The organism is Alishewanella sp. HH-ZS (genome assembly GCF_001704375.1).
GTDB lineage: Bacteria > Pseudomonadota > Gammaproteobacteria > Enterobacterales > Alteromonadaceae > Alishewanella > Alishewanella aestuarii.
The window spans coordinates 1-51,797 of sequence record NZ_LZEJ01000034.1; the positions used below are offsets into that span (position 1 = coordinate 1).

The window sequence follows — 51,797 nt, forward strand, 5'->3', positions numbered from 1 at the left end:
GTGATCCCGCCTCCTACTCGATTCTGAAATATACCGCTACCTTATTAGCTTGAGTATAAATAACGCTACTTTTGATAGCCTTTGGTTATAACTGAGCGCAAATTGCTATTTCCGCTTTGCCGCGCTGCTGGGTAAGCTGTCAGTCTGATAATAAAGGCTGCAACCCGAGGCGACTGTGCAGTATCTGCCACTTTTTGTAAAACTAACCGATAAACCGGTGCTGATTGTCGGCGGCGGCAGTGTGGCGCTGCGCAAAGCCGGTACCTTATTGAGCGCCGGCGCCCGCTTAACCGTGGTAGCGCCGGATTTTGCGCCGGAATTTCTTCAGTGGCAGCAACAGGGCAAAGCCGAGTTGTTACCCGGTTTTTTTACTCCTCAGCTGCTGGATGGCAAGTTGCTGGTGATTGCCGCCACCGATAATGACGAGGTGAATGCTGCGGTTTACCAAGCAGCGACAGAGCGCAATATGCTGGTTAACACCGTTGATGATCAGCCAAAGTGTGGCTTTATTTTTCCATCGATTATTGATCGCAACCCGATCTTAATTGCCATTTCCAGCTTTGGTACCGCCCCGGTATTAGCCCGTCGGTTAAGGGAAAAGTTAGAAACGCTGTTACCACAACATCTGGGGCCACTGGCGGAATTGGTTGGTCGTTTTCGTGACCAGGTCAAAGCGAAATTTCAGGGTTTTGCGGCGCGGCGTCAGTTCTGGGAGCGGGTATTTGACTCAGATGTGGTAAGACAACTGGAGGCGAACCGGCCACAGCAAGCGGAGCAACAGTTAGCAGAGATGCTGCAGAGTGAACAACCACGGCAGGGCGAAGTATGGATTGTCGGTGCCGGCCCGGGCGATCCGGAGTTATTAACGTTAAAAGCCTTACAACTGATGCAGCAAGCCGATGTAGTGGTTTACGATTATCTGGTGTCGCCACAGATTATGGAGCTGGTACGCCGTGATGCGGAGCGGATTTGTGTTGGCAAAAAAGCCGGTGCGCACTCGGTGCCACAGCAGGATACCAATGCGCTGCTGGTACAACTGGCGAAACAAGGTAACAAAGTCTGTCGCCTAAAAGGCGGTGACCCCTTTATTTTTGGCCGCGGTGGCGAGGAAATTGAAGCCCTGTTGCCAGAGCAGATCCCGTTTCAGGTGGTGCCGGGTATTACTGCCGCAGCCGGTTGCGCCGCCTATGCCGGTATTCCGTTAACCCATCGGGATTATGCGCAAAGTGTGCAGTTTGTGACCGGCCATTGTCGTAAAGCCGGCGATGAGCCAGACTGGTACAGTATGAGCCGGCCACATCAGACGCTGGCGATTTATATGGGTATTCTAAAAGCAGCGGATATCCAACAGCAGCTTGTTAGTTTTGGCCGGGATCCGGCAACGCCGCTGGCGATTATTGAAAATGGTACCCGTCGTGAACAACGGGTGATCACCGGCACCTTGTCTGAATTAGCCCAATTGGTCGAGCAGCAACAGGTGGTTTCACCAGCCTTATTAGTGATCGGCGAAGTGGTAGCGTTACAATCGCAGTTGCATTGGTTTGGGCAAAGACCTGCGGCGGCAGTCTTTGCCCAGCCGTTAACCCGGCTGGCTTAAGTGGCTGATCTTTCTCGGGGATGCTGATACAGTAACCAAAATTCCAAAGGCAGGCGGTATGACAGAAAGCAACAAAGCGAGTCACATTCAATGGCAGCCGTATCAGATTGATGCGGCGGCCCGTGCCCGGCTAAAGGGCCATCAAAGTACAGTATTATGGTTTACCGGTTTAAGTGGTTCGGGTAAATCGACCGTTGCCAATGCCCTTGAACAAGCTTTACTGGCGCGTGGTGTGCACACCTATTTGCTGGACGGAGATAATGTCCGGCATGGTTTATGTGCAGATTTAGGCTTTAGCGCAGCCGATCGCAGTGAAAATTTACGCCGGGTTGCTGCTGTCGCTGACTTAATGGTCGACGCCGGTTTAGTCGTACTAAGCGCCTTTATTTCGCCGTTGCGCGAGCAGCGTGAGCGGGTAAAACAGATGTTGCCGCCGGGGAAATTTCTGGAAATTTATATCGCCACGCCGCTTGAAGAGTGTGAAAAGCGTGATGTTAAAGGCTTATATAAAAAAGCCCGCGCCGGCGAAATTCAGCAATTCACCGGTATCTCGGATCCCTACGAGGCGCCAGAGGCTGCCGATTTAGTGCTGAATACTGCAGAATTCTCATTAGAGCAAAGTGTACAACTCTTGCTCGACTTACTGGTTGCGAGGGCGATCATCCCGGCACCAGCTAAATAACGGAAAAGTCTATGTCTTATCTGCAACAGGTTATTGATATTGCTGAACAAGCCGGCCAGGCAATCTTAGAGATTTATCAGCAGGATAGCAGTCAGTTTAATGTTACTGACAAAGCCGATACTTCACCGCTGACGGCCGCCGATCTGGCGGCGCACAAGCTGATTGTTGATGCCCTGACGGCGCTGACGCCGGATATTCCCATTTTATCGGAAGAAGCCGCCAATATTAGCTGGGCAGTACGGCAACACTGGCAACGTTACTGGCTGGTCGACCCGTTGGATGGCACTAAGGAATTTATCAAACGCAATGGTGAATTTACCGTCAATATCGCGTTGATCGAGCAAGGTGAGCCGGTTCTGGGTGTGGTGCATGCGCCAGTGCTGGCAAAAACCTATTATGCGGCCAGAGGTCAGGGCGCTTGGCTAAAAACCGCAGCCGGTAGCCAGTCAATTCAGGTTAGTCAAACTTCCGATCGGGTTCGGGTGGTTGGCAGTCGTAGCCACCCCAGCCCGGATTTAGCGGGCTATCTAGCACAATTCCCGCAGCATCAGATGGTTGCAGTAGGCAGTTCTTTGAAGTTCTGTCTCGTCGCCGAAGGGGTGGCCGATGTTTATCCACGCTTTGGCCCGACGATGCAGTGGGACACGGCTGCCGGTCATATCGTGGCATTAGAGGCCGGCGCAACCGTACAATTTGACGGCATCAGCGGCCCGGTTTACCATCGCGAACAACTACTGAATCCGAATTTTATAGTCTCGGCGCTAAGAGCGGGCTAAACTACATTCATCAACAGGGTGAATTATGCGTTTAGATAAGTTTATTTGTGATTGCACCGGTCTGACCCGTTCGCAGGCCGGCAAAAGTATCCGTCAGGGTTTAGTCAGTATTAATGGTGAGCCGGTTAAGCAAGCTGCCCGTCAGGTCAGTGTAACTGATCAGGTGGAGCTCGACGGTGAGCCACTACAGCTGATCGGCCCACGCTATATTATGTTGCATAAGCCTGCCGGCTATGTCTGCGCCAATGATGACCCCGAACACCCTATTGTTTTTACCTTGCTGGATGAACCGCTGGTTGAACGTTTACATACCGTTGGCCGGCTGGATTTGGATACTACAGGTTTGCTGCTATTGACTGACGATGGTCAGTGGTCACATCGCTTAAGCTCACCAAAACACCATGTCGCCAAAACCTACCGGGTTTGGACTGCAGATCCTATCCCAGCTGACGCCATTGCCCAATTTGCAACTGGTGTAATGCTTCGTGGCGAAAAAGAGCCAACCAAGCCAGCACAATTAGAGCTAGTGGCAACGCATGAAGCACTGCTCACCATTCACGAAGGCCGCTACCATCAGGTAAAACGGATGTTTGCTGCTATTGGTAATAAAGTCGAGCGACTCCATCGCGAGCGGATTGGTGCTTTACAGCTGCCGGCAGACTTGGCTGAGGGCGAGTATCGTCATCTAACAGTGGAAGAAATTAGTCTTTTAGTCTAAAAGTAATTTACGCTGTTGCGTATCGCAGTTTCTGTGTTGTGTTTTATACAGTTAAGCTGCTGACTAAAAACAATAAACAAAGAGGGATATTATGAATTTTATTCTGTTTCTGATTATCGGTGCGGTCGCTGGCTGGTTAGCCGGCAATATTATGAAAGGCCGTGGCTTTGGTGTGCTGGGTAATATCGTAGTCGGGATCGTCGGCTCCTTCCTGGGCGGTATGCTGTTTGGTGCCTTGGGGTTAAAAGCCTTTGGTTTGATTGGCTCACTGATTACCGCAACAGTGGGTGCTGTGGTGTTGCTATATCTGATTAGTCTGGTGAAAAAAGCCTAGAACAAATCCAGTGAACCGGGTTGCGGCTCAGGTTGTGACCCGGCATTAGCCTTCTGCTGTAAGCGCGCCCGGCGCTGCGCCAGCAGTTTTAAAATACGCGCCCGCTCTGCTGCCGGCTTCAGATGCCAGTTAAAGCGCTCTTCGCGCGAGCGCAGGCAGCCCTTGCAATAACCGCGTTGATTGCTCTCACACACCCCAATGCAGGGGTTCGGTAGCTCAAATAACTCAAGTTGGTCCACGGCCGTGGCGACCTGCTGTTTTACACCTGTACAGATACTCTAGCGGCTCACTGCCGGCGATACAAATTTTAATTATTTTCAGCAAAAGTCATTTTTTCAGCAAAAAGCGGTTGACTCCGGACAGATAGACGTCTATTAATATAGCCAATCTGCTTTTTGATTAAAGCAACAACAATTAACCGTAAGAGTTAGTGAGTATTAAATGCGTTTAGCAGCCGTTCTGAACATCATTGTCCTCGTAATCGTGGTGATTATTAATCTCCGCGGGGGCGGTGTATTGGAACGATAGCGCACACTAAGTCGACTTCCAGCAAAACCCCCGCTCCGCAAGGACCGGGGGTTTTGTCGTTTCAGGGCTGGTGAAAATTGATTCGGGCAACAAGCAAAAAGGGCAACAGCAAATGAAAGGCGCAGAATTGGTATTAAAGGTATTACAGCAGCAGGGGGTAGACACCATCTTTGGTTACCCGGGCGGCGCTATTATGCCAATTTACGATGCGATTTATCACAGCACCGTTAAACACTATTTGTGCCGGCATGAACAGGGCGGCGCCTTTTCGGCTATCGGCTATGCCCGCGCTTCTGGCAAGGTTGGCGTCTGTTTAGCGACATCTGGCCCTGGCGCCACTAACCTGATTACCTCGCTGGCTGATGCCCTGCTGGACTCGGTACCGCTGGTCGCCATTACCGGTCAGGTATCACAAGCGGTGATGGGGACCGATGCCTTTCAGGAAGTCGATGTTTTAGGCTTATCGTTGGGCGTAACCAAACACAGCTTTATGGTCCGCGATGTCAATGAGCTGGCGCATACGTTACAGGAAGCCTTCCGGCTGGCACAAAGTGGCCGCCCCGGCCCGGTTTTAGTCGATATTCCAAAAGATATTCAACTGGCTGAGGTCAGTGAGCCCGAGTGGCCAACGCTGCCAACTGCCCGCTTAGCGACCTCACTGGCTAATGCGGCCAAAGCGCGGCAGCTGATCGCGCAGGCGAAAAAGCCGATTGCCTATATCGGTGGTGGTGTGCAGATGGCGGATGCGCTGCCACAGTTACAGGCTTTTCTGGCCGAAAGTGAGATGCCATCAGTCACGACGTTAAAAGGCATGGGCTCGGTGGCCCGGGCTAACCCGCACTATCTGGGCATGCTGGGGATGCATGGCACCCAGGCCGCTAATTTGGCGGTGCAGCAATCTGACTTACTGATCTGTTTGGGGGCACGCTTTGATGACCGGGTAACCGGTAAGCTGGATAAGTTTGCGCCGCACGCCAAAGTGATTCATGTGGATATCGATCCGGCAGAAATTAATAAGGTGCGCTTTGCAGACTGTGCCTTGCTGGGCGATATGAAGCAAATTCTGCCGGCGATCAGTACCGCCACCCAATGTGCTGACTGGCTGACGCATTGTCAGCAATTAAAGCAGCAATATGGCTGGCGCTATGATCATCCGGGTGAACGAATTTTTGCTCCTCTTATGCTGAAACAACTGAGTGAACGGATGCCGGATAACAGCGTGGTGTGCTGCGATGTAGGCCAGCATCAGATGTGGGTGGCGCAGCATATGCGTTTTAATAGCCCGCGCAATCATTTATCCAGCGGCGGCTTAGGCACCATGGGCTTTGGTTTACCGGCGGCAATTGGTGCCAAGCTGGCACGGCCACAGGGCACGGTTATCGCCGTCAGTGGCGATGGCTCCTTTATGATGAACGTGCAGGAGCTGGGTACTATCAAGCGCTTCCGGCTGCCGGTGAAGATCGTCATTATCGATAACCAACGGCTGGGCATGGTGAAGCAGTGGCAGCAACTGTTCTTTAATGAACGCTATAGCGAAACCGATTTATCGGATAACCCGGATTTTGTGGCGCTGGCAGCGGCCTTCGCCATTCCCGGCCATACCATTACCCGCAAAGATGAAGTGGCAAGCGCGCTGGAAGCGATGTTTAGCTGGCCGGGGCCCTATTTATTACACGTACGGATCGATGAAAAAGACAACGTCTGGCCTTTAGTACCGCCAGGTGCCGCGAACGAAGATATGCTGACGGAGACGAACTGATGCAACATACCCTGAATATCACCACCCGCAATGAAGCCAGCGTGGTAGAGCGTTTACTGCAGGTAACCCGTTATCGTGGTTATCAGCTGGCTGGCCTGGCGATGACCCCGCTAACTGACCGGGCCGGTTTACAAATTACCCTGACAGTGCAAAGTGAGAAACCCATTACGCTACTGACCAGTCAGCTGGTGAAGTTATATGACGTACAGCAGCTGGAATTGGCTTCGGCTGATGTTGCTGTGCTGCGTGCCTAATCGTGCTTAATTGACTTACGTTTTTTACAGGATAACAAGATGCCAAAACTCAGATCCGCTACCGTCACCGAAGGCCGTAATATGGCGGGCGCCCGTGCCTTATGGCGGGCCACCGGTGTAAAAGATACCGACTTCGGCAAGCCGATAGTGGCGGTGGTTAACTCCTTTGTCGAATTTGTTCCCGGCCATGTGCATTTGCGCGACCTCGGTAAGCTGGTAGCCGCCAGCATTGTTGAAGCCGGCGGTATCGCTAAAGAATTTAATACCATCGCGGTTGATGATGGCATTGCCATGGGGCATGGCGGTATGCTGTACAGCCTGCCGTCGCGGGAGCTGATCGCGGACTCGGTAGAATATATGGTGAATGCCCACTGTGCCGATGCCATGGTCTGTATCTCGAACTGTGACAAGATCACCCCGGGTATGCTGATGGCCGCGCTGCGGTTAAATATTCCGGTGATCTTTGTTTCCGGCGGGCCAATGGAAGCCGGTAAAACCAAACTCTCGGATCAAATTATCAAGCTGGATCTGGTTGATGCCATGGTATCGGCGGCCGATCCCAAGGTCAGCGATGCCCAAAGCGAGCAAATTGAAAAGAGTGCCTGCCCAACCTGCGGCAGCTGCTCAGGGATGTTTACCGCCAACTCGATGAACTGTCTGGTGGAAGCATTGGGCCTGGCGCAGCCGGGCAATGGCTCTTTACTGGCAACCCATGCCGATCGCAAAGAATTATTTGTGCAAGCCGGTTTCCGGGTTATGGAGCTGTGTAAGCGTTGGTACCAAGACGATGATGTTACGGCCCTACCGCGTAGCATTGCCAATAAGGTTGCCTTTGAAAACGCCATGATGCTGGATATCGCGATGGGCGGTTCAACCAATACGGTGTTGCATTTACTGGCTGCCGCTATTGAAGCCGAAGTGGACTTTACCATGGCTGATATCGACCGCTTATCGCGTATCGTGCCGCACCTGAGTAAGGTGGCGCCCTCTACCCAGAAATATCATATGGAAGATGTGCATCGTGCCGGTGGCGTGATTGCGATCCTGGCGGAGCTGAACCGCGCCGGTTTACTGAACCCCAATACGCCGCATGTTGCCGGTAGCTCACTGGCTGAGGTGTTGGCGAAGTGGGATATTAAAACCACTACCGATCAACAAGTAAAACAGTTTTACCTGGCCGGTCCGGCCGGGATCCGCACCACTCAGGCGTTTTCGCAAAATTGCCGTTACCCGTCATTAGATGATGATCGGGCGGAGGGGTGCATTCGTGATAAGGCGCATGCCTATTCGCAGGATGGGGGGTTAGCCGTACTGTTTGGTAACCTGGCGCCAAAGGGGTGTATCGTTAAAACTGCCGGTGTCGAGCCGGAAAACCTGGTATTTAGTGGCCGGGCGCGGGTATTTGAAAGTCAGGATGACGCTGTTGCCGCCATTCTGGGCGGCAAGGTCGTGGCCGGTGATGCCGTTATTATCCGCTACGAGGGGCCGAAAGGCGGTCCGGGGATGCAGGAAATGTTGTATCCAACCAGTTATTTAAAATCGATGGGGCTGGGCAAAGCCTGTGCGCTGATCACTGACGGTCGTTTCTCGGGTGGTACCTCAGGCTTATCGATTGGTCATGTGTCACCGGAAGCCGCCAGCGGCGGCGCTATCGCGCTGGTCGAAGAGGGTGATCGGATAGAGATTGATATTCCCAACCGCAAAATTGCCATTGCCGTCAGTGACGAGGTGCTGGCCAGTCGCCGCGCCGCGATGCAAGCCAAGGGCAGTAAAGCCTGGAAACCGGAAAACCGCCAGCGTGTGGTCAGCGCCGCGTTAAAGGCTTATGCGTTATTAGCCAGCAGTGCCGACCAGGGTGCGGTACGCGATCTGTCAAAACTGGAGCAGTAATGGATAATCTGGCACGGGCAGCAACCGACTGCAGCGATGCTGAGGTGATGCAGCACTATCTGCGGGAAATTCTGTTGTCGCCGGTGTATCAGGCGGCGGTAGAAACGCCGCTGGATGAAATGCATAAGTTAAGCGCCCGCCTTGGGCAGCAGGTGTTGTTAAAGCGTGAGGATAAGCAGCCGGTTTATTCCTTTAAACTGCGCGGCGCCTTTCATAAACTGCATAAAGTGCAGCAACAGCAGCCTGATGCCGAAGTGATTTGCGCGTCGGCCGGTAACCATGCCCAGGGTGTGGCGATGTCCGCCGCGAAATTAGGTCTGGACGCAACCATAGTGATGCCGATCACTACGCCGGAAATTAAAGTAGCCGCAGTGCGGGCCTTGGGTGGCAAGGTGGTGCTACATGGTACCGCCTTTGATGAAGCCAACAGCTTTGCGATGCAAAAAGCGCAAACCGAAGGTGCCATCTATATTCCGCCCTTTGATGATGCAGATGTGATAGCCGGTCAGGGCACCGTGGCCAAGGAGCTGCTAAGCCAGCATAACCGCCTGGATGCCGTCTTTATTCCGGTGGGTGGTGGTGGCCTGATGGCGGGGATGGCGGTCTATATCAAAGCCATTCAGCCTCATGTCAAAGTCATTGGTGTAGAGCCGGAAGATGCCGCCTGCTTAAAGGCCGCCCTGGCAGCCGGTGAGCCGGTGACCTTGCCGCGGGTGGGATTATTTGCCGATGGGGTGGCAGTAAAGCGGATTGGCAGCGAAAACTTTAATCTGGCCAAACGGTTTTGCGATGAGGTGGTCACAGTAAGCAGCGATGAAATCTGTGCTGCGATCAAAGATATCTTTGATGATTTACGGGCCGTGGCCGAGCCGGCCGGTGCTTTGGCGCTGGCCGGGCTCAAGAAATACAGTCAGCTGTTAAAGAACAGCACCTTACCGCGGCCGCAGCATTATGCCGCTGTCCTTAGTGGCGCCAATCTTAACTTTGATACCCTGCGCTATGTCTCCGAGCGCTGTGAGCTGGGCGAGAAAAAAGAAGCGGTGTTTGCGGTAACCATCCCGGAGGAAAAAGGCAGTTTCCGCCGTTTTTGCCAAACCCTGGGTGGCCGCGCCATTACCGAATTTAACTACCGTTATGCCAGCGAGCACAAAGCGCAGATCTTTGTCGGCATTAAATTGCGCCATGGTGAGACTGAACTGAATACGGTAAAAAAGGCGCTGACCGAGGCCGGCTATCAGTATCTGGATCTGTCGGACGACGAGCTGGCCAAACTGCATGTACGGCATATGGTCGGTGGCATGCCACCACGTAAGCTACAAGAGCAGGTGTATCAGTTTAACTTCCCGGAATACCCGGGAGCACTGATGAATTTTCTGAATACGCTGGGTGAACACTGGAATATTACGTTGTTTCACTACCGCAACCATGGTGCCGCCACCGGCGACGTGCTGGCGGGTTTTGAAGTGGCAGAGCACAGTGCCATCGCCGGTTATCTGGATAATCTCGGTTATGAATACCGGCTGGTAACAGATAATAGTAGCTATCAGGCGTTTTTAACCGCTGCTCAGCCCTAGATCCCTTTAGTACAGCAGAGCACTGTATATAAATTGAACTAATCACTATTGTGTTAACCTAAGCGTGCAGTTAGACTGCGCGCGTTTTTATACAGGAGAGCAATAATGAGTAAGCAAGCGGCAACCGAGCATGGCCGCGGGGAAATTCGCGACAATGCGCTAAAAGCCTTAGTGACCAGTAAGCTGTTTCAACCCCGGGTGGTAAAAGCGAAAAAGGGCAAAGGCTCCTACAACAGAAAAGGGCGTAACTCGAAAGATTACGCCCTTGTTGTTTCTGCCCGCCTACATTAAAAACTAAACCTGGCCACATTGCTGAGTCGCAACGACGACCGAGTTTAGGGTTGCTTGTCAGTTATCTGCTCTGCAAAATATTGCTGCTGCAATTGTTGTACCTTGCCTTCTGTCACCAGTTTTTGCCAGGCGTTGCTTAGCGCTTGCTGCTGGCTGTCTGACCATCTTTTTTTACTAAAAGCAAAGTAAACCGGATTTTCATATAAGGTAAACAATGCCTTGTGTTGCAATGGATTAAGAGTATTATGCAAATAGAGCTGTTGCAAATTAAGCTGATCTTCCAACATATATTGCACCCGGCCGCTTAAAAACAGCTCCAGTTTTTGCTGATTAAGGGTAACAAAGACTAAGCGTTGGCGAAAAGCGGGCGCTGTCTCCAACGCTTGCTCAAAAGCTGCGCCATAGTAAATGCCCTGCATAGCGGCAATCAAATCTTTGCCATTAACTAAATCAGTTAGCGAGGTTTTATCCGGTGCCGGAACCTGGTTAGTGACCAGCTTTACCTGTTCTTGCTGGTGTGGGCCAATAAAATAGGCAAATTCTGCCCGTTGCTCGTTATAAGACACATTGCTCATCGCGTCTAGTTCACCACTGGCTAGCAACTGCATAGAGCGCCCCCAAGGGGTTTCTAAAAACTGACTGCTGCAGCCCAATTCTTTTGCCAGTGCTTGAAAAAGCTCAATATTGTAGCCGGTCCAGCTACCATCAGCCGCTTTAATAAAGCGTGGCGGAAAATGTTGTGCCTGCATAGTAAGCTGGCAAGCTTGCGATACCGGCATAAATAGCAGCAACAGCAGAGTGGTCAAAACGATTTTGAGCAATGCTTCAACCCCTATAATCTTATGGTATTGTCTGATGCAACGGACCATCGTGTTAGCCAGGCCTTGAGCTCATTTTCTTGCTGTATTCCAATCATTAAGCTAGCGCCATTTTTAAACCTGATTAGTAGCCCCTTTTTCCCCGACACGTTATAACAACGGTTGTGCGTTGTGCCGCGAATACCCCAGCCACCATAATCACCTAACGGCTGATAGGTCACGACATTGCAGTTTTGTATTTCATGCCACAGATGTTTACGCCAGCGCCAGAAAAAGGGAGTAAATCTAACAGCCAGACTATCTTGCTCAAGTCGAAGTTGTAAACTGGAAAAGTGCAATATAACTAAGAATGACAGCAGTAACAGGGTTAATATAATCAGTAGCAGATCCGGTGCCGGTTTATCGCCAAAGTGTTGCTGCAGAATGAGTTGTTGCCAGCTGCCATAAATAAAGAAAAGCGTGATAGCCAGACATAACCAATAGCTCCAGGTATAACGAAAACTCTGCTGTTCTTGGTAGGATTGCTCTGACATGTCTGTCTCTGAAAAAACGATATGTTAAAATGAGTTGAAAAATTACGATATAGGTTAATTAATGACTTGGCAAATATTAGTTGCCTCGGCCAATCCGGCCAAAATCCGGGCGGTTGAGCAGTGTTTTCAGGTGAATTTCCCTGAGCAAGCAATTGCGGTGCGCGGTATTAGCGTGCCGTCCGGTGTTGCTGAGCAGCCGCTAAGTAGCGAAGAAACTTATGCCGGAGCGAAAAACCGCTTAATGGCGTTAAAGCAGCAGGGCGCAGCCGATTTTTATGTAGCCATAGAGGCCGGTTTGGATGGTGAGATGACCTTTGCCTGGATGCTAATTGAACATCAGGGCAAGCTCGGCAAGGCGCGTTCGGCCAGTTTAATGTTACCCAAGGCAGCGCTGCAGGCGTTGGAGCAGGGCCAGGAGCTGGGCGATGTGATGGACGAGCTGTTTGGCACCCAGAATATTAAACAGGCTGGTGGCGCTATAGGTTTGTTAACCCAGAACCGGTTAAGTCGCAGTGGTGTTTATCAGCAGGCGTTGACGCTGGCATTAATCCCATTTTTAAATCCGGACTGGTTTTAAAAAACGAGGCTGTGACAGTGCCAAATGAAGCTGGCATCTGTCCGTCTGGGGGTTTTTCCCCAGTAAAGTAAGGGGTAAGCCTGATAGATCTGAAAAGTGCTTGGGGGCAAAGTGCAGTCAAGGTTGTGCACCAGACACAACATAGACTCAACCAGGAGAACCCTATGCTCTACCGTAAACTTACTAATACCTTACTTACTGTGGCCCTTGCCGGTTTTTCATTGTCCAGTGCCGCTCAGGCGGTAATCGGCTCACAGCTCACAGAGAAATTGCAAACACTACCAGCTGCTGAACAGCTGATGGTTGTTGTGACATTCGACCAGCTGGACCCGCTTAGCACCGATCAGGTACAGCGATTGATGGATCTGGGCATTACCCAAGGTGTGCAATTTAAGTCTCTGCCGATGATTGGTGTGCTGGTGAATGCTGCACAAATCAACCAAATCAGTACGATGCCTGATGTCCGCTCAGTGTTTTTAAACCGGCAATTACAATATTTTAATGCCGAAGCGCGTGAGCTTACTGGCGTCGAGCGTGTACAATCGCAAGCTTATCGTGATCGTAATGGCCTGACCTATACCGGTAAAGGTGTAACGGTATTGGTACATGACTCGGGTATCGACGCTACTTTAGATGATTTGGCTTATGGCACTAAAGTCGTGCAAAACGCGCAAGCTTTAACCCATGCCCAGGCCTTACGCGTAACCGGCGTGTCTGGCACCTGGATTGAAAATCAGCTTAATACCGACCTCAACTCCGGGCATGGCACCCATGTTGCGGGGACTGTTGCTGGCTTTGGTAGTCACTCTGATGGTAAATATAAAGGGGCGGCAGTGCATGCGGATCTGGTTGGCTATGGCTCAGGTGGCGGTATTGCTATTCTGGATGCACTAGGTGGTTTTGACTATGCCATCACCCGTATGTTTGATTTTAGAAGCCCAATCCGAGTGATCACTAACTCTTGGGGAGGCAGCGGTAAATTTGAACCGGATAATCCAATTAATGTGGCCTCTTACAAAGCCTACAAAATGGGCATTTTAACCGTTTTTGCTGCGGGTAACTCCGGGCCGGGTGAAGATACACATAACCCTTATGCGCAAATTCCCTGGGGTATTTCGGTGGGTGCCGGCACCAAAAGTGGTGATTTAATTGGCTTCTCCTCGCGCGGTTCACGCTTTGAAACGGGTGATTTCACCATGCCGGATGGCTCTGCCTGGACCTACCGCAATGAAGTGACAGTGGTAGCCCCTGGGGTTGATATTATATCCAGCCGCGCTAAAACCAACCTCGTTGCTAATGGTGGCGATGCCGATGTTGGGGTTATCGAACCGGAATACTTACCCTTCTACACCATGATATCAGGTACCTCGATGGCTACTCCGCATGTTTCCGGAATTATCGCCATGATGTTAGAGGCAAATCCAAACCTGCAACCACTGGACGTGAAACGTATCCTGCAGGAAACTGCAACCAATATGCCGGGTTATGAGGCGTTTGAAGTCGGCGCCGGTTATGTTAATGCGCACGCTGCGATAGCTGCAGCACTTGGTGAAAAAGAAGGCTACCGTGCTACGGTGAATAATATCAATACCTTTAATGCTAATGCATTAATTCGTCCGGCCGGTGATGAGTTACCCTTTGAACTGTTCTTCTCGCCAATCGGCGAACCAGAAGAGTTTAGCTTTGAGGTGGCAGAGGGGGTAACCCGGATCCTAGCATCGGCTACGCCTTTGGCAAATACCGTAAAACTGAAATTGACCAGCCCAACTGGAGAAGTTTACTTTGGTAGCTTGTCAACGCCGGTGCTAAGCAATGTGACTAAAGTATCCGCGCCGGCAGTGCCAGGTACCTGGAAACTGTCCATCTTTGGCTTAACCTCTCTTGCTGGAGTCACACCTGATCCACTGGGTGTAACCAACGGGCCAGGTGCGCCAGAATTTGTATCCGGCGCCATCAGCTTTTTAGCCTCCGATGGCTACACGGGTTTAAATGATATTCAGGGACACCCAGCGGAAAATGCCATCCAATATGCCGTCAGTGAGCGCTTACTGGATAGCTTTAATAGCAAGGTATTCAGACCCGATCATGCGTTAAAACGCGGCGATTTGGCGAAGTATCTGGTGATGGGAGCTGCTGTCCGGCAATACCGGCCGCATTTAAATGAGCCAGTGGTTAACACCAGCGATAAGATTGCCGATGCGATCAGACCTTTCGTGGACGCAGTATTAGCAACAGGTGGCGCCCTTAAAGATCGCCAGCAACAGCAAAGTGCGGTGTTACCACTGCAAAATGGTAAGTTTAATGCTGCCGGCTCGGTAACTCGCGATGTGTTGGCTTATGCCATGGTGCAGTCACTTGGCTTGGAACAACAAGCGAGAAGCTTTACCGGCAACCTGACGGTTGACTATCGCGGTCAGCGAGTACCGGTCAGAGACAGCGCTCAGATCCCAGCAGCTATGCGTGGTCATGTGCAACTGGCGTTGGAACTGAGTTTGATGAACGTACGCTTTGCTGTTGAACAAGGCCCCTTTGATTTGGAGCCAAAACTGGTTGCTTACTTTGAACCTAACCGAGAGGTGAAGCGTGCTGAGTATGCGGTATCAGCCGGTGCGTTATCAGATTACTATCTATAAATCGCGCTAGTGTAAGTTAACGTTTACATAAAACAGGCAACTTGGGTTGCCTGTTTTTGTTTTGTGCAGTTAGAAAGCAAGGGCTAATGTGGCAAGTAGGGGTTATCCCCTATTCTATTCTCGAAATCATTACTGCAGTATGTTGTTTGTTAATTGACCAATGCTATGATGCTTGGCTAGCCGAATTTAGGATGGAGTGATTATGTTAAGAACGATGTTGATGGGCGCCGCCCTGTTGTTCACCAGTCTGGGGCTTAATGCTTCGACATTCCCGGTGCATATCAGTGGTAACACTGCCGAGACCACCATTACCCTGCCTGGTGGCTTCGAAGTGGATGTTACCCTGAAATTTGAAAATGTAATGGGGTTAAGTGCGAAAAACCTGAATATCAGCGGCTATCTGGCTGATCCTCTGTCGCTGGATGTGAAAAGCCGTTTACCGGATGCCTTAATAAAGCAGCAGGCTGCATTTCCTTTAGTTGTGCGTATTGACCCGCTGGCGAACAGTGGCTTTAGTTTTTCCGGCCCTATTACCATTGAGTTGCATACCCACAATCTGCAATACAGTGTGAATACGCCATTACGTCTGTATAAATCCCATGCAGGTGGTGCTTTTGAAGATATCACCATAGCCACTGGCGCAGGCAGTATTCGGGCCAGAGGTCAAATGGGTAATTTATCAGACTTTATTATTGTTGCGGATTTACGCCCGGTGACTCAGGTTGTGCAGCAAAAAGCACAAAAACTGGAAGCCATGCTGGATCAGTTTGCCAATCAGATTGCGCCCGAGTTACTGGTTGCTTTGCAACGCAGCATTGGCGCAGTGAGAACTGACGTCCTGGCGGGGCGTTATAAGGCCGCTTTAGCTGAGTTAAAGCAAACGCAGCTGTTAATCAGTAATGCCGGTGCCGGCGAGTTACCGGATGTGTGGCGCTCGGCCCGTGATATCGATAATGTGGCGGGTATGCTGGCTGCAGCGTCGGAAACCCTGGCCTATTCATTACGTTTAGCACTGTAATAAGCTATGCGAGCCCAACTGACCGTGATCACACCCCAGCGCGCCGCCGACCAATTTGTGTTGGCGGGGCACGCGGCCTACACCATAGGGCGCGCTGCGGATAATGATATTGTGATTGCGGAGCCCTCGGTATCCAGACAGCATGCGCAATTGCGCTGTACTGAACAACTGTGGATGCTGACTGATCTAAACAGCGTTAATGGGCTTCGCACTAATGGTTTACAGCAGCACAGCTGCCTGTTGGAAGATGGTAGCGTGGTGCTGGTCGGCAATGTGCCGGTACTGTTTCAGACTTTGGCAGAGCAGCAGTTGCAACAACAGCGCCAGTTAGAACAATGGCGTCGGCAGCAATTGCAAATGATAAAGCAGCAGGCTGATACGGCCTTGGTTACCGAAGTGAATCAACTGCTAAGCGATGCCTTAACACTTTGCCAGATGGAACGGGCTGCGGTGTTACTCGGTGAAGACGTGTTATCCTTGCGCCTAGCGTGTACCGCCGGAGTCAGTAAAAGCCATCTGGCCCAGCCAGGGTTTTTTGGCAGTTTAGGCGCAGTGCAAAGTGCGTTAAGCGGAGCCACTATTATCGCCAACGATATTTCACAGCATCAGGCTTTGTCGCAGCGCACCAGCGTAAAATTTAAGCGCTTATCAGCAATTGCCTGTTTTCCGTTGCGGCTCCAACAGCAGGTGGTGGGCGTGTTTTATATTGATAGCCAGCAGCCGTGTAAGTTTTTGTCACAATTAGACGTGGAGCTGTTACAGGCATTAGTAAATAATGTTGGTTTATGTGTGTTAAGCCAACAACTGCAACAGTCTCTGCAAAAAATCACCGTAAATAGTCGGCAAGCCACCTAAAAAGCATTAGTATTGAGCTCAGAGGACTGAGTTTTAAAGAGGCAAGCTGTTGAGCAGTGCTGATGACGTAACCCAAGTTCTATCTGCGATAAGTGGCCACTCGCCCGGTACTGTGCTGGTCGAGCGCTTTCGCTTGGTCAAATTATTGGGCAATGGCAGTTATGGCAGCGTCTTTCTGGCCGACGACATGCACCTGCACTGCCAGGTTGCGCTAAAAATTTTACGCGCTGATTTATTACAGACACCAGACGCCACCGACAAGGTGCGCCAGGAAATTCTGGTAGCCCGTACCATTTCCCACCCCAATGTTATTCGGGTACATGATTTTTATCTGTCTGCGGAGCATGCCTTTTTTACCATGGATTATATCGATGGTTGCACTATGGCGTCGCTGCAACTTGATAACTTAGAAACTAGTACTGAGATAGTGACGCAGCTGGGTATCCAACTGATTGCCGCAACAGAGGCTGTTCATCAGCAGGGGATTTTGCATTGCGATATTTCCCCACACAATATTTTGGTGGCTGCGGATAATCGCTTGTATTTAACCGATCTGGGCTTAGCCAGTGCCATGCAAGATGTGACGCATCAGAGTTGTACACCCGCATATAGTGCACCTGAGGTTCTTCAAACCGCGGCTCACAGCCAGGCATCGGATTATTATGCTGTAGCCAGCACCCTCTACCAGTTGATTACTGGCACTTTACCCTTTGCACATACAAGCCTTGCCGAGCAATTAAGTGCTAAGCTGCGTCAACAACCGGATTTAACCGTTATTAAGCGCCACTTTCCGCAATGGCTAACGTTTTTCAGCGAAAATCTGGCGGCTTATCCGCAGCACAGGTCGCGTGATGCCGCACGGTTAAAACAGCTCTGGTTACAAGCGCCGCAGCCGATACGTAAACGTATGCAAGGTTTGGGATTAATGCTGGGGGCGGGCTCGCTAGCGCTGCTGTCCACGTTTTGGCTCTGGTATGTACAGCGTGAGACGATGGATGACAACACCCAAACACAAACCCTGACTTTGCCGCTAACGATGGCGGTAATGCCCATTTATCCGGCTTTGGAAAATACCCAGCAGCGTGCTTTGATCGAGTTGGTGCAACAAGTGCTGGGAGAGGCGCTGCGTTCCAGTAATGTCCGCATTATTCCACTTCAACGGGTTGCGACCACTCTGGAGCATTTGGGGTTTACACACCCCTTAACCGAGCGACAACTGCGTGACTTGGGGAATTTACTGGGGGCGGATGTACTATTATCGCAGCAACTGACTTTGCTTGAACGTAAAGTTGATCTTGCCTTCACAGTAACCGAACTTAGGCAACCCTTACTACCTGTACTTTGGTCTCAACGGCAGACAGTAGAAAAGGATAGTTTGTCGGCAGTGGTTAGCGCAAACATGGACCAGCTGTTACAGATGTTGAGGTCACATGAAGCTCCAGGTCTGGCGACGGCAACGCCGCTTCCAGCTGCGGCACAGCCGCTATATCAGCAAGTGGTGCTGGCTCGTACTCAGCAAGATGAAGCGGCATTTTTGGCAGGAGTCAGCCGCTTGCAGCAGAGCTTTCCGCAGCTGGCGGTGGGTTACCTGATGGCGGCCGACTGGCACCAACAACGGCAAAACTGGTTGCAGGCGGAACAGGCTTATGCGCAGGCTGTACAGTTTGCAGCAGCCAACAGCTATGACTATTTACTGGCCGCTGCCCGCTTAGCCGTGCTGCAAGAGCGTTACACCGAGGCTGATAACCACTATCAACGGCTATTAGCTGCCAAGCCCTTTGATACCAGTCTGACATTGGAATATGTAGAACTATTAAGCAGCCAAAGCCGTTACGCTTTAGCCAGTGAACAATTACAGCGCTTGGCAACTACCGATAAAACCAATCCGGAAATTTTCCTCCAGCTGGGAAAACTGGCAATTCGCACCGGGGACATTAATCGGGCCGTAGACGAATATTTGTTGCAGGCGCAGGTACTTTATACCCGCTTAAAAGACAAAGCAGGGCTGGCTGACACCCTAAATGCTTTGGGGGTGGCGATGCAGCGCCAAGGGAAATTTGCTGAATCGGTCCCTCATTACCAGGAAGCACTGAGTTTATTTCAGCAGGTTGATTTGCTAAGCGGTATGGCCAAAGCCTCCTCAAATTTAGGTTTTGTATTGCTGGTTAGTGGGGATTATTCTCAGTCTCATGATGCACTGCTCCAAGCGATTCAATATTACCGGCAACTGCAAGATAATTATGGCCTTGCCGTTACAACCGATTACCTCGGGTTACTTGAAGAAGAGCTTGGGAACTATCGAAAGGCGCAAAACTTTTACAATGAAGCCTTTAGCATTCGAACTCGCTTGGATGATAGCTGGGAGCTAACCGATAGCCTGATTAATTTGGGCTATATTTATTTTGTGTTATCTGAGTTTGAGCAGTCGCAAGTGTATTTAAAACAAGCTGAACAAACGGCTGTCGTCAATAATGATGCGCTAAGCCTGATTAAAGTACGGCAAATCCTAGCGCAATTAAAAGTGCAGCAAGGCGAATGGGGCCAGGCTTTTCAGCTGTTTAAAATTTCCGGTGAGGATGCGGCAGCCATTGATCTTACGGAAGAGACCTTGATCGCAAAAGCGTTTCTGGCCAAATTGGCTGGATTGCATGGTAACTTTACCCAGGCAGAGCAGCAATTACTCAGCTTTATTGAGCAAGCGGAACAGCAGGCCAACCCCAGAGCAGCTGTTGAGTTTCGCTTATGGTTAGTCGAGTTGTATCAGCACAGTGCACAATACACCAAAGCCGCGCAACAGTTGGCACTACTAAAACAAGAGGAACGCTATCCCAGTAATAATGAGCAACGGCAAAGCCTGCGCTTGCTCAATATCTATCAGTTGATGGCGTCTGCTAACCTGAAGGCAGCAACAGAGCAGTTGCAGCAACTGCAACTGAATCTGCAACAACAGCCCTTGCCACGCTTGGATGTAAAAATGTTTCTTGTCACGCAGCAGTTAAACTTGCTGCAGGGCCAACCTATGACAGCACCTACAGCAGAACACGATGCGATTTTGCTTCACCACGTACCTGAACGTTTACTTTGGTTAGAGCTACAAGCACGGGTGGCTGCGGCATCAGGTGATCGTGAAAAGGTGACGCAGTTGTTGAATCAGGCGATACCGTTATTGCGGCGTGCAACCAGTTATTGGCGAAATTTTAGTTTTGAGTACTTACAACTTTGTCTAAATCAAGCGCGTTGCCAGGATCAAGCAATGAAAGTTTCAGATACGGCAGAGTTCAAACGCTTACTAAAAAACTTGCCTGATGAAGCCCAAGCGGCATTTATTGCGCGGGAAAATACGCCGCTAAGGTCTGCTGATGACCGATGACGACGCGCTGGCGCAACAGCTGGCAAAGTTGAGCTTACAACAACGACAACTACAATGGCAGTTGCAGCAAAATGCACAGCAAATGCAAAGCATTTTGCGGCGAGTATGGCAAATTAACGATAAAGCACAAAAGCGCATTGCCAATGACCTGCACGATGGTGTCGGTCAGTTGCTGACAGCTTTGGTGAATGAACTGAGTGTGGCGCCTGTTAGCGCCGGCCAGCAAAGGGCACTTGACTTGGCAAAGTTGGCGCTGCAGGATACCCGGCAGATTTCCCGATTGCTGCGGCCACCGGTTTTGGATGATTTAGGTTTGCCAGCAGCCCTGTCGTGGCTGGTACGGCAAATATCGGCCAGTTGCCCTGAACTGCAAATCCAATTACAGCTGGATCAAACAATACAACTTGCTGAAGAGCTGCAGGTTATGGTATTTCGGGTCTGTCAGGAAGCCTTAACCAATATCGTTAAATATGCAAAGGCAACCTCTGCCAGTATTGAGTTGCGTATGCAACCAGACCACTTAACCCTGACGATAGTCGATAATGGCATAGGCTTTGAACTTAACGCCCAGTCACAGCAGGGGGTTGGTCTGTGCAGTATGCAAGATCGGGCGTACTCGTTTGGTGGTCGCTGTTTAATTGAATCTGCAGTCAATCAGGGCTGTAAAATCATACTGAGTGTACCAATGCAGGAGGTAAGATGATTACAGTGGTCGTGGCTGATGATCATGACATTGTACGACAAGGCTTAGTCAGCATTATTGAGCAAGCAGAGGATTGCGAGGTTATTGGTCAGGCATCAGATGGTGTTGAAGCTCTGGCATTGTTGGAAAAGCTGTCGCCCAAAGTACTGGTCGTTGATATTAGTATGCCCAGACTAAATGGTCTTGAAGTCGTTCGGCAGGCCAGTCAGCGCTTTAAATCGAGTCAGATCCTGGTGTTAACCATGCATGAAGAGGAAGAATATGTCGTGCATATGGTGCGGGCTGGTGCCAATGGCTATTTAGTGAAATCGACCGCCAGCCAGCACTTATTAAGTGCTATCCGTAATCTGGCGGCAGGTAAAACCTACTATGGGCAATTTGCCTCCCAGGTGTTAGCTGAGCAGTACCGCCGCCCGAACGAAAGCCTGAACGATCCTTATAAAAATCTGACAGATCGGGAGCGGGAAGTGTTTCATCTGGTGATAGCCGGTGCCTCAACCAAAGATATTGCCCGAACCTTAGATATCAGCGTGAAAACCGCTGAAAATCATCGTGGTAAAGTGCTGGAAAAACTCAATATGCACAATTCAGTTGAACTGGTGCGTTATGCTGCGAAAAAAGGCTTGCTAGATTAAAAAACCAAAGATAGGTAGAAAAGCCGCAGCGGCTAGGGGTTAGCCCCTATGGGTTTGCCTGTATAGCTGTGTAACTCTGACCAAGCTTGTTAATAGCAGTCCGAGGAACACATGAAAACAATCAAAACAACTTTTACTCTACTCTCACTCTCTTTGGCGCTGAGCCTGTCAGCAGGCAGCCTGAGTGCGAAAACCCTAGATCCACAATTATCCAATCTGCTGCAGCAAACTTCAGCGGATACGCTGCATCAGGTCATCATTACTTTCGACCAGCAAGGCGCCCCAACATCATCACAGTTGGAGATGTTAAATAACCTGGGTGTCAGCGGAGTAAGCCTGCGCAACCTGCCTATTGTTGGTGCCCTGGCCACAGCCGATCAGATTCAGCAAATTTATGCCCGTTCAGATGTACTGTCTGTCTGGCACAACGCTCCCTTAACACTGGAAAATAATGCTTCTACGGCCATTACCGGCGTGCAACAGCTGCGCGCCGACCAAAGCCTGCGCAGCAGTGGTGTTCCCTTTTCTGGTCGCGGTATTGGTGTAGTGGTGAATGACTCTGGCGTTGATGGTTCCCATGCCGATATTCGTTTCCCAAATCATGTTGTGCAGAACGTACTGGCACAAACCAATCTCAACAGTTTCTCGGGTGTGTTGCCTATCACCTACCGTGAAAATGTTGAAAATACCGATATTGCCGGGGGGCATGGCTCGCACGTGGCGGGTATCATTGGTGCCAACGGCGCCCAATCTTCTGGTAAGTATGCTGGCGTCGCGCCGGGCGCAAAAATTATTGGCTACGGTTCGGGCGCGGGTTTATTTATTCTGGATACTCTGGGTGGCTTTGATTATGCCTTAACCAACCAATTTACGTATAACATCCGGGTTATCTCCAACTCTTTTGGCAGTACCGGTGATGTAGGTACAGACTTCAACCCAGATCATCCCACTAACGTTGCTACCAAAGCGTTAACTGATAACGGTGTTATCGTAGTGTTTTCAGCCGGTAACTCCGGTTCGGGTGAGTCAACCATCACCGGTAACTTTAAAAAGGCACCTTGGGTAATTACTGTCGCCGCCGGTGATAAAACAGGCGCCCTGGCGAACTTTAGTTCACGGGGTACCAAAGGGAAAGGTGGCGAAGTGGTGATCAATGGTGAACGTTTCGAATGGATCGATGAGCCAACCATTACCGCGCCGGGTGTTGATGTGATCTCGGTTAGAGCCTCGTTATCCAGCCTTAGTGCGTTGAGCTTGGCAGATGACAGTGAGCAAATTGAAGCGCAACATCTACCCTATTATACCCTAAGCAGTGGTACTTCGATGTCTGCGCCTCATGTTTCTGGCGTTGTGGCGTTGATGTTAGAAGCCAACCCCAATCTGAACTGGCGTGAGGTAAAACAAATTTTACGCGATACCGCGACCAATATGTCTGGTCGGGAGTCGTGGGAAGTTGGTGCAGGCTATGTCAACGCGCATGCTGCGGTGCAGGCCGCCGTGGCGATGGATAAGCGCTTTGGCACCACAGTGAAGCAAAACAGACAGTTTAATGCTAAAGCATTAACCTCTATTGCTGAATCCAGGACCATACCGGTACGGTTTTCGCCTGTGGGTCAACCAGAAGTACAAACCTTTGAAGTGGGCCCGGATATTTCGCTAATCAGTGTGAAGGCACGAGTAAGTTCTAACTCTGTAGCACTGGTATTAGAGGACCCTGCCGGTAATCGCTATGGTTCAGGTATTGCATTACCTGTATTGGGTGAGAATATCGGTTTATCCGCACCGGGTATGGCGGGAACTTGGAAGCTCTATGCGCGTGGTGTTGGGGGTGTCAGTGGTGTAGCCTTGGATCCATTAGGTGCGACCAATGGCTACGGCGTACCAGGAACCGTTAATGCGCAACTCAAACTGGTCCGCACCGAAGGCTTTACAGGCTTGGGTGATGTAATTGGTCATCCGGCGCAGGGCTTTATTGAATATGCGGTAGCAGAACAGCTGATGGATGGTTTTAGTTTCGGCTTTGACCCGGATGCCATCGTTACCAAAGCGCAATTAGCCGATGCTATGGTGCTAGCTGGTGCTGTACGGCAGAGTAACAGTGGCGATAAGCTGGTGTTCTCGGATACGCAATCAAATAACGCTGCAGCAGCAAACGCCGTAGCCCGAAAAGGTGCTGCGTTAAAAGATCTGGAGTTTAGCCAGCAGCCTGTCGTCAAGCCAGTTTCTGCTACCCAGTTTGGTGTGAACGCTAAAGTGACGCGGGCAGAATTAGCATACTCCTTAGTCCAGACTCTGGCTAAACAAGGCGACGCCGCCAATTTTAATCCGGCAGCCAATGTAAGGGTGTTTGCGTTTAATCAATGGATAGATGTTGCAGACAGTAACCTGATCAAACCAGAGTTAAAAGGCTATGTACAAAAGGCGCTGGATTTAGGCTTAATGACCGTCCGCTTTAGCCTGACGCAGGGACCATTCGACGCCGAACCGGTAATTAGCGCGCACTTTGCCGCGAACGACCGGGTTAGCCGTGCCAGTATGGCAATGTCGTTAATGACATTACACCAACTGATGGCGCAATAAGTCTCCCGACCACCCACCCAGCGTCGCGGCTTTGCCGGCAGACGCTGGGTAACCTTGTTACACCGCTGTATGTAACCTTACTTCAACATTACCACGGGTGGCATTAGAATAAGGACATACCTTATGCGCAGCCGCGACCAGCTGTTCGGCAGTATCTTCAGCCAGTCCAGGCAGTGACACATATAAATCCACGTCCAAACCAAAGCCGCCCCCGATTTTACCAATGCCAACTTCAGCGCGAATAGCTGTATCGCCTGGCAAGCTTTGTTTCTGTTGTCCGGCAACAAATTTCAAGGCGCCAATAAAACAGGCGGCATAACCTGCGGCAAACAGTTGCTCAGGGTTAGTTGCATCGCCTTTACCGCCTAAAGCCTTAGGTGCAGCCAGTTTAGTTTGCAGTAATCCATCGTCTGACTTGGCTTCACCATCACGACCACCGGTTGCTGTTACGCTTGCTTTATACAGAATTTCCATGTTGATTGCCTCAGTTTGGTTGCTATTGACTACCTGGACATCTTAACTGCAGTTAATCTTGTATGCAAGATTATTGCGTAAAATATTATTGCTCGGAAGTTGCCTGCTTCCGCTATAATGCGAATGTAGTTTGCCAGGCAAAGTGGAGACGATGTTAAAGATGGCCAAAACACTACCCTTACCGCAACAATTGTGTTTTGCACTTTATAGTGCAAACAATGCCATGATGCGGCTGTACCGGCCGTTATTGCAGCCTTTTGATCTGACCTATCCGCAATATGTGGTGCTGTTGGCATTGTGGCAGCAGGATAATATCAGTCTGGGGCAGCTTGGTGCGGCGACACTGTTTGACTCGGGTACCCTAACGCCTTTGGTAAAGAAGCTGGAACAAAAAGGTTGGCTGCAGCGGGTGAGTGATGCCAGTGACGAGCGGGTGAAAAAGGTGCTGTTAACCGCGGCAGGTCGGGCTTTAGAAACTGAGGTCGCAACTGTGATGCCGGCTTTACGTTGCCAGGTGGCACTACCGGAAAGCCAGCTGCTGGCGCTACGTGAGCAGGCGCAGCAGTTGCTGCAACAGCTGCAGCAACTGGAGGCTTGTCGTTAGGGCTTTAGCTGTTCACATTAACCAGCAAGCGGCCCTGAATGTCTCCGGCCAGCAACGCCTGGGCTTGAGGTATGGCGTCTGCCAGACTGATTTCCTGACTGAGTAAGGTAAAGTCGTCTGTAGTTAATAACCCGGCCAGTTGTGCCCAGGCCGCCAGTCGTGGCGCCATCGGTTGCATCACGCTGTCGATACCACAAAGTGTAATACCACGCAGAATAAAGGGTGCTACCGAGGCCGGGAAATCCATCCCCTGTGCCAGACCACAGGCTGCCACCACACCACCATAACGGCTCTGAGCACAGGCATTTGCCAGCGTGTGGCTGCCGACTGAGTCTACGACACCAGCCCATTGTTCTTTAGCCAGAGGTTTGCCCGGAGCGGACAGGCTATCACGACTGATGATCTCAGCAGCACCAAGTTGGCGCAGATAGTCTGCGGCACTGGCTTTGCCCGTCGCCGCCGTAACCTGAAAGCCCAGTCGCGCTAACAGCAATACTGCAAAGCTACCGACGCCGCCGGTCGCGCCGGTGACCAGTACCGGGCCGGCTGAAGGGGTTAACTGATGTTTTAACAAAGCCTGTACGCACAGCATGGCAGTATAGCCGGCAGTTCCGATAATCATCGCTTGCCTGGCAGTCAGCGGTGCTGGTATTGGCTGTAACCAGGCGGCAGGCACAGCAGCACGTTGCGCCAGGCCACCCCAGTGCTTCTCGCCCACGCCCCAGCCGTTTAACAGCACCTGATCACCGGTTTTAAACGCCGGATTCTGGCTACTCAACACCGTACCGGCCAGATCGATGCCTGGCACCATCGGAAAGTCCCGCACCACTGGCGCTTTGCCGGTAATCGCCAGCGCATCTTTATAATTTAACGTGGAATACGCAACGTCCACCACAACCTCAGCTGCCGGCAACCGGCTGGCATCGAGTTGCTGTAAACTGGCGCGATAATCAGGCGTTTTATCGATCACTAAAGCATTAAACATCAGACACCTCCGCAAAACTAGGTAATTAAGACTAGTCCAGACAAGGGCTTAGCGCTATGCGGCTTTGGTCGCATGCGCTATCACCGTTATATTTTGTTACATCTGTAAGGTTTTCATTAATAACTCCAGCTGCTTTAATCCATGAACATCCACATCTAATCAGGAGCTTATTTTGAAATATTCCGCCCTCTCGCTCGCCCTGCTAGTGGCGCTCGGCGTAGCTGGTTGCAGCAGCCAACAAGCAACAACCTTACCTGCAGGGGTAAAGTTAGTTGCGGTAAATCCGCAACAGGATGACCGCATTAGTCTGCCGTATAAAAAATATCAGCTGGAAAATGGCTTAACGGTCATTATCCATGAAGATGATTCTGATCCACTGGTGCATGTCGATGTTACCTATCATGTTGGCTCAGCACGCGAAGAGTTGGGCAAATCTGGTTTTGCGCATTTCTTTGAACATATGATGTTTCAGGGCTCGGACAACGTGGGCGCTGAGATGCACTTTAAGTATGTTACCGAAGCGGGTGGTACCCTGAATGGTACTACTAACAGTGATCGCACTAACTATTTCCAGACCGTGCCGGTCAATCAGCTGGAAAAAATGTTGTGGTTAGAATCGGATCGGATGGGTTACTTCCTCGATTCCGTCACCCAGGAAAAGTTTGATATCCAGCTCTCGACGGTGAAAAATGAGCGCGGGCAGCGCGTTGATAATCAGCCTTATGGCCGTTACTTTGAACAATTGCAAGGTGCGCTCTACCCCTATGGGCATCCGTATTCCTGGCCGGTGATTGGTCATATGGATGATTTAAACCGCGCCACTATGCCAGATTTAAAACAGTTCTTCCTGCGTTGGTATGGCCCGAATAATGCGACGCTGACTATCGGCGGCGCGGTTAAGGCCGAAGAAATCCTGCCGATGGTGCAGAAATATTTTGGCACTATTCCGGCCGGCCCGGCGGTAGAAAAAATGGCTAAAGCGCCGGCGAAACTGGATGCGGATCGCTATGTATCGATGGAAGATAATGTCCACCTACCGCTGATTAGTATGACTTTTCCAACGGTCTATGCCGGTCACCCGGACGAGGCACCACTGAATATTCTGGCGGATATTTTGGGCAACGGTAATAACTCATTGTTGTATCAGAGCCTGGTGCGTCCGCAAATTGCGGTTAATGCGTCAGCCGGTCACCGTTGTATGGAATTAGCCTGTACCTTTAGTTTGAGCGCCTTGCCTCATCCGGCTTCAGGTAAAAATCTGGCTGATATTGAACAATTATTAAGGCAAAACTTACAGCAAGTGGCTGAGCGTGGTGTTAAGCCCGAGGATTTGGCTCGGGCTAAAACACGGGTTGAAGCACGCAGTATCTTTGGCTTACAGAGCGTTGCCGGTAAAGTCAGTCAATTGGCCTATAACGAAATTTTCTTTGGTGAACCCGATCGGATAGCTTCGTTACTGGCCAGTTACGAAGCAGTTACAGCAGAAGATGTGATGCGGGTTTATCGGCAGTATGTGCAAAACAGCCCAGCGGTAATCAGTAGTGTGGTACCGCGTGGTAAAACTGAGCTGATTGCCGCCGCCGATAATTTTACTGCCCAGAAGTTTGATCCGGCTAATGCGACTACCGCTGAACCGCTACCAATGCGTTATGCCGCCCACACTTTTGATCGCAAAGTGGTGCCACAGGCCGGCGCTAACCCCGCCATTTTATTACCTGACACCTGGACTACGGTGTTGGACAATGGCATTCAGGTGCTGGGTTCGGTGAGTGATGAAACGCCAACGACGTCGATTCTGTTACGGATCCCGGCGGGTAGCTTCCACAACACAGTGGAGCAAGCCGGGTTGGCATCAATGATGGCGGCACTGTTAAACGAAAGCACCGAGAATTACAGCACGGAACAAATGAGTATGGCGTTGGAATTGCTCGGCAGTTCAGTGTCTTTCAGTGCCTCGGATAATGAGCTGAATGTGTTTATCAGCAGCTTAAGCCGCAACTTGCCACAAACCTTGCAACTGGTGCAGGAAAAACTGCTGCGCCCGGCTTTCAATGCCGAAGATTTTAATCGCATCAAACAACAGCGGTTACAATCTTTAGCTCAGGCTCAGAAGAATGCCAGCTATCTGGCTGAACGTGCAGTCAGCAAGTTGATGTTTGGCGACAGCATTGCCGGACAATCCAGTATGGGGTCTGCTGAAAGTTTGCAAGCGATGACACTGGAGCAGGTAAGCGCGTTTTATCAGACACATGTTAAACCGCAGGGTGCGCAGTTAGTTACGGTATCTGATTTGCCGCAGCCGCAGTTACAATCGCTGTTAGCTGATATGGCCCCGCAGTGGCAGGGGAAAGCACCGGAACTGGCGTTAGCTCTACCGGCACCGGCAATCCAACAGGGTGCGATCTATCTGGTACATAAAGATCAGTCGCCACAGTCAGAAATCCGCATTGTGCGCCGCGCTATGCCACGCGATCTGACCGGTGACTTCTATCGCGCCGGCCTGATGAACTTTACGCTGGGTGGTAACTTTAATAGCCGCATCAATCTGAACTTACGCGAAGACAAAGGCTATACCTATGGTGCGCGCAGCGGTTTTGGTGGTGATCAACAAGTGGGTTTGTTTACTGCCAGTGCCGCAGTTCGTGCTGATGTGACACGTGAGTCAATCGAAGAGTTCTTAAAGGAGCTGAACAACTACCAGCAAAATGGTATGACGGCAGCAGAGTTGAACTTTATGCGCAGTGCGGTCAATCAGTCAGAAGCGCTACGCTATGAAACGCCAAATGCCAAGCTGGGTTTTATGGCGCAGATGCTGGAGTTTAATGTCGGTCCGGAGTTTACCCGCGAGCGCAATCAAATTCTGCAGCAGGCGTCACTTGAGCAGCTAAATGCGTTAGCCAGCCAATATTTGTCGCCGTCTGAGATGGTGATCGTGGTAGTGGGTGAAGCGGATAAACTGAAGCCGGAGTTGGAAAAGTTGCAATTGCCAATTATTGAGCTAAAGCTGTAATTGCTTATCAAAGTGCGTAAAAACGCCGGCTTCAGTCCGGCGTTTTTTATGCAACTTATAAAAAACGTTGTACGTAAGAGCAACTGGCATGAATTTGCAGCCCGTTGTCTTTTGCCCAGCTTAGGGCATGGCGCACCAGCTTTTCGGCCAGGCCTTTGCCGCGAAACTCCGGTGGCACATAGGTATGGCAAAAATCGATGTGTTGGCCGTTTAGCTGATAGTCGAGTAAGGCGCTGGCGTTACCCTCGCTCAGAATAAAGCGCTGGCCGGCACTGTCATGCTGAATATTCAGCTGCTGCATTATTCTTCCTCCAGCCAGGGTGTGGCGGGCAACAAGGCTAAATGCGCCACATAACGTTCCAGATTAAAGCTTTCCTGACGTTCAATTACCGCATACATTTCCGGTGCCAGAGCGCAGGCCATCAGTTCCAGCGCTTCTTCACGGCTATGGCCGGTCATCCGCAGCCGCATTAGGGTTGCCGTCACTTCTTTGGGGTAATTGTCGGCGAGCTGGTTTTCCAGCACTTCAAACAGGGTACTCTGGTCAATAAAGTCGTCGTCTTGCATTAGGTTAGCCTTAGCTGAAAACAAAAAATAGTGATAAAAGCCCAAGCCGGGCTACTGCTTTGGTGTGTTGCTTAGGCTAAGCTAGCCCTCACTAAATAACAATCAAAAATCCGTATTATGCAGCAAGTTGTTTCACACTGGCGTTACCGGCTGCAAAGCCTGGGGCCTGGTATTCTTATGGCTACCGCCGCTATTGGTGGCTCGCATTTGGTGGCATCAACCCAGGCGGGCGCGCTCTTTGGCTGGCAACTGCTGTGGCTGATCCTGCTGGTAAACCTGCTGAAGTATCCGTTTTTCCGCTTTGGGGTACAGTATACGCTGGAGCAAAACGAAAGTTTGGTCGAAGGCTATTTGCGCAAAGGCCGTGGTTACTTTTACAGCTTTGTGTTGCTTAATATGCTGGCCGCGGTGGTAAACACTGCCGGGGTACTGATCCTGACGGCAGCCCTACTGCAATATGCCTTACCCTGGCACTTATCGTTAACACTATTGTGTTGGCTGATTCTGGCCAGTTGCCTGGCGATTCTGCTGCTCGGACATTACCGGGCACTGGATCAGGTGGCCAAGCTGATTATGCTGCTGTTAACGCTGACCACGCTGCTGGCCGCCGCTATTGCCGTTAGCAAAGGCGCGGCGGCGCCAGCCGATTTTCAGGGGCCCTCACCCTGGCAACTGGCAATGCTGGGGTTTTTAGTGGCGCTGATGGGCTGGATGCCGGCGCCGATTGAGATTTCGGCGATCAGTTCGCTGTGGCTGAAAGCCAAACTACGACAACAGCCCCTGACCCGGGCGCAGGGCCTGTTTGATTTTAATCTGGGTTATTGGTTAACAGCCGCTCTGGCGCTGGTATTTGTGGCTTTGGGTGCCCTGGTGCAATATGGCAGTGACCAGCCGATAGCGCTGGCCGGCGCGGCCTTTGCCCAGCAATTGGTTGAAATGTATGGTCAAACCATCGGCGCCTGGGCCAAGCCGCTGGTTTCACTGATCGCTTTTCTCTGTATGTTCGGCACCACCCTGACCGTATTAGATGGGTATGCCCGCACCTTGCATGAGTCAGGACGACTGCTGGGCTGGTATCGAGCTGATAACCGGCGGGTGCTGTCGGTCTGTTTGCTGCTGCAGGCCCTGGCAGGAATGGCCCTGATCCTGTTTTTCCGCTCGGCGTTATCGCCGATGTTGACCTTTGCCATGACGTTGGCGTTTTTAACAACGCCAATCTTTGCCTGGCTGAACTTTAGTTTACTGCGCGGTAACACAGCACGGCCACTGGCACCCTGGCTACAGGTGCTTAGCTGGTTGGGATTAGCCTATTTGTTTGGCTTTGCCGTACTTTATCTGGCCTGGTATTCAGGTGTGCTTAATTCCTAATGGAGTAACTATGGCCTGGTGGCAATTAGTTGGCTTGTTTTTAATACAGCTGATGTTGATTCTGTTGGCGGCGCAGCTGTTCGGTCGGCTGGCCAGATATGTAGGCCAGCCGAAAGTTGTTGGCGAGATGATTGCCGGCGTGACTCTGGGCCCGTCCTTATTGGGTTGGTGGTTGCCGGAGTTACAACAGGCGATCTTTATTCCGGAAACTCGCAGCTGGCTGTATTTCGGCGCCCAACTTGGCGTTGGGCTCTATATGTTTTTGGTCGGTCTGGAGTTTAATACCCGACTGTTCCGGCAGCAGGCACAGAGTGCGTTAACCGTGTCGCTGGCGGGCATGTTAGTGCCCTTTGCCGTCGCGGCTTTGTTAGCGCTCTGGTTATTACCTATGCCTGGTTTGTTTGCGCCCGGCATCAGCTATGCCAATGCGGCTCTTTTTCTTGGTGCTGCTATTGCCATTACGGCCTTTCCGATGCTGGCACGGATTATTTATGAGCGGGGCCTCGCCGGCACTAAACTGGGTACTCTGGCGCTGGCGGCCGGCGCTATCGACGATGCGGCAGCCTGGCTGGTCCTGGCGCTGGTATTGGCCAGTTTCGGTGGCGGTAGTGAGCTGCTGATTAAAGCGCTGCTGGGTGGTAGCCTCTATGCTTGGTTAATGCTGACCAAAATGCGGCTCTGGTTGCAACCGCTGGCGGATCGGGTGGCGCTAACGGAGCAATTGGCGGCCTGGCAATTTGTGCTGATCCTGCTGTTGTTCGCATTGTCGGCCTGGAGTATGGATTTTGTTGGCTTACATGCGGTCTTTGGTGGCTTTTTGCTGGGTGTGGCGATGCCACGCGGTACCCTGGTGAGCGTGCTGCAACGACGGCTGGAGAAGCCGGTGTTACTGCTGCTGTTACCGATGTTTTTTACCTATTCCGGGCTAAATACCCGGCTGGATGTGCTGGGCGCTGGTGGCCTGTGGTTGGTGACATTGGTTGTATTGGCGTGTTCCATTCTGGCCAAATTTGTTGCCTGCTGGGCGGCAGCCCGGCTAAAAGGCGCCGATAATCCAACGGCACTGGCGATCGGCGCACTGATGAATGCCCGGGGCCTGATGGAGCTGATTATTATCAATATTGCACTGAGCTATGGCGTGATAGAGCAAGGGCTGTTCTCGATGCTGGTGGTAATGGCGATTGTCACTACGCTGATGGCCGCGCCGCTATTTCAGTTGGTCTATGGACGCTTTCAAACCAAGGCGATCCAGAATAAGCCAGATCAAGCTAAGGTTTAACGCCGGATATTTTTACTCAGGTTGCCGCAGTTCTGGTTGTGTTGGTTATACTGACGTAAAGACAGAGAGGGGAAGCGGCGATGTTAGTACAAGCAGTACGCTGGATATTGGGTGTGGTGCTGGCTTTGTTGATAGCTGCTGCAAGTTGGGCAGCAACAGAACCAGCTCAATCCTCTTTGCAGCTGGTGCTGGGTGAATTGCCGCCATATAACTGTCAGGATCTGGCAACGACGCCGCGTTGTATAAATAATAAAATCGCCGCCAAACTGGCGCATTACAGTGGGCTGGAGATCAGCGTCAGCCTGGCGCCTTACGCCCGTGCTTTGCGGATCTTACAGCAACAGCAGACCGATTTAATGATAGTACTGCAAAATCAGGCGGTGTTGGCGCACGCTGATCCGCTGCTGGCTTTGTACGATGTTGATTTGGTGTTACGGCTGCACCATTCCGCGTCCCGTCTGGCACCACAGGATATCCGTTTGGGTGTGTTGCGAGGCCTTGATCAAGATGTCTATCGTTTGTTACCCGCCTATCGTTATGTCGAGTTATCAGACTATGAACAAGGGGTAGAGATGTTGGCTTTGGGGCGGTTGGATGCCATTTTAGCGCCGGCTGATGCCTTGACGTTTTTACTGCAACGTCATGGCGTTGCATCGCAGATGATGGCAGAGCCTCAGCTACAGGTCCGGCAACAGGTTTGGTTGTATTGCCGCAAGCAGGCGTGCAGTGCCGAGCAACAGCGCCAGCTGCAGCTGGCAGTGCAGCAAATTCTGCCGCACATGCCAGCGATACTGCAGTTGATGCCGATAACTTACTACCAGTAAAACCAGTTGGCCCTGTAGCTTCTTGTCATAACAGTACCGAGCGGGTAAAGCAGTTATATTCTGTAACTGCTCCTCTCTGTTTTATAATGCCAGCGTCTTTTCGCCGCGGGAGATGCCAGAGACGCCGCTGCGCACCACTTCCAGGATCTGGGTACCGCTTAACGCCTGAATAAAGGCATCCAGTTTGTCGCTGGTGCCCACCAGTTGCACGGTGTAAGTAGTGGCAGAGACATCGACGATCTGGCCGCGGAAGATATCGGCACTGCGTTTTACTTCATCCCGTTGCTCGCCGACGGCTTTCACCTTGACCAGCATCAGCTCGCGCTCGATATGGGCAGCCTCGCTCAAATCCGTCAGTTTTACCACTTCAATCAGTTTATGCAGTTGCTTGGTAATTTGCTCGATCACCTGATCATTGCCATGGGTCACCAGCGTTAAACGCGACAGCGTCGGATCTTCTGTCGGCGCCACGGTCAGTGAGTCGATATTATAGCCACGCTGGGCAAACAGGCCGACCAAACGTGCCAGGGCGCCGGATTCGTTTTCCAGTAATACAGAAATAATATGCCGCATGCTTAAGTCCTCTCTGTCTTACTTAAAAACATCTCATTGACCGCACCGCCCGGAATTTGCATCGGATAAACGTGCTCTTTCGGATCGATATGGATATCCAGAAACACCAGCTGATCTTTGAGCTCGACAAAGGCGCGCTGCAGTGCCGGTTGCAACTCTTCCGGTTTGGTGACCCGGATGCCGACGTGGCCATAGGCCTCAGCCAGTTTGATAAAGTCAGGTAACGAGTCCATATAGGAGCTGGCGTAGCGCGACTCATAGTTCATATCCTGCCACTGCTTAACCATGCCCAGATAGCCGTTATTCAGGTTGATAATCTTCACCCCCAAACCATATTGCTTGCAGGTCGACAGCTCCTGAATATTCATCTGAATTGAGCCCTCGCCGGTGACACAGACCACATCCGCCTGCGGGAAATTCAGCTTGACGCCCATCGCTGCCGGTAAACCAAAACCCATGGTGCCAAGGCCGCCGGAGTTGATCCAGCGGTTTGGTTTATTAAATTTGTAGTACTGGGCGGCAAACATCTGATGCTGGCCGACATCACTGCAGACAAAGGCTTCGCCTTTGGTGATCTTGCTGACCTGCTCTATCACATGCTGGGGCTTTAACAGCGCAGAGGTAGTGTCATAGCGGCCACCATGTACAGCGCGCCAGTCATTAATCTGCTGCCACCATTGCTCGAGCGCACTGCTATCCAGCTTTTTCTTTTTCTGCTTCACAGTCGCCAGCATTTCTTCCAGCACTGGCTGTACCAAGCCAACAATAGGGATATGGGCATTGATGGTTTTTGAGATACTGGCCGGGTCAATATCGATATGGATAATGGTGGCATTCGGACAGAATTTTTTGGTGTTGTTAGTGACCCGATCGTCAAAGCGGGCGCCGACCGCCAGGATCAGATCAGCATGATGCATGGCCTGATTCGCCTCGTAGCTGCCATGCATCCCCAGCATACCGATAAACTGCTTGTCCTCACCCGGATAGGCACCCAGCCCCATTAGGGTATTGGTCACCGGCAGGTTCAGGTATTGCGCCAGTTCAGTCAGCTCGGCGGCAGCGCCACCCATAATCACACCGCCGCCAGAGTACAGCACCGGCTTTTTCGCTGCCAACAGCGCGCTAACCGCTTTTTTAATCTGGCCGCTATGGCCTTTTAGTTTTGGCTGATAAGAGCGCAGCTTAATTTCGTCCGGATAATGATACGGAAACTTATTACTCGGAATGGTCATATCTTTCGGGATATCCAGCACCACCGGGCCAGGCCGGCCACTTTGTGCAATATAAAACGCCTTCTTAATCAGGTACGGAATATCCTCGGGGCGGCGCACCGACATATTGTGTTTCACAATAGGGCGGGAAATACCCAGCATATCGGTTTCCTGAAACGCATCTTCACCAATCAGATGGCTCATCACCTGGCCGGTCAGCACCACCATCGGGATTGAGTCCATATAGGCGGTGGCGATACCGGTTACTGCATTAGTGGCACCCGGGCCGGAGGTAACCAGTACCACGCCGGCTTTACCGGTGGCGCGGGCATAGGCATCGGCCATATGGGTCGCGGCCTGTTCGTGGCGCACCAGCACGTGTTTTACTTTATTTTGCTGAAATAACGCATCGTAGATATGCAATACAGCGCCACCGGGATAGCCATAGACGTATTCTACCCCTTCATCGGCCAGCGCACGGATCACCATTGCTGCGCCCGATAACATCTCGGCATGTTTGGATTGGCTTGTCATAGTCAGGTCTCATCATTTTACAGAGGTCAAAGCGCCTGTTTTTTGGGTACAGGACGCTGTTGGCAGCCTAAATGCTACCTTGTGCTACGTGGTTGGCTGAACGGTATTGGCGAACCTTACCGGCGCTTTAGTGGTTAGCTCTGAGGCTTTTATAGTGCGCCTGATTAATTTACGGTAATGGCCGCGGAAAGTCGATGCCTTTTTCATGCTTTTAGACTTCTTTACTGCTTTGAAAAGCGGCACGTCGCCACCATAGTACAGGGAGTTAAAGCTAAGGAAGTGAAGTATGCAAAACCCTATTGTTGACGTCAGCCTGATCAATGCCCGCGAAGTGCTAGACCGTTCGTTACAGCAACTGGTGATCTTCCAGTTCTGGTCGGCGCGCAGTGCGCTTTGTCAGCAGTTAAGTCCGGTATTGGAAAAAATTGTCCGCCAGTACCCACAGCAATTGTGTCTGGCCAAAGTAAATTGCGATCAGGAGCAGGACTTGGCGATGCAGTTTGGTGTGCAATCACTGCCTACCGTCATGCTGATTAAAGATGGCCGGCCGGTCGATGGTTTTGCCGGTGCTGAGACCGAGCAGCAAATTCTGACCCGGCTGGCGGCCTATTTGCCAAAACCGGAAGATGAGCTGATTGCCACGGCCCAGCAATATTTGGCACAGCAGCAACTCGCTGAAGCTTATCCGCTGCTGGCCGAAGCGCTGACGCTGGCGCCAGAGCGGGTGGAAGTTAAACTCTGGTTAGCCGATACCGCTATTGGCCTTGGCCAGTTAACCCAGGCTGAAAAGCTGCTGGCTGAAGTGCGGCTGGCCGATCAGGACGCCTTATATAAAACCGTACTGGCCAAGCTGGAGTTGGCGCAGCAGGCCAGCAATACCCCGGAGATCCAGGCGCTGGAAGCCCGGCTGGCAGCAGCACCGGCAGATAACAGTTTAAAAGAGCAATTAGCTGTGCAGTACCAGGCCGTATTGCGCTCAGAAGAGGCATTGGCGTTGCTGCTGCAGATTCTGCAGCAGGACCTGAACTTTGGACAAAGCAAAAAGCTGTTTTTAGATATCCTGGCGGCCTTGCCTAAGGGCGATCCGCTGGCCAGCCAGTACCGGCGTAAACTCTATGCGCTGCTGTACTAAGGCCGATTTTTGAGTGTCTTTGCCTGCAGTGGCGCTGAGCTAGACACGCTGTTTAGCCAGGTTGCTGCTGTGCTTAACCGCTATCAGCGCTATTGGCAGTTACAGCCGATGGCGCGCTCTGCCTTACCCTTTGACGCTGCATTGAACAGCCTGCTGCAGAGCTTATCGCTTACCGAGCTGGCGACACTGGAAGATAACCCAGAGCAGCAACAACAGCGGTTTGGCACCTTTTTCCCCGAACTCTTTGCGCTACCGGCGACCAAGCAGGTTGAGCCGGCAGAGGCCTTACCCGAGTGGCCATTTTGGCTCACCAATGGTATTGGCGGGCGTAAACTCTCGCAAATTCAGCATTTTTGTCAGCAGCTCGCCCCATCCGAGCTGCCGCTGTTGGAATGGTGTGCCGGCAAAGGCCATCTGGGGCGGCTACTGGCGGCGCAGGGCCGGCAGGTGACCAGTATTGAATGGCAGGCCGAACTGTGCCGGCAGGGCGAGGCACTGGCAGCACAATTTCAGTTGCCGCAGCGCTTTGTCTGTGCCGATGTGTTGACGCCGGCGGGACGGGCAGTGCTGTCGCCGCAGCAACAACTGGTCGCTTTACATGCCTGTGGTGATTTACATCTGCAGTTAATAAAACATGCCGTTGCCGTCGGCACGCACGCCTTACAGCTGGCGCCTTGTTGTTACCATCTGATTGCCGCTGAACATTATCAACCGTTATCGACGCTGGCGCAGCAGCATAATCTGCAGCTGAGCCGACAGGATCTGAAACTGGCGGTACAGGCGCAGGTTACCGGCGGTGAACGGGTCGCGCGGCTGCGGCAAACCGAAGTCAGCTGGCGTCTGGCGTATCAGTTATTGCGCACTGAACTGACGGCTGATGCCCGCTATCAGCCGCTGCCATCTTTACCTAAGCACTGGTTTAGCGGTGACTTTAGCGCTTTTCTGGCCTATGCAGCGCAGCTGCAACAACTGTTATTACCGGCGGTTATCGATAATAACGCTTTGCTGGCGAGGGCTGACGAAGCTTATCTACAACTGCAACGTATTGATGCGGTGCGGCATCTGTTTCGCCGGCCGCTAGAGCTATATCTGGTACTGGATCGGGCGTTGTACCTGCAACAACAGGGTTATCAGGTACAGCTGTCGGTGTTTTGTGCTTATCAGATCACGCCGCGAAACTTTTTAATCCGGGCCTGGCGTGATACGTCAGCTTTGGCTGACCGGTGTAGCCTGTAAGCTGCGTTGGCTCTGCTTCAGATAGCACTCAATTTGCTGATCTTTACGCTGCCAGCGCTGATTCAGCCACTGCTGGAAGTTATCGCGAAATACCGGATCATTAAAATAATCACCAATGACTGCGGCATCAACCGGCAGGATCTCGGCCTGGATCACCACCCGTTTTAACCGTCCCATCAACATATCCATGGCAATATGCTGGCTGTTATCCGGGTAAATCAGCGTGACGTCCAGGATAGCATTAAACTGCTCGCCCATACTGGCCAGTGTAAAGGCGATACCACCGGCTTTGGGTGGCAGTAAATGGGTAAAGGGGCTGTTTTTCGCGCGCTGTTTTTCTGGTGTACAACGGCTGCCTTCCACAAAGTTGATAATAGTCGTCGGTGTATGCACAAACTTAGCACAGCTGTTACGGGTAGTTTCGATGTCCTTGCCTTTAAGTTCAGGATGTTTGGCCAAAGTCGCGGCGCTATAGCGTTTCATATAGGGCATATCCAGCGCCCAGCAGCCGGTGCCAAGGAAGGGCACCCACTTTAACTCATCTTTTAAAAAGAATTTTGGCTCCGGGATCAGGTGATAAGCAAAGGTACTGACCACCGGAATGTCAACCCAGCTCTTATGGTTGGCGATCAGCAAATACCAGCTGTCTTTATCCAACTGCTGCTGACCACTGATTTGCCAGTCGACATTATTAAACAGGTTAATTAAAAAGGTGTTCACCGCCGTCCAGCCGCGGTAGCAGCGCCGGCCCAGAGCGGCAATCAGCCGGTGCGCAGCTTTAAAAGGTAACAGCAGTTTCAGGATGCCAAGCGGGGTAACCACTATGCCCCAGAATGCCAGATTTAACGCAAATAAACTAAAGCTGATCGGTAACAGTAAAAATCCGGGTAAAAAGCTTAGCATCGCTGACACACTCCGTTATTTGCCTGCGCTTGTCTCTAGCCTGGCCAGTTGCTGGTCTTTCTCTAACCATAACTGGTTAAGCCACTGCTGAAAGCGCTCACGATACGCCTGATCGTGGTAGTCACCTATTAACTCTTTCGCAATAGGTAGTACCTTAATATTGACTGTTATAGCATGAACCTTGCCGGAAATATAATCCCAAAATGTTGGAATGCCGCCTGGATAGTGAATGGTCACATCCAGCAGTTTGTGTAGCTGCTCACCCATTGCGCCCAGCACAAAGGCGGTACCGCCAGCCTTGGGTTTTAACAAATGCCGGAACGGCGACTGCTGGCGGTCGTGCTTATCACGGGTAAAGCGGGTGCCTTCAACAAAGTTCATAATCGACACTGGCTTAAAGCGGAATTTAGCACAGGCTTTGCGCGTGGTTTCGATATCTTTGCCCTGTAGTTCCGGACGTTTTTGCAGTAATTGTTTGCTGTAGCGCTTCATAAAGGGGAAGTCCAGTGCCCACCAGGCCAGGCCCATAAAGGGCACATACAGCAGTTCTTTTTTCAGGAAGAATTTAATAAAGGGGATCTTGCGGTTAAAAATATTCTGCAGAATTAAAATGTCGGCCCAGGATTGATGGTTGGCGATAATCAAATACCAGTCTTTACGCGACAGTTTTTCCAGTCCTTCAACCCGCCACTTGATCGAGGTAAAAATACGGGTCGTCAGGTTATTAACACTGATCCAGGCTACTGCCATCGCATCCAGCAGATAGGTCATCCAGGCTTGCCAGCGTTGGATCGGAAGGAGTTTTAGAATCGCCAATAACATAATGGGTACAAACCAAAATAAGGTATTGACGACATACAGCAGAAAGGAAAGCGACCCCTTTATCGGGTGCGGTAACCAATTTAACATAAGGCACTTATCTCATTTTCAGGTGGCAATACCACCGGCTAAATGGGGAGGTGTAAGTGGTTACACCTCCGATCAGTGCCTATTCTAGCTTAATCTTCGAAGTAGGTGTAACCATAAACGCCGGCTTTCAGTTCATCCAGCAGCTCATCTTTACGTTCGTCCTGCAAATCCAGTTTAGCCAGTTGTTTGGTGTAAGAGGCAATCAGCTTTTTGGCATCAAACTGTACATAGCGCAACACATCGGCTACCGTATCACCCTTGATAATATTGGTCAGCTTATAACTGCCATCTTCGGTCAGTTCGACATGCACTGAATCGGTATCACCAAACAGGTTGTGCAGATCACCCAGAATTTCCTGATAGGCGCCAACCATAAACATGCCAAGCAGATATTGCTGATCGTCTTTGTATTCCGGCAGTGGCAGGCTGGATTCGATACCATTGCCATCCGCATAGCTTTTCAGCATGCCGTCTGAGTCACAGGTAATGTCCTGAATAATGGCGCGGTGATTCAGTGGCTCCGTCATCCGCTCCAGCGGCATTACCGGGAACAGCTGATCAATACCCCAGGCATCCGGCATGGACTGGAACAGCGAGAAGTTAACGAACAGCTTATCGGCCAGTTTTTCGTTTAACTCATCGTGAATCGCGCGGTGCGAGCGGGCATTCAGATCCAGATTCGCCCGTACCTTATTAATGGTGGCAAAGTACAGCTGCTCTAACAGCGACCAATCTTGTAACGTCAGCAGGCCATGCACATACTGGGCATGGGCATCGGTAAAGTAGTGTACAGCATCATGATAGGACTCGACGGCACTACGTGGCGTTACATTCTTGTAGGCATCCCACATCCCTAAAATGACCGTCGGCGCATCTTCGCTCGGCTCCGGCAGATTCACTAAACCAGGCGCCCGCTCGATATCGATGGCATCGGTTACCAGTACCGCATGGTGTGCGGTCATCGCCCGGCCAGACTCGGTAATAATATTCGGATGTGGTAAGTCGTACTCGTCACAAACTTCTTTTAAACCATTAACCACGTTACGGGCATATTCATACATGGTGTAGTTCATCGAGCAGGCTGAGCGTGATTTCGAGCCTTCGTAATCGACTCCTAAACCGCCGCCGACGTCTACCGTGGTAATAGGCACGCCGAGGGTACGCAGTTCAGCGTAATGACGGGCACATTCGCGGATCGCATTGTGGATATCGCGGATATTGGCAATTTGCGAGCCGATATGGAAGTGCACCAGCTGCAGCAGGTCTAACTTGCCGGCATCACGCAGAATATCGATAGCTTGCAGTACCTGGGTGGCGGTGAGGCCAAATTTACCTTTTTCACCACCGGTATTTTGCCATTTGCCTTTGCCGACCGAGTTTAAGCGAATACGGATCCCGATCCGTGGCGCCGCACCCAGATTATCGATTTCGCGTAGCAAGGTTTTCAGCTCTGACAGCTTTTCAACAACCACATAGACCGTATGGCCCATCATCTGACCAATAGTCGCCAGGCGCAGGAATTCGCTATCTTTATAGCCGTTACAGACGATTTGCAGTGGCTGCTCGGTTACGCCAAGGATTGCCATCAGCTCCGGCTTACTACCGGCTTCCAGGCCAACTTTGCCGCTATCATGGCTAATCAGGCGTTTAACTACTGAGAATTGCTGGTTTACCTTGATTGGATATACCGCAGTGTATTGGCCCTGATATTCTTTTTCGGCTTTGGCGCGTTGGAAAGACTTAATTAAGGTATCTACCCGATGCTGCAGAATATCGGTAAAGCGTACCAATACCGGCAGCGTCAGGCCTTCTTCCTTAAAGCGTTGCGTCAACTCCGGAAAGCTAATACCTGGCTTACTGTGATCCTGATCCGGGTAGGCAATCAGATCACCAGCCTTGTTCACATCAAAATAGCCTTCACTCCACACGGCTACGTTATAGATGGAACGTGCCTTCTCAAAACCCCAGTCTGCCATTGTCTTTCCTCAAAAAAATTAACTGCTATAGTTTAAAGCCATTAGCCGCAAGGTGCAGCAAAAAAGCCGAAAAATTTGTATGTCAGCGCTATCGAAGGCAAAATACGCGCCTTATACGTTGCAGGGGGTAATAATGTCAGTATTTGATGACAAAAAGTGGCTAACCGAGGTGTTTGCCGACAGCGGTAGTGTGTTTGGCTTAGCCATTACCAGGAAACTGGATGAAGTGCAGTCACCCTTTCAGAAAATTGCCATGTATGAAACCACCCATTTTGGCAATCTGATGGTGATTGATGATGTGATCATGCTTAGCAGCCGGGATAACTTCCTGTATCACGAAATGCTCAGTCATCCGGTGCTGTTTACCCATCCGAATCCGAAGAATGTGGTGATTATCGGCGGCGGTGACTGCGGTACCCTGCGTGAGGTGTTAAAGCATCCTGGCGTAGAGCGCGTGACGCAAATCGATATCGATGAGCAGGTGACCCGGATGGCAGAAAAGTACTTCCCGGAGCTGTGCGCGTCAAACAATGACCCGCGCGCGACACTTAAGTTTGAAGACGGTATTAAATTTATGCGCGAAGCTGCGCCGGGTTCTATCGATGTGATTATTGTCGATTCGACTGATCCTATTGGCCCGGGCGAAGGCCTGTTTAACCGCGCCTTTTATACCAGCTGTGTGGCGGCATTAGCTACCGACGGTATTCTGGTACAACAAAGTGAGTCACCGCTGATCCATATGCCGCTGTTAAAAGCGATGCGTCAGGCAATGAGCGATGCCGGCTTTGCCAGCCTGCAAACACTAAACTTCCCGCAAATGGTATATCCATCGGGTTGGTGGACCTGTACGCTGGCGAAGAAAAACGGTGAATTTAACGGTTTCCGCGAAGCCGATGCGGCGGCTGCGCCCTTTAGTACCGAGTACTACAATGTCGAGGTGCATCAGGCGGCCGGCGCCCTGCCAAATTTTGTAAAAAAAGCCTTTGCTGAATAGTCAGCTGTAAAATAGACAGCTGTAAAACACAACGCCCGGCTTAGCCGGGCGTTGTGTCTTTAGCACAAGAAATTACTCGACGATCGGTTCGATATGCACTTCTACCCGGCGGTTGCGCGCGCGGTTGGCTTCTGAGTTATTCTGAAACGCCGGCCGGTCCGGGCCATAACCGATGGTTTCAATGCGGATCGGTTGCACACCCTGCGCTACCAGATAGCTTTGCACGGACTCCGCCCGGGCGCGTGACAGGTTCATATTAAACTGATACGGACCGGTATCATCAGTATGACCGGCGACTACCACCATGGTTTTCGGATACTCACGTAAGACCTTGGCGATATCGTTTAACGCCGGATACAGGCTGGGACGAATATCAGAGCGGTTAATATCAAAAGTCAGTTGCGCCGGAATATCCAGCACTAAACGGTCACCGTCGCGTTGTACGCCCACACCTGAACCTTTTAGCTCTTCGCGCAGCGCCTTTTCCTGGTTATCCATATAGCTGCCTACGGCCGCACCGGCCAAAGCGCCGACCGCGGCACCAATAACCACCCTTTTGTTTTTATGGTTGCCAGTTGCTTTACCTGCTATAGCACCGGCTACCGCACCGATGGCCGCACCGCGGGTGGTATTTTGGTTATCGGTAGTGGCACAGCCGGCCAATACCAGGCTGCCAGACATCACGGCTACTAGTGCAACTTTTGCTTTCATCTTGTTTCTCCATTACGCAATTGGCGCTAAGTATATAGCAGTTTAGGTTAAGGGTATGAATGATTGCTGAATTTGCGGATTCGCTGAAAGAAATAGCGTTAGACATATAGACTGCCAAAGATTAAGCTTTGGACCAGCAGAATAACCCAAAGCAGATGTTGGTAAGCAGGTAGCGAAGATGGCGGTATGTGGCTGGAAACGGATCGTTTTAAAAGTAGGCAGTGCGCTGATTGCGCCTAATGCAGCCGGCTGCTCTACCCGGTATTTGTTATCTATCGCCCGCTTTATTGCCGAGTGCCGGGCGGCCGGTACTGAGGTGGTGCTGGTGTCGTCAGGCAGTGTCGCCGCAGGTCGCAATGCCATTAGCTATAAGCAGTTGCCGTTGCCAATTAACGTGAAACAGGCAATGGCGGCAGTGGGGCAGAGTCGGATGATGGCAAGCTGGGCACAATTATTTGATTTTGACTGTGCACAGATCCTGCTGACCCATGACGATTTAAAAGATCGCCGCCGTTATCTGAATATCGATAATACCCTGCGCACTTTGCTGGCGAATCAGGTGCTACCCATTGTTAACGAGAATGATACCGTTGCCACGGTCGAGTTAAAGGTCGGCGATAACGATAATCTGGCGGCGATGGTGGCGATTCTGGCTGATGCTGATGCCTTATTAATCTGCTCGGATATCGACGGCCTCTATACCGCCAACCCACGTACTGAACCTGACGCTGAGCTGGTGCCACAGGTTACGCAAATTACACCACAGATTTATGCGATGGCCGGTGGCAGCCACCATGCTATTGGTACCGGCGGCATGCAGACGAAAATTCAGGCCGCCGATAAAGCAACCCGTGCCGGTATTGATACCCTGATTATCAATGGCCAGAAAGCGGCAACCTTTGATGAATTACTGGCCAACCGGCATTGTGGTACCTTGTTTCAACGACAACAAGAGCGGCTTAGTGCGAAAAAGCACTGGCTGCGACATAGCCTGAAGCCGCACGGTCAACTGGTGATTGACGACGGTGCCGCGCAGGCACTGCTGGCCCGGGGGGCTTCGTTATTGCCTTCCGGCATCAGTGCGGTCAGTGGTGACTTTGATAAAGGCGATGCGGTACTGGTACTTAATATGGCCGGTCAGACGCTGGCGCAGGGTATTAGCCAGTATAGCGCGCTGGAGCTTAGTAAGATCCGTGGCATAAAAAGCCAGCAAATTGATACCATCCTTGGCTATTGCTCCAGTGAAGTTGCTATTCACCGCGACGATCTGGTGCTGCTTAACTAGACTACACTAAGGACGTAGTCAGCAATCGTTGGGGAATATAGTGCAGATTGCGGTAGTCGGTGGTGGCATTAATGGTCTGTGCAGTGCCTGGCAGCTGGCGCTGGCTGGTCATCAGGTTACCTTGTTTGAACGCGACCAGTTAATGCAAGCCACCAGTGTTGCCTCATCCAAACTGTTACATGGCGGCTTACGTTATCTGGAGCAAGGTGAGTTCCGGCTGGTGCGCGAAGCCTTACAGGAGCGGCGCTGGTGGTTAAAAAAGGCACCACAGTTAACCCGTCGCTTACCCATCCTTTATCCCCTCTATCAGCATTCTCAGCGTGCCCGCTGGCAGCTGAAAATCGGACTCTGGTTATACGATAGCTTTGCCGGTAAAAAGGGCATTGGCCGGCATCGCTGGTTAACGGCGGTACAGACGCTACGCTGCTCACCGCAACTAAAAGCCGAAGGTTTATTGGGTGCCTATCTGTTTTTTGATGGCCAGATGGATGATCAAAAGCTTGGCCTCTGGATGGCAGAGCAGTGCCGCAAGGCCGGCGTCAATATTGTAGAGCACAGCCCGGTATTAAAAATTCAGCCAGATGGTGAACTACAGCTCACCGGTGGCAAGCTAAAATTCGCCAGCATTATTAATGTCGCTGGCCCCTGGAGCAGTGCCCTGTTACAACAATCCGGCCTGATGGCGGCACCCCTTGATCTGGTGCGTGGCAGCCATTTGTTACTGCCTGCGATTAGCCGTTATGGCCATATGTTGGAAGTGCCGGGTGAGCGGCGTATCGTGTTTGCTTTGCCTTATCAACAGCAGTGTCTGCTGGGCACGACCGAGGTGCGGCAGCCACTGGATGATCCGGTGCAGTGCTCACCGGCAGAACGTGACTATTTACTTGGGGTATACGCACATTACTTTACGCCAGCGGCCACGCCAGAGCAGCTATTGGGTAGTTTTGCCGGCGTCAGACCTTTATTGGCGGGAAGTGCCGATGCCAGCCGCGCCAGCCGGGAGTATCAGTTTAGCTGGCAGGGGAAGATTTTGACGGTCAGTGGCGGCAAATGGACCACAGCACGGGCACTGGGGCAACAACTGGCGGCTGAGGTCAACCGCCAGTTTTAGCCTTTACAGCTCCAGCGCCAGGATTTTCGAGCGGCGCTGATAGTTATACAGCTGCTTTTTCTGGGCCGGCAGATCATCGACGGTCACCAGTTCAAAGCCTTGCTCCAGGAACCAGTGAATACTGCGGGTGGTCAGGGCGAACAGCCGGCTGTATTTGCGTTGCCGGGCCTGCTGGATCACACTTTTTAGCAGGGTAGTACCACGATCGGCATCGCGGTAATCCGGGTGTACCGCCAAACAGGCAAACTCACCAACATTCTCTTCCGGAAACGGATAGAGCGCGGCACAGCCGATCACCAGACCATCGCGTTCAATCAGCGTAAAGTAGTCGATTTCCATTTCCAGTTGTTCGCGCGAGCGGCGTACCAACAAGCCTTGCTGCTCCAGCGGCCGGATCAGATCCAGAATACCGCCGATATCGCTGATCACTGCACGGCGCAATTTTTCTGCCGATTCGGTGACGATCTGGGTCCCGATACCATCGCGCGAGAACAGCTCCTGTAACAGTGAGCCATCTTCACTGTAACTCACCAGGTGACAACGCGGCACACCAGCACGACAAGCTGTTACTGCAGCCCGTAAGAAGGCCGCTGTACCAATACAGTGATCGTCCTGTTGCTCCATTTCATACAGAATGCTTTCTGCCATATTTGGCATCAATTCTGCTGTAATGTCCCCATTTTCGCCGACGATGCCGCCTACTTCGTTAAAGCCAATCATCTTATCGGCTTTCAGCCGGATCGCGACCTGGGTGGCAATTTCTTCGGCCGTTAGATTAAAACTCTCGCCGGTGACGGAGGCGGCGATCGGCCCCATCAGCACTATGCCGTTATTATCAAGCTGACGGCGGATACCGGCGGTATCGATACGGCGCACCTTACCGCTGTGAAAATAATCGATACCTTCATCAACACCAAGCGGCTGGGCAATGACAAAGTTACCGCTGACCACGTTAATTTGTGCACCCTGCATCGGGGTATTGCTTAAACTCATCGATAAGCGGGCGGTAATATCCAGCTGTAAAGCACCGGCAACCTGTTTAATCAAGCGGAAGGAGTCATCGTCGGTGACCCGGATCCGGTTATGGTATTGTGGCTCCAACCCGGCGTTAAGCAGCGCCTGGTTGATCTGCGGTCGGGCGCCATACACCAGCACGACTTTAATCCCCAAGCTATTTAGCAGGGCAACATCGTTAATAATGCTGCGAATGCCGGGTTGCATAATGGCTTCGCCACCCAGCATCACCACAAAGGTTTTGCCACGGTGGGCGTTGACATAGGGGGCTGACTGGCGGAAACCGCTGACGAGTTCAGTTGTACGCACGGGCGAATATTTTCCTTGCACGGTATACAGATAAGATAAGTCTGGCAGCATTCCGGGAAAACTGCCAGACCAGCACAAAAAGTTGCGCAATTTTAGCAATAAAGTGGTTTTATATCCAATATTGCTGCATAAATATTCCTGTTTAATCCAGAATAATATGCGGTAAGAAACGTGAACTGTCTTTGGTGATCAGGCTGTTATCTTCGCGAATACCGATACCTGCCGCCAGATCACCGACCACCCAGCTGCCAATCAGCGTATAGCTGTCACCAAAGCGTGGCAGCGACGCAAAGGCCTGCCGGATATAGCCGCTGTCGGTATAAGGGCCGCCCTGCTGTAACCGTTCTCCTTGTGGGGTAACCAACTCAACATTGGCGCCCTCCCGCGAGAACAGGGGTTTGCGAACCCAGCCCGGACTAAGTGGTGTTTTGCCATCATCAAAAAAGGCAGGTAGCAGATTCGGATGGCCCTGATACTTTTGCCATAATAACGGCAGAATCCCTTTATTGGAGAGCAGTAACTTCCATAACGGCTCTAAAAAGCGGGTGTCGGAGCTTAAAATGGTGCTGGCGAATTCTTCCTGCAGCATAAACTCCCACGGATAGAGTTTGAACAGACCCAGGATCGGATAGCCTTCCAGATCGACCAGCTGGCCGTCGATATCACCAATCTGCTCCAGCTGGATATAGCGGCTGTCCAGGCCACTTTGCAGCGCAATATCCATCAGATAATCAACAGTGCCCTTGTCTTCCTGACTTTCGGTGACGCTACTGAAATAGAAAGGGCGTGGTAAAGGCAGCTCGGCAAAGGCCTGCTCCAGCTTATCCTGCAGCGAGTTAAACTGATCGGCGCCCTCAGGCAACACCCCACGCATTTGCTGATCTTCCAACCACACCCACTGGAAAAAGCCGGTTTCATACAGCGAGGTCGGCGTGTCGTAGTTCAGCTCCAGCAATTTCGCTGGGCCCTTGCCGTCATAGGCAAAATCCATCCGGCCATACAGGTGCGGCTCGGCACGCTGCCAGCTCTCTTTCACCGCGTCCCAGAACTGCTGCGGGATCCCGAGTTGGCTCAGCTGTTGTTCACTGCTAACGATATCCGGAACCAGTTCTAAGGCCATCTGATGCAGCTGTTCAGTCGGCGCTTCCAGATCATCTTCAATCTGCGCCAGACTGAACTGATAATAAGCCGACTCATCCCAGTAGGGCTCGTTATCAATGGTATGAAACTGAAAGCCAACACTTTCAGCAAAAGCCTGCCAGCCCGGGCGAGGTGCGATCGTAACCTTTTTCATTGTTTAGCCGCCATAGGTGGTTTGCCGCGGCGCAGCTGCTGCGCGTTGCTGTGCCTGAGCACCAAAGCCACCCCGACGGGCCAGGGTGGCAGGTTTGGGTTGTACTGCCGAAGGCCTGACCTGAGTTGGGCCTGGCTGACTGGCCACCGGTGTATTGCCGGCAGTGCGGAAAGTACTTTGATCATCCCGGGCTTTGTACAGAGGTTGGTTTGGTACCGTATTACGGCCACCGGCTGCGGCTGCACTTTGTTGCTGCTGTGGTGCCATACCGCCACGGTTTAGCATCTGTCCGGCTAAAAAGCCCATCATCATCGGCATAAAAAAGCTGCCCTGGGCATGCTGCTCGGGCGCGGTTTCACAGCGACCTGCGCCAAAGTCCGCTTCACATTCCTGCTTATTGGCATACTTAGGTGCTACCTGTGGGTGTAATGCCTGGGCTTCGGCAAAGGCCGCCTGGCACTGAGCCGGTGGATTATAGAAGGCCGCACATTCATCCGGGGTATTAAATACCTGGGCTTCGACCGCTTGTTCGCTGCCACAGCCCTGCAACACCAGGGTTGCGGCCGGCACCATAAAGATCAGCGCCGCTTTGCGGCTGCGCTTAAAAACTTTTTTCTGCATCTTTGGCTCCTTAAATAATGCGCTAGTAGGTCATACAGGCTGCATTGAGCATACCAACACTGATTGAGCAGCCAGCGGAGAAAATACCGGCGGCGATATCACCCTGAGTGATACGTTGTGACAGGTTTTTCAGGGCCAATTGGCTGACAAAAAAGGTCAGCACTTGCACCAGCAGGGCAACCAAACCCCAGATAGCGCAATCGAGTAACGACATGGAATGGGTAATGGCACTGGACAACGGCAGCGCAAAGCCAATCAGGGCTCCGGCAAAGGCGACGGCTGCAGCCGGATTATTGTCGCGGATCAGGCCAAATTCGTCATGGGGTGTTACCCAGCTGTACAGGCGGACAAAGACCAGCACTGACACCACGGCCAGGGCAAAGTAAGCCAGAAAAGACGGTAAGCCCGCCAGTGAAGTTAAAGCGGTATCAAGCATGATAAAACTCCTGCAATAAGAACTGTGTTGATCCTGCGAAAAATTGCTGCCAATTACAAGAAAAACCGTACCTACTGGCGGCAGCACAGGTTACGACCGGCATTTATCGCATCTGGCGGGGCTCATATCCTGTTTCGGCAGCGGTAGCAGAGCAGATTTTCTACACTCGCCACGATAAAACATAATAAGGAACTTCGTATGACAAAACTTTCCGCGTTAGCACTTGGGGTGGCTTTGGCTCTGGGCATTGCAGGTTGCAGCAGTCAGCCGGTGACAGAACAAACTCAGCTCACTCAGGCTGACAGCCAGCGTGCTGGCTTTGAGCTGAACAACTTTGATAAGAGTGTTGCGCCGCAGCAAGACTTTTTTCGATTTGTAAACGGTAACTGGCTGGGTAACACTGAGATCCCGGCTGATAAGGCGCGCTGGGGCAGTTTTGACGAGCTGCGTGAAAACGCCGAAAAGCAAGTGCTGGAAATTATTCAGGAGCTGGCAGCCACTGAGCATCCGAAAAACTCTGACGCCCAGAAAATGGCCGATCTCTACAAGTCATTTTTAAACGAGCCGCTGATTAATACACTGGGCCTGAATCCACTGCGTGGCGATATCGCCCGCATCGAACAGGTTCGCAACCATCAACAGCTGGCTGTGCTATGGGGCGAATTACAGCGCTACCGCTATGGCACCCCGATTGCTGTGTTTGTCGGTCAGGACCAGCGGCAATCTGATCAATATATTACCGGAGCCAGCCAGGGCGGCTTGGGTTTACCGGATCGCGATTATTACCTGAAAGATGACGAACGTTCGCTGCAGTTACTTGGTCAATACCGTGACTTTATCGCCAAATTATGGCAACTGGCTGGCTGGGAGCAGCCAGAACAAGCGGCTGAACAGGTGATTGCGCTGGAAACTCAGCTGGCCAAGGCGCAGTGGAGCCGGATCCAGAACCGGGATCGTAACGCCACCTACAACAAGCTCAGTGTCGCTGAGTTGAGTAAACTGGCGCCGGGTTTTGACTGGCCGGCGTTTTTACAAGCTGCCGAGCTGGGTCAGGTGCAGGAACTGGTGATCCGTCAGCCTTCGTACTTTACGGATTTTGCCAAGCTGCAGGCGCAATTACCGGTAAGCCAGTGGCAGACCTATCTGAAGTTTCACCTGCTGCGCGCCAATGCCGCTAATCTGAGCGAGCCCTTTGTCCAGGCCAGTTTTGATTTCTACGGCAAAACCTTAAGCGGCTTGCAGGAGCAGCGCAGCCGGGAAAAACGCGCCGTTAGTCTGGTCGATAGCAACCTCGGTTTTATGGTCGGCAAAGAATATGTCGCCCGGCATTTCAAACCCGAAGCCAAGGCGCGGATGGATGAAATGATTGAAAATCTGCGTGGCGCCTTTAAAGAGGCCATTAACGAGCTGGAATGGATGAGCGAGGCAACCAAGGTCGAGGCTCAAGCCAAGTTGGCGAAGTTTAATACCAAAATCGGCTACCCGGATGTCTGGCGCGATTACGACTGTTTAACCATTGATGCCAACGATTTAATTGGTAACCTGCGCCGCAGCAGCGAGTGCGAGTATCAGCGGATGGTTAACCGTTTAGGTCAGCCGGTAAACCGGGATGAATGGGGTATGACACCGCAGACGGTGAATGCTTATTACAGCTCAACGATGAACGAAATTGTGTTCCCGGCCGCGATCCTGCAGCCGCCGTTCTTTAACGTCGATGCCGATGATGCGGTGAACTACGGCGCTATCGGTGGCGTTATTGGCCATGAATTTACCCATGGCTTTGATGATCAGGGCCGGCGCTCTGACGGTGATGGTAACCTGCGCGACTGGTGGACGCCGGAAGATGAGCGGCAGTTCCGCGAGCGCGCACAGCGTATGATCGATCAATACAATGCCTTTAATCCGATCGATAACCTGCATCTGCAGGGCGCTTTGGGTCTGGGTGAAAATATTGCCGATCTGGGTGGTTTAACAGTGGCGTTCCGTGCCTATCAAAACTCGATTAAAGATCAACCGCGGCAGACTATCGCCGGCTTTACCCCGGAGCAGCGTTTCTTTATCGGCTGGGCTCAGGTTTGGCGTATTAAGTTCCGTGACGAAGCTTTGCGTCAGCAAGTGATTACCGGGCCGCACTCACCGGGCATGTACCGGGTACTGGGGGTGTTGTCGAATATGCCAGAGTTTTATGAAGCCTTTGATATTAAAGAGGGTGATGGCATGTACCGCAGCGAAGATGTGCGGGTTAAGATCTGGTAAGGTCGCATAACAACGCAAACCCCGGCAGTTGACCTGTCTCTTGATCACAAGTCAGC

The 51,797-nt window shown here is 51.6% G+C and carries 46 protein-coding genes; 29 read left to right on the plus strand and 17 right to left on the minus strand.

What is annotated here, in order from left to right:
- The first annotated feature begins 175 nt into the window (after positions 1–175).
- The 5 genes from cysG to A9165_RS12885 all read left to right on the plus strand — a co-directional run bounded on the left by cysG (position 176) and on the right by A9165_RS12885 (position 4,107).
- Positions 176–1,597 (plus strand): siroheme synthase CysG, encoded by a 1,422-nt coding sequence (cysG, locus tag A9165_RS12865; protein WP_065956185.1) that lies wholly within the window; start codon positions 176–178, stop codon positions 1,595–1,597.
- A 58-nt stretch (positions 1,598–1,655) separates the two neighbouring features.
- On the plus strand, positions 1,656–2,279 hold the full coding sequence (gene cysC, locus A9165_RS12870) for an adenylyl-sulfate kinase (protein ID WP_065956186.1): 624 nt from the start codon (positions 1,656–1,658) through the stop codon (positions 2,277–2,279).
- 11 nt (positions 2,280–2,290) lie between these two features.
- Positions 2,291–3,055, plus strand: a complete 765-nt coding sequence (cysQ, locus tag A9165_RS12875) for a 3'(2'),5'-bisphosphate nucleotidase CysQ (protein ID WP_065956187.1) — start codon at positions 2,291–2,293, stop codon at positions 3,053–3,055.
- A 25-nt stretch (positions 3,056–3,080) separates the two neighbouring features.
- Positions 3,081–3,773, plus strand: coding sequence for a 16S rRNA pseudouridine(516) synthase RsuA (gene rsuA, locus A9165_RS12880; protein WP_065956188.1), 693 nt, complete (start codon positions 3,081–3,083; stop codon positions 3,771–3,773).
- Positions 3,774–3,864: 91 nt separating this feature from the next.
- Positions 3,865–4,107, plus strand: a complete 243-nt coding sequence (locus A9165_RS12885) for a GlsB/YeaQ/YmgE family stress response membrane protein (RefSeq protein ID WP_008606402.1) — start codon at positions 3,865–3,867, stop codon at positions 4,105–4,107.
- On the opposite strand, the gene A9165_RS12890 is transcribed toward A9165_RS12885, so the two are convergent.
- Positions 4,104–4,346 (minus strand): DUF1289 domain-containing protein, encoded by a 243-nt coding sequence (locus A9165_RS12890; protein WP_008984885.1) that lies wholly within the window; start codon positions 4,344–4,346, stop codon positions 4,104–4,106. The genes A9165_RS12885 and A9165_RS12890 overlap by 4 nt on opposite strands.
- A gap of 401 nt (positions 4,347–4,747) precedes the next feature.
- On the opposite strand from A9165_RS12890, the gene ilvG reads away from it, so the two are divergent.
- From ilvG to A9165_RS12915, 5 genes are all read left to right on the plus strand, one after another.
- A complete protein-coding gene (gene ilvG, locus A9165_RS12895; RefSeq protein ID WP_065956218.1) occupies positions 4,748–6,394 on the plus strand; it encodes an acetolactate synthase 2 catalytic subunit in 1,647 nt (548 codons plus the stop codon).
- The gene (gene ilvM / locus A9165_RS12900; protein WP_008606405.1) at positions 6,394–6,648 is read left to right on the plus strand and encodes an acetolactate synthase 2 small subunit; all 255 of its coding nucleotides are present in this window, start codon (positions 6,394–6,396) and stop codon (positions 6,646–6,648) included. The genes ilvG and ilvM overlap by 1 nt, the downstream gene beginning before the upstream one ends.
- 39 nt (positions 6,649–6,687) lie before the next feature.
- Entirely contained in the window at positions 6,688–8,538 is a 1,851-nt protein-coding gene (gene ilvD, locus A9165_RS12905; protein WP_065956189.1) for a dihydroxy-acid dehydratase, read from the plus strand.
- On the plus strand, positions 8,538–10,112 hold the full coding sequence (gene ilvA / locus A9165_RS12910) for a threonine ammonia-lyase, biosynthetic (protein WP_065956190.1): 1,575 nt from the start codon (positions 8,538–8,540) through the stop codon (positions 10,110–10,112). The genes ilvD and ilvA overlap by 1 nt, the downstream gene beginning before the upstream one ends.
- Before the next feature lie 105 nt (positions 10,113–10,217).
- Positions 10,218–10,403, plus strand: a complete 186-nt coding sequence (locus A9165_RS12915; RefSeq protein WP_065956191.1) for a ribosome alternative rescue factor ArfA — start codon at positions 10,218–10,220, stop codon at positions 10,401–10,403.
- A gap of 44 nt (positions 10,404–10,447) precedes the next feature.
- On the opposite strand, the gene A9165_RS12920 is transcribed toward A9165_RS12915, so the two are convergent.
- Positions 10,448–11,224: an ABC transporter substrate-binding protein gene (locus A9165_RS12920; protein WP_065956192.1), complete on the minus strand. Its 777-nt coding sequence runs from the start codon at positions 11,222–11,224 to the stop codon at positions 10,448–10,450.
- A gap of 11 nt (positions 11,225–11,235) precedes the next feature.
- Positions 11,236–11,754 (minus strand): hypothetical protein, encoded by a 519-nt coding sequence (locus A9165_RS12925; RefSeq protein ID WP_065956193.1) that lies wholly within the window; start codon positions 11,752–11,754, stop codon positions 11,236–11,238.
- A gap of 61 nt (positions 11,755–11,815) precedes the next feature.
- Here A9165_RS12925 and yjjX point away from each other — a divergent pair, with 61 nt between their 5' ends.
- The 8 genes from yjjX to A9165_RS12965 all read left to right on the plus strand — a co-directional run bounded on the left by yjjX (position 11,816) and on the right by A9165_RS12965 (position 24,125).
- Positions 11,816–12,331 (plus strand): inosine/xanthosine triphosphatase, encoded by a 516-nt coding sequence (yjjX, locus tag A9165_RS12930; RefSeq protein WP_008606409.1) that lies wholly within the window; start codon positions 11,816–11,818, stop codon positions 12,329–12,331.
- A gap of 164 nt (positions 12,332–12,495) precedes the next feature.
- Positions 12,496–14,964 carry a S8 family serine peptidase gene (locus A9165_RS12935; RefSeq protein ID WP_065956194.1) on the plus strand — a complete coding sequence of 823 codons (2,469 nt, stop codon included), beginning with the start codon at positions 12,496–12,498 and terminating at the stop codon, positions 14,962–14,964.
- Positions 14,965–15,166: 202 nt separating this feature from the next.
- Complete coding sequence (locus tag A9165_RS12940; RefSeq protein WP_065956195.1) at positions 15,167–15,982, plus strand: DUF6689 family protein; 816 nt, start codon at positions 15,167–15,169, stop codon at positions 15,980–15,982.
- Between the two features lie 6 nt (positions 15,983–15,988).
- Entirely contained in the window at positions 15,989–16,837 is an 849-nt protein-coding gene (locus A9165_RS12945) for an FHA domain-containing protein (RefSeq protein ID WP_065956196.1), read from the plus strand.
- A 49-nt stretch (positions 16,838–16,886) separates the two neighbouring features.
- Entirely contained in the window at positions 16,887–20,207 is a 3,321-nt protein-coding gene (locus A9165_RS12950; protein WP_065956197.1) for a protein kinase, read from the plus strand.
- Positions 20,197–20,910 carry a sensor histidine kinase gene (locus A9165_RS12955; RefSeq protein WP_065956198.1) on the plus strand — a complete coding sequence of 238 codons (714 nt, stop codon included), beginning with the start codon at positions 20,197–20,199 and terminating at the stop codon, positions 20,908–20,910. The genes A9165_RS12950 and A9165_RS12955 overlap by 11 nt, the downstream gene beginning before the upstream one ends.
- Entirely contained in the window at positions 20,907–21,545 is a 639-nt protein-coding gene (locus A9165_RS12960; RefSeq protein ID WP_065956199.1) for a response regulator transcription factor, read from the plus strand. Before A9165_RS12955 ends, A9165_RS12960 begins: the two co-directional genes overlap by 4 nt.
- 111 nt (positions 21,546–21,656) lie before the next feature.
- Positions 21,657–24,125, plus strand: coding sequence for a S8 family serine peptidase (locus tag A9165_RS12965; RefSeq protein ID WP_065956200.1), 2,469 nt, complete (start codon positions 21,657–21,659; stop codon positions 24,123–24,125).
- Between the two features lie 57 nt (positions 24,126–24,182).
- Here A9165_RS12965 and A9165_RS12970 read toward each other — a convergent pair whose 3' ends face one another.
- A complete protein-coding gene (locus A9165_RS12970; protein ID WP_065956201.1) occupies positions 24,183–24,599 on the minus strand; it encodes an organic hydroperoxide resistance protein in 417 nt (138 codons plus the stop codon).
- A 151-nt stretch (positions 24,600–24,750) separates the two neighbouring features.
- Here A9165_RS12970 and A9165_RS12975 point away from each other — a divergent pair, with 151 nt between their 5' ends.
- Positions 24,751–25,203, plus strand: a complete 453-nt coding sequence (locus A9165_RS12975) for a MarR family winged helix-turn-helix transcriptional regulator (protein WP_255365721.1) — start codon at positions 24,751–24,753, stop codon at positions 25,201–25,203.
- 4 nt (positions 25,204–25,207) lie between these two features.
- On the opposite strand, the gene A9165_RS12980 is transcribed toward A9165_RS12975, so the two are convergent.
- Positions 25,208–26,188: an MDR family oxidoreductase gene (locus A9165_RS12980; RefSeq protein ID WP_065956202.1), complete on the minus strand. Its 981-nt coding sequence runs from the start codon at positions 26,186–26,188 to the stop codon at positions 25,208–25,210.
- 172 nt (positions 26,189–26,360) lie between these two features.
- Here A9165_RS12980 and A9165_RS12985 point away from each other — a divergent pair, with 172 nt between their 5' ends.
- Positions 26,361–29,198 (plus strand): pitrilysin family protein, encoded by a 2,838-nt coding sequence (locus A9165_RS12985; protein WP_057786444.1) that lies wholly within the window; start codon positions 26,361–26,363, stop codon positions 29,196–29,198.
- Positions 29,199–29,253: 55 nt separating this feature from the next.
- Here the strand turns inward: A9165_RS12985 and A9165_RS12990 are convergent, their stop codons facing one another.
- The gene (locus A9165_RS12990) at positions 29,254–29,499 is read right to left on the minus strand and encodes a GNAT family N-acetyltransferase (RefSeq protein WP_065956203.1); all 246 of its coding nucleotides are present in this window, start codon (positions 29,497–29,499) and stop codon (positions 29,254–29,256) included.
- Entirely contained in the window at positions 29,499–29,765 is a 267-nt protein-coding gene (locus A9165_RS12995; RefSeq protein WP_065956219.1) for a hypothetical protein, read from the minus strand. Before A9165_RS12995 ends, A9165_RS12990 begins: the two co-directional genes overlap by 1 nt.
- A gap of 117 nt (positions 29,766–29,882) precedes the next feature.
- Here A9165_RS12995 and A9165_RS13000 point away from each other — a divergent pair, with 117 nt between their 5' ends.
- The 3 genes from A9165_RS13000 to A9165_RS13010 all read left to right on the plus strand — a co-directional run bounded on the left by A9165_RS13000 (position 29,883) and on the right by A9165_RS13010 (position 33,236).
- On the plus strand, positions 29,883–31,133 hold the full coding sequence (locus A9165_RS13000; RefSeq protein ID WP_065956204.1) for an NRAMP family divalent metal transporter: 1,251 nt from the start codon (positions 29,883–29,885) through the stop codon (positions 31,131–31,133).
- Between the two features lie 10 nt (positions 31,134–31,143).
- A complete protein-coding gene (locus tag A9165_RS13005) occupies positions 31,144–32,412 on the plus strand; it encodes a cation:proton antiporter (protein ID WP_065956205.1) in 1,269 nt (422 codons plus the stop codon).
- Between the two features lie 80 nt (positions 32,413–32,492).
- Positions 32,493–33,236 carry a hypothetical protein gene (locus tag A9165_RS13010; protein ID WP_065956206.1) on the plus strand — a complete coding sequence of 248 codons (744 nt, stop codon included), beginning with the start codon at positions 32,493–32,495 and terminating at the stop codon, positions 33,234–33,236.
- Between the two features lie 81 nt (positions 33,237–33,317).
- Here A9165_RS13010 and ilvN read toward each other — a convergent pair whose 3' ends face one another.
- Positions 33,318–33,809 (minus strand): acetolactate synthase small subunit, encoded by a 492-nt coding sequence (ilvN, locus tag A9165_RS13015; RefSeq protein ID WP_008606421.1) that lies wholly within the window; start codon positions 33,807–33,809, stop codon positions 33,318–33,320.
- 2 nt (positions 33,810–33,811) lie between these two features.
- Entirely contained in the window at positions 33,812–35,554 is a 1,743-nt protein-coding gene (locus tag A9165_RS13020) for an acetolactate synthase 3 large subunit (RefSeq protein WP_008950521.1), read from the minus strand.
- 286 nt (positions 35,555–35,840) lie between these two features.
- Here A9165_RS13020 and A9165_RS13025 point away from each other — a divergent pair, with 286 nt between their 5' ends.
- Together A9165_RS13025 and A9165_RS13030 are read left to right on the plus strand one after the other, a co-directional pair.
- Complete coding sequence (locus A9165_RS13025; RefSeq protein WP_065956207.1) at positions 35,841–36,686, plus strand: tetratricopeptide repeat protein; 846 nt, start codon at positions 35,841–35,843, stop codon at positions 36,684–36,686.
- A 9-nt stretch (positions 36,687–36,695) separates the two neighbouring features.
- Positions 36,696–37,922: an SAM-dependent methyltransferase gene (locus A9165_RS13030; protein WP_065956208.1), complete on the plus strand. Its 1,227-nt coding sequence runs from the start codon at positions 36,696–36,698 to the stop codon at positions 37,920–37,922.
- Here A9165_RS13030 and A9165_RS13035 read toward each other — a convergent pair.
- From A9165_RS13035 to speA, 3 genes are all read right to left on the minus strand, one after another.
- Positions 37,893–38,825: an acyltransferase gene (locus A9165_RS13035; protein ID WP_065956209.1), complete on the minus strand. Its 933-nt coding sequence runs from the start codon at positions 38,823–38,825 to the stop codon at positions 37,893–37,895. The two genes, A9165_RS13030 and A9165_RS13035, sit on opposite strands and share 30 nt — an antisense overlap.
- A 15-nt stretch (positions 38,826–38,840) precedes the next feature.
- Positions 38,841–39,734: an acyltransferase gene (locus A9165_RS13040; RefSeq protein WP_065956210.1), complete on the minus strand. Its 894-nt coding sequence runs from the start codon at positions 39,732–39,734 to the stop codon at positions 38,841–38,843.
- 89 nt (positions 39,735–39,823) lie between these two features.
- Positions 39,824–41,710, minus strand: coding sequence for a biosynthetic arginine decarboxylase (gene speA / locus A9165_RS13045; RefSeq protein WP_065956211.1), 1,887 nt, complete (start codon positions 41,708–41,710; stop codon positions 39,824–39,826).
- A 133-nt stretch (positions 41,711–41,843) separates the two neighbouring features.
- Between speA and speE the strand changes: the two genes are divergently transcribed.
- Positions 41,844–42,704, plus strand: a complete 861-nt coding sequence (gene speE, locus A9165_RS13050) for a polyamine aminopropyltransferase (protein ID WP_065956212.1) — start codon at positions 41,844–41,846, stop codon at positions 42,702–42,704.
- A 72-nt stretch (positions 42,705–42,776) separates the two neighbouring features.
- On the opposite strand, the gene A9165_RS13055 is transcribed toward speE, so the two are convergent.
- Positions 42,777–43,415, minus strand: a complete 639-nt coding sequence (locus A9165_RS13055) for an OmpA family protein (RefSeq protein WP_008606434.1) — start codon at positions 43,413–43,415, stop codon at positions 42,777–42,779.
- A gap of 178 nt (positions 43,416–43,593) precedes the next feature.
- Between A9165_RS13055 and proB the strand changes: the two genes are divergently transcribed.
- Both proB and A9165_RS13065 read left to right on the plus strand, forming a co-directional pair.
- A complete protein-coding gene (proB, locus tag A9165_RS13060; protein WP_008606435.1) occupies positions 43,594–44,700 on the plus strand; it encodes a glutamate 5-kinase in 1,107 nt (368 codons plus the stop codon).
- A gap of 40 nt (positions 44,701–44,740) precedes the next feature.
- Positions 44,741–45,811 (plus strand): glycerol-3-phosphate dehydrogenase/oxidase, encoded by a 1,071-nt coding sequence (locus A9165_RS13065; RefSeq protein ID WP_065956213.1) that lies wholly within the window; start codon positions 44,741–44,743, stop codon positions 45,809–45,811.
- Positions 45,812–45,814: 3 nt separating this feature from the next.
- Here A9165_RS13065 and argA read toward each other — a convergent pair whose 3' ends face one another.
- From argA to A9165_RS13085, 4 genes are all read right to left on the minus strand, one after another.
- Positions 45,815–47,134: an amino-acid N-acetyltransferase gene (gene argA, locus A9165_RS13070; RefSeq protein ID WP_065956220.1), complete on the minus strand. Its 1,320-nt coding sequence runs from the start codon at positions 47,132–47,134 to the stop codon at positions 45,815–45,817.
- A gap of 142 nt (positions 47,135–47,276) precedes the next feature.
- Positions 47,277–48,428, minus strand: coding sequence for a glutathionylspermidine synthase family protein (locus A9165_RS13075; protein WP_065956214.1), 1,152 nt, complete (start codon positions 48,426–48,428; stop codon positions 47,277–47,279).
- Positions 48,429–48,431: 3 nt separating this feature from the next.
- On the minus strand, positions 48,432–49,049 hold the full coding sequence (locus tag A9165_RS13080) for a DUF1190 domain-containing protein (protein ID WP_065956215.1): 618 nt from the start codon (positions 49,047–49,049) through the stop codon (positions 48,432–48,434).
- 22 nt (positions 49,050–49,071) lie between these two features.
- On the minus strand, positions 49,072–49,485 hold the full coding sequence (locus tag A9165_RS13085; RefSeq protein ID WP_065956216.1) for a DUF350 domain-containing protein: 414 nt from the start codon (positions 49,483–49,485) through the stop codon (positions 49,072–49,074).
- A gap of 198 nt (positions 49,486–49,683) precedes the next feature.
- Here A9165_RS13085 and A9165_RS13090 point away from each other — a divergent pair, with 198 nt between their 5' ends.
- Positions 49,684–51,741, plus strand: coding sequence for a M13 family metallopeptidase (locus tag A9165_RS13090; protein WP_065956217.1), 2,058 nt, complete (start codon positions 49,684–49,686; stop codon positions 51,739–51,741).
- Positions 51,742–51,797: the final 56 nt, after the last annotated feature.

Bases quoted from the DNA above. Each gene is read 5' to 3' on its own strand.
- A9165_RS13085 (WP_065956216.1), bottom strand. From the start codon at position 49,485: ATGCTTGATACCGCTTTAACTTCACTGGCGGGCTTACCGTCTTTTCTG.
- A9165_RS12945 (WP_065956196.1), top strand. From the start codon at position 15,989: ATGCGAGCCCAACTGACCGTGATCACACCCCAGCGCGCCGCCGACCAA.
- ilvA (WP_065956190.1), top strand. From the start codon at position 8,538: ATGGATAATCTGGCACGGGCAGCAACCGACTGCAGCGATGCTGAGGTG.
- ilvG (WP_065956218.1), top strand. From the start codon at position 4,748: ATGAAAGGCGCAGAATTGGTATTAAAGGTATTACAGCAGCAGGGGGTA.
- A9165_RS13000 (WP_065956204.1), top strand. From the start codon at position 29,883: ATGCAGCAAGTTGTTTCACACTGGCGTTACCGGCTGCAAAGCCTGGGG.
- A9165_RS13025 (WP_065956207.1), top strand. From the start codon at position 35,841: ATGCAAAACCCTATTGTTGACGTCAGCCTGATCAATGCCCGCGAAGTG.
- A9165_RS12955 (WP_065956198.1), top strand. From the start codon at position 20,197: ATGACCGATGACGACGCGCTGGCGCAACAGCTGGCAAAGTTGAGCTTA.
- A9165_RS13005 (WP_065956205.1), top strand. From the start codon at position 31,144: ATGGCCTGGTGGCAATTAGTTGGCTTGTTTTTAATACAGCTGATGTTG.
- A9165_RS12995 (WP_065956219.1), bottom strand. From the start codon at position 29,765: ATGCAAGACGACGACTTTATTGACCAGAGTACCCTGTTTGAAGTGCTG.
- A9165_RS12980 (WP_065956202.1), bottom strand. From the start codon at position 26,188: ATGTTTAATGCTTTAGTGATCGATAAAACGCCTGATTATCGCGCCAGT.
- A9165_RS13035 (WP_065956209.1), bottom strand. From the start codon at position 38,825: ATGCTAAGCTTTTTACCCGGATTTTTACTGTTACCGATCAGCTTTAGT.
- A9165_RS13055 (WP_008606434.1), bottom strand. From the start codon at position 43,415: ATGAAAGCAAAAGTTGCACTAGTAGCCGTGATGTCTGGCAGCCTGGTA.
- A9165_RS13075 (WP_065956214.1), bottom strand. From the start codon at position 48,428: ATGAAAAAGGTTACGATCGCACCTCGCCCGGGCTGGCAGGCTTTTGCT.
- A9165_RS13040 (WP_065956210.1), bottom strand. From the start codon at position 39,734: ATGTTAAATTGGTTACCGCACCCGATAAAGGGGTCGCTTTCCTTTCTG.
- A9165_RS13090 (WP_065956217.1), top strand. From the start codon at position 49,684: ATGACAAAACTTTCCGCGTTAGCACTTGGGGTGGCTTTGGCTCTGGGC.
- cysC (WP_065956186.1), top strand. From the start codon at position 1,656: ATGACAGAAAGCAACAAAGCGAGTCACATTCAATGGCAGCCGTATCAG.
- ilvM (WP_008606405.1), top strand. From the start codon at position 6,394: ATGCAACATACCCTGAATATCACCACCCGCAATGAAGCCAGCGTGGTA.
- A9165_RS12885 (WP_008606402.1), top strand. From the start codon at position 3,865: ATGAATTTTATTCTGTTTCTGATTATCGGTGCGGTCGCTGGCTGGTTA.
- speA (WP_065956211.1), bottom strand. From the start codon at position 41,710: ATGGCAGACTGGGGTTTTGAGAAGGCACGTTCCATCTATAACGTAGCC.
- A9165_RS12965 (WP_065956200.1), top strand. From the start codon at position 21,657: ATGAAAACAATCAAAACAACTTTTACTCTACTCTCACTCTCTTTGGCG.
- A9165_RS13080 (WP_065956215.1), bottom strand. From the start codon at position 49,049: ATGCAGAAAAAAGTTTTTAAGCGCAGCCGCAAAGCGGCGCTGATCTTT.
- A9165_RS12925 (WP_065956193.1), bottom strand. From the start codon at position 11,754: ATGTCAGAGCAATCCTACCAAGAACAGCAGAGTTTTCGTTATACCTGG.
- A9165_RS12990 (WP_065956203.1), bottom strand. From the start codon at position 29,499: ATGCAGCAGCTGAATATTCAGCATGACAGTGCCGGCCAGCGCTTTATT.
- rsuA (WP_065956188.1), top strand. From the start codon at position 3,081: ATGCGTTTAGATAAGTTTATTTGTGATTGCACCGGTCTGACCCGTTCG.
- ilvN (WP_008606421.1), bottom strand. From the start codon at position 33,809: ATGCGGCATATTATTTCTGTATTACTGGAAAACGAATCCGGCGCCCTG.
- A9165_RS12915 (WP_065956191.1), top strand. From the start codon at position 10,218: ATGAGTAAGCAAGCGGCAACCGAGCATGGCCGCGGGGAAATTCGCGAC.
- cysQ (WP_065956187.1), top strand. From the start codon at position 2,291: ATGTCTTATCTGCAACAGGTTATTGATATTGCTGAACAAGCCGGCCAG.
- A9165_RS12970 (WP_065956201.1), bottom strand. From the start codon at position 24,599: ATGGAAATTCTGTATAAAGCAAGCGTAACAGCAACCGGTGGTCGTGAT.
- A9165_RS12960 (WP_065956199.1), top strand. From the start codon at position 20,907: ATGATTACAGTGGTCGTGGCTGATGATCATGACATTGTACGACAAGGC.
- ilvD (WP_065956189.1), top strand. From the start codon at position 6,688: ATGCCAAAACTCAGATCCGCTACCGTCACCGAAGGCCGTAATATGGCG.
- proB (WP_008606435.1), top strand. From the start codon at position 43,594: ATGGCGGTATGTGGCTGGAAACGGATCGTTTTAAAAGTAGGCAGTGCG.
- A9165_RS12940 (WP_065956195.1), top strand. From the start codon at position 15,167: ATGTTAAGAACGATGTTGATGGGCGCCGCCCTGTTGTTCACCAGTCTG.
- A9165_RS13010 (WP_065956206.1), top strand. From the start codon at position 32,493: ATGTTAGTACAAGCAGTACGCTGGATATTGGGTGTGGTGCTGGCTTTG.
- A9165_RS12975 (WP_255365721.1), top strand. From the start codon at position 24,751: ATGTTAAAGATGGCCAAAACACTACCCTTACCGCAACAATTGTGTTTT.
- A9165_RS13020 (WP_008950521.1), bottom strand. From the start codon at position 35,554: ATGACAAGCCAATCCAAACATGCCGAGATGTTATCGGGCGCAGCAATG.
- yjjX (WP_008606409.1), top strand. From the start codon at position 11,816: ATGACTTGGCAAATATTAGTTGCCTCGGCCAATCCGGCCAAAATCCGG.
- A9165_RS12935 (WP_065956194.1), top strand. From the start codon at position 12,496: ATGCTCTACCGTAAACTTACTAATACCTTACTTACTGTGGCCCTTGCC.
- speE (WP_065956212.1), top strand. From the start codon at position 41,844: ATGTCAGTATTTGATGACAAAAAGTGGCTAACCGAGGTGTTTGCCGAC.